The following is a 56,770-nucleotide window of genomic DNA, read 5'->3' on the forward strand; positions in this document are numbered from 1 at the left end:
GTAGGCTTGATCCCTCCAGCCACAAAGCGTCTCTTCGATGAGCGAGGTGACAGCTTGGGCGGCGACGCTGCGACGGGTCAGATCCCACAAGGATTCTGACCGGTCGACGAAGTTGCCGACCAAGAGGCTGCGTTCCGTGCCTGTGATCATGTCGTGTATATTCGGCCTGAGACCGAAAGGGATAAACCTGTCGGCGTACTCGTCGTAGTTCGAGTACTCTCGCGCAATTTTGTCACGTCTATCGAGCTTTGCGAAGGCCGGTTGAGGCCAGACACCGGCATTCGAAGTTGCCACGGTCATGTGAACCGCAAAAACACGAGCATCGGAACGACCTCCAGTCAACTCGACCAAGGTGATGCTGCTGCAATGCCAGAATGCGCGCTCGAACAGCGCCTTGTCGGCATCGCGTACCGGCTCCCGATTGTCGGCGAACTTGATTTTCAGGTCCATCCGCGGCTTGGGGCCCGCATCGTGCCGCGCCGCGCCTTCCGCGAGGGCGTGCGCCGGCGGATCGGTTCGTGCCACGACGCCGGGAATGCCAAGGATCTCGGCGGCAAGGCGTTGCAAGCGGCCCATAGCCGCATCATCGCTCGCAACCAGGTACACCGTGACGTTATAATCCACTAGCATGCGGGCGTGGCGCCGGGCGAGCGATACCAAGAAATCTGGCACATCAATCCCAAACCAGAAAATGGCGGCGCATGCGCCGGCAGGCTCGACAGCATGTTCGAGACCGCAATGGCGTAAGCTCAAACTTCTCTGTTCGAACTCGCGTCGGACCTCATTGATCGGTTCCGCGCCGAACCATAGAACTTCGCGGCGATTTTCAATCATGGCGGGTCGCCGGCCGGATCGGTAGCGGCCAAAAACTTCCCTTGGCCAGCGCGCCGGCGTGTGAGCAGACCAGGCAGCCGTGCACAATTCGAGCGGTGGTCGGCCTAACCGTACCTCGGATGCCGTCATATAGCTGGAAGCGGGAGTTTGCCGGCATCGGCGTGACCGCCCCCAAGAACATCGTTACGGCAAGAGAAGCCATCGTCGAGTTGATCGACATGACGGCAGGCTGCGGCTCATGAGCACCCAGCAAGTACGGATCCGCCGCGCGCTGTTCGGGAGTCAGCATTTCTCGTCGGATCTGTTCGCCATCGAGCGCGCCGGTGCAAGTCAGGCAAGGCAATCCCGGCGAAAGCATCTGTGTGCGGCCGGTTATGTGCGTGACGGCGCCGTCGCGTACCGTGACGCTCACGCCCATATCGATGACCGGTACGAGATGCTGGTAGGCGAGCTGACCGATCACCGCCCTGCTCGCATGCGAGTCGGTGCACAAGAAGAGGAAATCGAGCTTCGTCAGTTCGTGCGCGACGTCCTCCTCCACAACATCGCGGTCCAGCCGTCGGACCCGCGCGGCAGGAGCGACGGTACGAATGCTGCGCTCCGCGACTAGGGTCTTCGGCTGCCCAACGTCGGCGATACCCGCACAGGCCAAGCGATTGAGGTTTGTCGGCTCGACAACGTCAGGGTCCACTAGCGTGAAATCCGAAACACCGAGATGCGCCAGTTGCTGCACCAGCACCGACCCCGTACCACCAACCCCCACGACTCCGACTCGTAACGAGGCCACGATGCGCTGGCCGGATGAACCGAATGCTCGGACTTGACGATCGTGGAGGGCCTCCGCGGCCACCGCGAAAACGTTGGACGACCGGGATACCAGCCGCTTGCCTACGTCCCAAACCGGAATGTCTGTTTTGTGGCCCAGCCGGCGAGCGCGACACCCGTCCGGTCCGATAACCATTGCCAGGTGGACGCCATTCGGAACGCGACGATCGAAATAGTCCGCGAGCGCGATCTCCCCATCGTCATCGATCGGCGAGAAGCGGGGGAATCCGGTTTCCATGGGGTGCGTATGCACGAGAACCACGCTGTCACGGGCCGGGCGCGCCTGGTTCGCTACCTCGACAAGGTATGCAGCACGCAATACTGCCGAGATCGCGTCGCGCCGTACATATGCACTATCCGGCACAGGCGTCGCAGCATGCGCGATCCACGTCCCCGTTGCCATCTCGTGCTTTGCATAGACGATGGCACAGCTCTCCACCGACCGATCCCCGAGGAGATCGCTGGCCAGATTGTCGAACATTGGACTGGCGAATCTGAGCCTGCTCACTGCAGACGCCTCATTCGCTCGACAATCGTGTTCATCCAACTCGAGAGCGTGTCTCGATTGGGATTCCATGGCTGGGTTAGATGCCAAGAGAACCACAAACCTGGAGCGCCGTCCTCGGGTATGGGATTGGCGTGGGCTGCGTTCATGGGCACGCGGTTTCCGTCGAGCATGAGGTCATGATCCGCCCAAAAGCAATCGAGGGCGGCGAACGGGTATCCCGGCGGTACCAGAAACCGGATTGAGGTCGCGGGCTTACTCCAGCCTGGTGGCAACCTAACGCTGGGGATCGTGACTAGGGTCGTGCCGCTGGGAAGCATTGTCGTCGCCACGTCACCGTAACGATCCCTTAGCTCGTCCAACTGGGCGTCCAGAGGGCCCATCTTCAGCCGAAGTTCGCCTTCGGGGCAGACGAGAACCGAAGGGGGCCCTTGTCTTTGTCCAGGGGCACCGATTCGCCGTCCGCGATGATCCTGTCCGGATCGTTGCCATGGCCCTCGAGCACCAGATCATGGCTGGGGTCCCAATCCGCGACGCGAGCCTTGATCTGAAGCCCGGTCAGGGACTCTTGGTCGGTCTCGTACTTTTTCCCGCTAACGAAGAAGGTAAACACCTGCTTCTTGGGGCTCTCCTTCGCCGTCTCGTGATTATCGGTCGCCATCATAGGCTCCTTTGAGGTTCAGGAGGCCGCAGTCACGACGACTTCCGTTGCTAAGATGCTACGCCGCCTTTGTGGCCAAAAGTTGGTAATCTAATATTAAATAAATGTAATGTTTGTAATAGAAACAAAATTGTTTGGCTGATTGACGCCGGAATCGAATTGAGATTCTCTAGCTACCATGGCTGATTTGGAAATTTATCGGATTGTCGGCGCCGAACTGGCGGCGCGGAGAAAGAAGTTGCGTCTTAAGCAAGCAGAAGTGGCCGATCAGATTGGCCTAACTAGAGCGTCACTCGCGAACATCGAGAGCGGCCGTCAGAAGCTGATGCTGCATCAAGTCTACAAGCTGGCGACCGCCCTCAAGGCCGACTCGATCATGGAACTCGTTCCGGCGAGCTTTTCGTTCGAGCAGGCGAGCGGCCCCGTGCGGCTGGTGGGTAGCGAGGTCAACGACGTGCAGAAGGCTCAGATCGAACAGTTTGTCCGCCGAAAAGCCGGAGTCGAGAAATGAGCGAGTTCGCGAAGGAGCAGGCGTGTGCGCTTGTCGAGAAACTCGGACTCAAGGCCCCCCCTGTTCCGGTGGAGAAGCTCGCCAGGGCGCTCGGTGTCAGGGTCGAATACAGTCCCTTCGACGACGAACTGTCAGGGATGGCATTCCTCCGCGAAGGCACGCCGATCATCGGCGTGAACTCAAATCACCATCCCAACAGGCAGCGCTTCACGATCGCGCACGAGCTGGGCCACATTGTCCTCCACCGACCGCATCTCGAGACGTCGGTCATGATAGACAAAAGCAGGAATTTCATCCCGCGAGATCCGACCTCGGCGCAGGGTACCGATCCGCTCGAGATCCAGGCCAACGCGTTCGCGTCCGAACTGCTGCTGCCGGCGAAGCTGATCCGACAGGCGCTGGCGGAGCGGCCGGGCGACCTGAACGACGACGATTACCTCATCGCCCTGGCCAAGCGCTTCAGGGTAAGTCTCACCGCATTCCAGTACAGGCTCGAGAACATCTAGGCGGCAACAGCGTGGCCTTCGTCTTTTACGATGTCGAGACCAGCGGTCTGAACAAGCGCTTCGACCAAATTCTCCAGTTCGCGGCCGTGAGGACGGGCGTCGATCTGGTCGAGACCGAGCGGTTCGAGACGCGATGCCGGCTGATGCCTCAAGTCGTGCCGTCGCCGAAAGCGCTGCATCTCACGAGAGCGGCGCTCGCCGACGTGACGGACACCTCGCGACCAACCCACTACGGCATGGTCTGCACCATCGCCCGCGTTCTCTCGTCGTGGTCGCCTTCCGTGTTTCTCGGCTTCAACTCCATCTCATTCGACGAGGAATTCCTCCGCCAGGCATTCTACCAGTGCCTGCATCCGATTTTCCTGACCAACACGAACAGAAACGCCCGTGCTGACGTTCTTAACCTTGTGCGTGCCGCCGGAACGCTACACCCCTCGGTCATCCGTCCGGGCGTAGGCGCGGATGGCGCGGATGTCTACAGGCTCGGCCCGCTCGCCGCCGCCAACGGCATCGCACCCGGCAAGACGCACGACGCCGCTCACGACGTCGACGCGACCCTTGGACTTTGCCGGCTGGTTCGGAGCGGCGCACCCGAGTTATGGTCAGCTTTTCTTCGCTTCTCCTCCAAGACTTCCGTCGTCGATTTCGTAAGGGACGAGGATGCCTTCGCATATTTCGATTTTTACGGCTCCCCGCGCGTCATGCACTTCCTGACCAGGGTGGGCATCAGTCCGCGGGACGGAAACGTCCACTACTGCCTCGACCTGACCGTTGACCTTGACGCACTGAGAAAACTCGACGAATCCGATCTGACGGAACGCATGAAGATCGAACCGCGACCTATCCGCCGGCTCAAGGTCAACGGCTCCCCGCTTCTTTATCCGTTATGGGACATCGAACAACCGCTGTTCGGCGAGACATCGGAAGCGGATCTGATGCGATCCGCATCCTCAGTCAGGGCAGACCCAGATTTCATGGAGAAACTGACGCGCGCGGCCGCGGCCGCCGAAAGGATCTACTTGCCCTCGGAGCACATCGAACTCCAGATCTACGGAGCCGGCTTTTTCTCCGACGCTGATCGCGAGCTGTGCAGACAGTTTCATTTGCGCGGGTGGGAGGATCGGGTTCGCTTGGTACAGCAGTTCGACGATCAGCGGTTGAGGCGTCTCGGTCGCAGGCTGATTTATTTTGAAGCCCCCCATCTGATCGACGCGACGGAGCGCCGCGCTATGGACGAGGATATCGCCGCAAGGCGGCGGGGCGATGGACGCCACTCCTCGCCGCAATGGACGACGGTGCCTAGCGCGCTTTTGGAACTGGAGTCGATCGGCGCCGAGATTTCGCAGGAATTCAGAGGAAGCTTCGCCGCGATCACGTAGCGATTTGCGCCCGGCATTCGACGGCGCCATACGAGGCGCGTCAGGCGCAGCAGATTGGGTCCGCTCGAGCCGTGGCGACGTTGAATGACCGCCCGCTACAAGCGCCCGCTCAGGGCGCTGAATCATTCCGACAAGCTTTGAGGGCGCGTGCGCTTTGAATACGAGAATGCGATTTCAGACGCGACACTAACTGGACACCCAGCTTTGTCAGGCCACTAACTATTTGAATTTATGGCGCTCCCTAGGGGAATCGAACCCCTGTTTCAGCCTTGAGAGGGCCGCGTCCTAACCGCTAGACGAAGGGAGCGTTGGCTTGAGGGAATAGCCGCGAAATCGTCCGGCTGCAAGGCGCTGAAGGCCATGGTTTTGCGTGATTTTGGCGGTCTGGCATCGAAATCAGGCTTCAGGGCGCCTTCAACTGAGCGATGGCGGCGGCCGAAGGGGCGAGCCGGTAGAAGACGGCCCCTGACAATCCGGAACTTAGTGAAGACTCAGCGCGCATCTGCTGTCGTTTCAACGCCGGTCGAATGAACTCGATCTCCTCCGTCGCCGGGCTTCCGCCGTGGCGAGGAAACCGGCCAACCGCCCGGCAGCCCTGCTTCTGACAAACGGCAAATCCAAAACACCTGTCTGTGAAGTCACCGCGTCGTTAACGTCTGATAGCATCGCGGCATTCCTGATGCCGAGGGCGCCTCGGCCAAATCGCGAAAGGACATCCGCAAACAGCAAATTGCCTTAACCAGATTGCCTTCACGAAAATTGCCTTTGGGGCAGGGAAACCCGCGCGGCGATCCGAGCGAATGGAAATGTGTTCCGGCTCGCGCCGCAAACAGATCAACAGCTTAAAAAGAGCGAGGGACAGCCATGATCAAGGTGAAGATAAACGGCCAGGAACAAAATTGGGATGGCGATCCGGATCTTCCGTTACTCTGGTTTCTCCGGGATGAGGTGGGACTGACGGGAACCAAATATGGCTGCGGCCAGGCCCTGTGCGGCTCGTGCACCGTCATCATCGACAAGCAGGCCGTGCGCGCCTGCATCACCTCGGTTTCCGACGTAGTCGGCCGCGACGTCACCACCATCGAGGGCCTGCACCCGACCGGCGATCACCCGGTGCAGAAGGCCTGGCGCCAGCTCAATGTCCCGCAATGCGGCTATTGCCAGACCGGCCAGATCATGCAGGGCGCCGCGCTATTGATGGACAATCCAAAACCTTCCCATGACCAGATCCGCGAAGCGATGGCGGGCAACATCTGCCGCTGCGGCTGCTACCAGCGCATCGAGAATGCCGTGCATCTCGCGTCAACGGGGGTGTGATCATGAATATCCTCACCAATCCCAAAAAACTCCGTGGCTTTGAGCGGCACCTCAAGGTCGAGAACGTTTCCCGCCGCAGCATCCTGAGGGGCCTCGGCATCGCCGGCGGCTTTGCGCTCGCGGCGCCCGTGATGTCACGCCCGGCTTTCGCCGCCTATGAGACCGGCGCATCGAAGATGCCGCACGGCACCGTGGTCGATCCACGCGTGTTCGTCTCGATCGCGCCCGACGGCATCGTCACCATCGTCGGCCACCGCGCCGAGATGGGAACCGGCGTGCGCACCAGCCTGCCGCTGATCGTCGCCGAGGAGATGGAAGCCGACTGGTCGCGCGTCCGCGTTCAGCAGGCGCCCGGCAACGAGGCCAAATACGGCAACCAGGATACCGACGGCTCGCGCAGCACGCGGCATTATCTGATGCCGATGCGCCAGATCGGCGCCTCGGCACGCTCGATGCTGGAGGCCGCCGCCGCCAAGCGCTGGGGCGTGCCGGCGACCGAGGTGAAGGCCCGCAATCACGAGGTGGTCCACGCTGCGAGCGGACGCAAGCTTGGCTTTGGCGATCTTGCCGCCGATGCCGCCAAGGAATCGGTGCCCGGCATCGAAGGCTTGAAGCTGAAGGACCCGAAGGATTTCCGCTATCTTGGCAAGGGCCAGATCGGCATCGTCGACCTCAGGGACATCACCGTCGGCAAGGCGCATTACGGCGCCGATATCCGTCTGCCGGGCATGAAATACGCCGTCATCGCCCGTCCGCCGGTAACCGGCGGCAAGGTGAAGTCGTTCGACGCGGCGGAAGCGATGAAGGTCTCTGGAGTCGAGAAGGTATTGGAGGTCAAGGGCTGGCCGTGGCCATCCAAATTCCAGCCGCTCGGTGGCGTTGCCGTGATCGCCCGCAACACCGGGGCTGCGATCAAGGGGCGCGACGCGCTGAAGATCGTCTGGGATGACGGCGCCAACGGCAAATACGACTCGGTCGCCTACCGGGCTTCGCTGGAAGAGGCCGCGCGAAAACCGGGACTGGTGGTGCGCAAGGAAGGCGACGCCGATGCGGCGTTGAAAGGCGCCGACAAGGTGATCGCGGCTGAGTATTATTTGCCGCATCTGGCGCATGTCAGCATGGAGCCGCCGGTCGCGGTCGCCGACGTCAAAGGCGACAGGTGCGAAATCTGGGCGCCGGTGCAAAGTGCCGGGGGCACGCGCGAAGACGTCGCCAAGACACTCGGCATCCCCGACGCCAACGTCACCGTCAACGTCACGCTGCTCGGCGGCGGCTTCGGGCGCAAATCGAAATGCGATTTCGCGATCGAGGCGGCACTGCTGTCGAAGGAACTCGGTGCGCCCGTGAAGGTGCAATGGACGCGAGAGGACGATGTTCGTCACGGCTTCCTGCACACCGTCTCGGTGGAACGCATCGAGGCCGGGCTAGACAAGAGCGGCAAGGTAATCGCGTGGCGGCACCGCAGCGTCGCCCCGACGATTGCCTCGACCTTCGCAGCTGGTGCGAAGCATGAGGCGCCGTTCGAACTCGGCATGGGACTGATCGACAATCCGTTCGAGATCGCCAACCTGCAATGCGAGAATCCGGAGGCGGCCGCGCATACCCGCATCGGCTGGTTCCGTGCGGTGTCGAACATCCCGCGCGCCTTCGCGGTCCAGTCCATGGTCGCCGAAATCGCTTCTGCTACCAAGCGCGACCCGAAGGACATGCTGCTGGAGCTGATCGGATCGCCGCGCCTCGTCAACCTGTCGTCGGTGAAGGACCCCTGGAACTACGGCGAGCCCTATAGCAGCTATCCGATCGACACCGCCCGCCTTCGCAAGGTGGTCGAGCTCGTCGCGGACAAGGGCGGCTGGGGACGGTCCGTGCCGAAAGGCCACGGGCTCGGCATCGCCGTGCACCGGAGTTTCGTCAGCTACATCGCGACCATCGTCGAGGTCGCCGTTGACGACAAGGGCAAGTTCACGGTGCCCAGGGTCGATACCGCGATCGATTGCGGAACCTATGTCAATCCGGAGCGCATCGAATCCCAGATCGAGGGCGCTGCGATCATGGGGCTGAGCCTTGCCAAACATGGCGAGATCACCTTCAAGGACGGCAAGGTGCAACAGGGCAATTTCGACGATTTCCCTGTGATCCGGATGGACGAGTCACCGCTGGTGACCCACGTCTATATCGTGCCGCCGGGGCCCGACACGCCGCCCAGCGGCGTCGGCGAACCCGGCGTGCCGCCGTTCGCGCCGGCGTTGATCAACGCGATCTTCGCCGCCACCGGAAAGCGCATCCGGAGCCTGCCGATCGGCAAGCAACTGGAGGCGTGACAAGGAACGTTAAAGGGCTGTGGCCGTTTTCATCGATCTGACAGGAGCTAGGTCGATGAAAATGTCGATGAAAATCACGATGGTGAGGTTAGGGACGCTCGCGGCAGCCATGCTGTCGGGCGTCCTTCTTTTTGACATGCAGGCAGCGAACGCCCAGACCAACGCCGCGCCGGACACAACGGCAACCCGGCCGGCAAAAACGCCGTCAGGCCAGACTTCGATTCCAAGCAGCGGGCCAGCAGCCACGACGACGCAAACCACCGGCGAAGCCAGCCGGGATCCGACCATCAAGCAGATGAACGAAACCGAAAAGTCGAAGGTCGATTCCAAGGGCAAATGACTTGAAATAGAAAGCGGCGGGTTGAACCCGCCGCTCTCCAGACCGCTCTATCCGCCGATTTGTTCGGCCGTCACTTCTTGACGGCGAATACCCAGACGACGCCGCCTTGCGGCACGTTGTTCTCGACACCCACGTTATTCTGCGTCGCCAGCGCGTCCTGGATGCGTTGTGCATCCACGCCCCAGCCGGACTGCACGGCGATATATTGCGTGCCGTCGACCTCATAGGCGATCGGCATGCCCACGATGCCGGAGTTGGTCTTCTGCTCCCACAACTTCTCGCCCGTCTTGGCGTGGTAGGCACGGAACATGCGGTCGTTGGTGCCGCCAACGAAAACGAGGTCACCCGCCGTCGCAGTCACCGAGCCGAACAATTGCGATTTGGGGAAATTCTGCTGCCAGACCTTTTTCCCGGTGGCCGGATCCCACGCCTGCAGTTCGCCAAAATGATCAGCGCCGGGGCGAACCTTCAGGCCGATGTCCTCGGGCTTGGTGCCGAGCCAAAGCTGGCCCGCAACCAGCGGCACTTTCTCGCCGGTGAAGCCGCCGCAGAAATTCTCGTTGGCGGGCACGTAGACCAGGCCGGTCTTCTGGCTATAGGCCGCCGACGGCCAATCCTTGCCGCCCCACAGTGACGGACAGAACTCGACCCGCTTGCCAATCACCGGCTTGTGCGCGGGATCGACGATCGGCCTGCCGGTCTCCGGCTCGATTCCTTTCCAGACGTCGGTGTGAACAAAGGGCCAGCCGCTGACGTAGTTGATCTTGTCCGCCTTGCGCTCGAGCACCCAGAAGATCGCGTTGCGGCCGGGATGAATCAGGCTCTTGATGGTGCGACCGTCCTTTTGCAGGTCGACCAGCATCGGCGCCTCGACCTCGTCCCAGTCCCATGAATCGTTCTGATGGTACTGGAAGTATGTCTTTATCCTTCCGTTCTCGGGGGCGAGCGCGAGCACCGAGGTTGAGTAGAGATTGTCGCCGGGATGAGTATTGCCCGGCCAGGGTGCGGCATTGCCGGTGCCCCAATAGATGGTCTTGGTTTCGATGTCGTAGTTGCCGGTCATCCAGGCCGGCGCGCCGCCCGATTTCCAGTCGTCACCGGTCCAGGTTTCGTGCCCGGGCTCGCCTGGACCCGGAATCGTAAAGGTGCGCCACAGTTCCTTGCCGTTCTCGGCATCGTACGCGACAACATATCCGCGCACGCCGAATTCACCACCGGAACCGCCGACGATCACCTTGCCGTCGACGATCAGCGGCATCAGCGTCAGGTACTGACCCTTCTTGTAGTCCTGAACCTTGGTGTCCCACAGCACCTTGCCGGTCTTGGCGTCGAGCGCGACGACGTGATCGTCGGTGGTCGCGAGATACAACTTGTCCTGCCACAATCCGACGCCGCGGTTGGTCGGATGCAATTGAAAGAGATCGTCGGGAAGCTGGCGCTTGTATCGCCAGTACTCGTCGCCAGTCTTGGCATTGAGCGCGATCACCTGCCCCGCAGGCGTCGCGACGAACATCACGCCATTGTTGACGATCGGCGGCGCCTCATGGCCTTCGACCACACCGGTCGAGAAGGTCCATACCGGCGTGAGGTCCTTGACGTTCGAGGTGTTGATCTGGTCGAGCGGGCTGTAGCCCTGCCCGTCATAAGTCCTGCGATACAGCATCCAGTTGCCGGGTTCGGGTTTTTCGAGGCGGGCCGACGTCACCGGGCTGTAATTCTCGATCGGTCCAGCGCCGGCGGCGGCTGAGACAAGGCACGTGAATGCGACAGAGCTCGACAATAACCATTGTTTCGCGGTCATGAGACGCAACCTCCCTGTTTTGTTTTTTTTCATTCATTCCATGGTCGTGCGAAAACCCGATGCGGCTTCATCCCCGCGTTAGGTACCTACCTTTCCGATGAATGTTGCAGTGACGGTGAGGGCACCATCGGAGATCGCCAGCGGAAGCGCCGCCAGTCGCCGCGGCGCCGGCCCGAACAGGACTTTTGCGCTTTCCCGCGGATCATATTCGGAGTTGTGGCAGGCACATTTGAACACGAGCTTGTCGCCCGAGGCCTGTTTCACCCAGCCGGTGACGGGGCATCCCGTGTGCGAACAGATCAGCGAATAGGCGACGATGCCGTCGGCGCTGCGTGATCGCGTGTCGTCGTCCAGCTCGGCTGGATCGAGCCTGACCACCAAAAGCTCGTTCAACCGCGAGCCCTTGCGGATCACGGCGGTCTTGGGGTCCTTTGGCCAGGCGCGCACGGGAGGCCCGCCGAGCTTCAAATCCTCGGGCTTGATGACCTCGCCCGCGCGGTCCCCTTCCGAGAAAACGAGCGTGTCGGCTTTTTGCGGCCGCAGATTGCTGCCGGGCTGATCATCCTCCGCAACGGAGGGCTCTGGAGCAGCAAGACAGGCGCAAGTCGCAAGCGCCGTCAGCAACATCGCGCGCCGCGTCGGATCGGAACATGAAACCGCGCCATCGTGTTCGACGATGTCGTCGATGGGAACCGCGGCGCTGGGGTTGGATTCCGACATGACGCAAGCTGAGCGTGCAACTCAGCCAAAAAAATGGCGAGCGTCCAACTTGCCAGCGTTGCTGCTACGCGAAAAATCACCTTGCATTCTGAAGTTGAGTTCGACGAGCGGCCGTTGATCGCTCCGCTCAGGGCTCGCTCACGAACTTCAGCTGCCCTGCAGGTTTCAGCGTCTTTGCATCAAATGTGCGGATTTCAGTTACGCCGCCGATATCGAGGGTCACGACCAGCCGGTCGCCGGCGACGCCGGTGGAGACGATACGGGCGCCTTTCGGCAGCGTCGCCGTGGTATCTGATATCGCTGCGGGGCTTCCCTCGCTGCGATAAAGACGATAGCCGATGGCGGTCAGGACGATGGCGACGGCGAGCGCCGAGGTCAGGCCTGCGATCAGCATCATCCGCCGCACCCGCGCAAACAGCGCGGCCTGTTCGGGGGTCGGTTCGGGCGCAACGGTTTCAGTCATGCAAAGGCTCTTCTTTGGAACAAGTCACGTCTTCGAATAACGGCGAGAGGCTGGAGGTCACGGTCGGCGGCGACGAAGGATCGCCCCGGCTCGACCGTGTGCTCGCGGTGCTTCGCCCCGAACTGTCGCGGTCCCGCCTGAAGGCGTTGATCCTCGCCGGTTCCGTCACCGCCAAGGGCACCCCCATTCGCGACCCCGCTTATCATGTTGCCAAAGGCGATACGATCACAATCGACGTCCCGGAGGCCACCCCGCCCGAGCCAAAGGGCGAGGATATCGCGCTCGATATCGTGTTCGAGGATGAGGACATTATCGTCATCGACAAGCCAAAGGGCCTGGTCGTGCATCCCGCTGCCGGCCATGAAACCGGCACGCTCGTCAACGCGCTGATTGCCCATTGCGGCGCAAGCCTTTCCGGCATCGGCGGCGTCCGCCGCCCGGGCATCGTGCACCGGCTCGACAAAGACACGACGGGGTTGATGGTCGTCGCCAAAAACGACCGCGCGCACCAATCACTCACGGCGCAATTCGCCGACCATGGCCGTACCGGCCCAATGCGGCGCGGCTATATGGCCTTTATCTGGGGCGTGCCGAACCGCCAGCGCGGCACGGTCAATGCGCCGATCGACCGGCATCCCTTTGCCCGCGAGAAAATGGCGGTCCGCGACAGCGGCCGTGAAGCGGTTACTCATTGGGAGTTGCAGGCGGCCTTCAATGGTCGGGACGGCAAACCGGTCGCCTCACTGCTGGCCTGCCAACTCGAGACCGGACGGACCCATCAGATCCGGGTGCATCTTTCCCATATCGGCCACCCCCTGATGGGCGACGCGGTCTATGGCCCGCACTTCAAGACCAAGGCCGGCCAGCTCCGGCCTGGAGGTCAGACGGCCTTGGCCGCCCTCGGCCGGCAGGCCCTGCACGCCTACCTGCTTACCTTGGAGCATCCCCGGACCGGAGAGCTTTTGCACTGGGAAGCGGCTTTGCCGGAGGATTTGCTTCTCTTGAAAGGCGCCCTCGAAGCGGCGCTATGACGCAGCCGATCCAGAAAAGCGTTGCTATGACAACAGGTTATAGCTGGCACACGGGGACGTGACGTCAGCAATCCTTCCCTATTGGCCCCCATTTGGTGTATGTTGCACCTGCGTTGAATATCCAACGCGGAACATCGCAGCCCGGCTGGCTTTAACACAGCGGCCGTCTGCCGGGCCCGCCGCTATCGGGGGCCTGAACCACTGGAGGGCGCTAAATGGCCCGTACAGCTACGTTACCGGTTCTCAATGGAGAATCCGGTCTTTCCCGGTACCTCGCCGAGATCCGCAAATTTCCGATGCTGGAACCCCAGCAGGAATACATGTTCGCCAAGCGTTGGCGTGAACATGACGATCGCGACGCGGCACATCACCTTGTCACCAGCCATCTCCGGCTCGTCGCCAAGATCGCCATGGGCTATCGCGGCTACGGCCTGCCTATTTCCGAGGTCGTCTCGGAAGGCAATGTCGGCCTGATGCAGGCGGTCAAGCGGTTCGAACCCGAAAAGGGCTTCCGACTCGCTACCTACGCCATGTGGTGGATCAAGGCGTCAATACAAGAGTACATTCTGCGTTCCTGGTCGCTCGTGAAAATGGGCACCACCGCGAACCAGAAAAAGCTGTTCTTCAACCTGCGCAAGGCGAAGAGCAAGATCTCCGCGCTGGACGAGGGCGATCTCCGCCCCGATCAGGTGGCGATCATTGCCAAGCGCCTCGGCGTGACGAATCAGGACGTGATCGACATGAACCGCCGCCTCGGTGGCGACGCGTCGCTCAACGCTCCGATCCGCGATGACGGTGAAGCCGGCGAATGGCAGGACTGGCTGGTCGATAACTCGCCCAACCAGGAAGCCATCATGGCTGAACACGAGGAGTTCGATCATCGTCGGCAGGCGCTGAACGGCGCCATCGGTGTGCTCAACCCGCGCGAACGCCGCATCTTCGAGGCGCGGCGTCTGGCGGAAGAGCCGATGACGCTGGAAGACCTCGCCGCCGAATTCGGCGTGTCGCGCGAGCGCGTGCGGCAGATCGAGGTCCGTGCTTTCGAGAAGGTGCAGTCGGCCGTCAAGGGCACGATTGCCCGGCAGGAAGCCGCCGTGCTCGAAGCCGCGCACTGATTTCGCGGCCAAGGCAATGAACGACGAAAGCCGGCGGCAACGCCGGCTTTTTTGTTTTGGGGGGTGCTGGTTCTACACCTCCGCTGTCGTCCCCGCGAAGGCGGGGACCCATACCCCGCAGCCGATGTGAGAGGGCAGTGTTAGTTGCCTTTCTTACCACGTCGCATCAATGAATATTTGTGGCTATGGGTCCCCCGATGTGCAATTGCACATCTGAGCTCAAGGCCGGGACGACGAACTCACTAATACGCCGCAGATAATCCTCGATACTGACTGGTGGACTGGTTCAACGTGCTCCAGCAGCGCGCCGAGACTGAGAGCTTATTCGCCCCACTCCCGCGCCAGCTTTGCAAGCTCGCAGCCTTCGCAATACCGGGCGTCCTTGAAGTCGATCCAGTTATGCGCATAGACCCGCGTCAGCGGGATGCCGTAACGCGTGCGCAGTACCTTGACCAGGATGCGCCACGCCGCCACCTGCGCCTCGGTGGGGCCGCGCGTCACGTCGGGAAAATTGCCGGCGAATTCCACGCCGACCGAATTGTTGCCCACCACCTGACGAAAGGTCGGACCGTTGTCGATGTATTTGTTGTCGTTGCGGTTGCCGCCGTCGCCGTGGGTCGGCACCAGATTTTCCGGCACCGCCCAGTACACGGTGCCGTCGGTTTCGACCCAGACCATGACGCCGCGCCGCGTCGGATTTTTGAATTGCGCCTGCGCACCGCCGCGGGCCGAGCCGGCCGGGCCTTCGGTCTGGTGCACGATGATGTTGCGCCAGGGATGCGCCTTTGCAACGTCGCCCCATGGCGCCAGCCAGACCATCTTCAACCCCGGAATCTCGGGCGTGCCGGACGATCGCGCGATGGTGGCGAGGTCGGGCGTTTGGGCAGCAGCGGGAAGAGTGAACGCGATGGCGCAGAGCGCAATCGCAAGGCGGCGGAGCTTCATACGCTAAGGATCCAATGACGACCCCTTGAGTAACATGGTTCAGGCGCGCTTGCGCAAGCTCGCATCCGCCAGCACGGATATTTCGATCCCGGGCGCCAGCGGCGGCGCGGGCTCGTAGGTCGCAAAGCAGTTTCGGCCGCCCTTCTTGGCGTCGTAGAGCGCGTGGTCGGCGGCCGCAATCAGACGGTCGGGGAACGCCCCCATCTCCCGGGTCCATTGTGCGACGCCGATCGAGACCGAGATCGGAATATCCTTGCCCATGCATTGTTCGGCATCGGCGCGGCATACTTCCAGTACCCGGCGCGCGATCATCGCGCCCTCGCGCAAGGTCGAGGACGGCAGCACGATGCAGAACTCGTCGCCGCCCGACCGCGCCAGCATGTCGCCGGGGCGCAGGCGGGTTTGCGCCATCAGGGTGAAATGCTGCAGGCAGGCGTCGCCGGCGGCGTGACCGTAGGTGTCGTTGATGCCCTTGAAGCCGTCGAGGTCGATCACCAGCAGCGCGAACGGCTGGTTGCTGCGCTCCGAGCGGGCGCATTCCTCGGTCAGGCGCTGCACCAAATGGCGGCGGTTGCCGACGCCGGTGAGGTCGTCGAGCAGCGCCAGATCGGCGACTTCGCTGCGCAGATGGTCCATCGCCATCAGCAGGAAGCCGAAATTCAGCGCCATCGACAGGAACACCATCACCAGGATCATACCCGACTGCACCGGGCTGAAATGCATGTAGTTGACATTGCCGACGATGCCGCCGACCAGCCGGACTCCATAGATGGCGATGATGAGGCTGGCGACGATGGCAGCCAGCCGCGCACCCGGATTGACGCGGCCCTGATGCGGGGTCAGCAGCAATTTGATGCTCAGCGCCAGCGGAAGAACCTGGGCGATGGTGAAGATGGTGATGCGCGCCGGCGCGCTGTCATAGGCGAACATGAAAAAGGAAAGGCCGGCGAAGCTCAGCCCCATGACCAGCCAGGTGGCGCGCCACGACACCGGCTTTTCGAAGAATTTCTGGACGCCCATCGCGGCGAGGCAGAGCGCGAAAATCATCGCGGTGCCCGCGATGAGCAGCGGCCAGAGTGCGTCGGTCATGACGCGCAGCATCGCCACGGCCGCGCCTGCCGCCGCCACGAACGAGGAGCCGGTCCAGTATCGCGCGGCATAGAACGACGGATAGCTGCGGATCACGTAGGCCCAGATCAGACCCAGCGCGAGAAAATTGATGACGAACACCGTCCACAGCGTCGGAACGCTCAGCATCGCGTGTCCGGGACGTTTGCGGCCCCGTCTCCCCTGTTAGATCGCCCCATCAGATCGCTCAAGGCTTGCACCTCCGCGGGCGTTTCCCCGATCGACAATCCCCGTTGTCTTACGGACAAGGTGCGCCCTTCTCGCTTAACGGACTCTCACCGTCGCCGGGTAATCAATACCGTGGTTTTAAATTGATGAAGAGCGCGCGCGTTGGGGCATCGTTAAGCATGACGCGGAAGGCACCATCGGTGTTGCGAACGGCATTTCGGCGGAAAAGCACGTCAAAATGCATAACACCTGTGGATAACGTGATGACGGCGACGTGACAGCACGCGGCAGCGCGCCGCGAATCTGTTGCAATTGCAATCGAGGATGTTGCGAGGTTGGCCCTCCGCCAAGCATGCCTCGGAGTCGCGTTTCAATCCATTAAAACCTTGAGAGGATTTACTATGGCTAAGAAAGCGAAGAAGGCGAAAAAGGTGAAGAAGGCGAAGAAGGCCAAGAAGTCGAAGAAGTGAATTTTGGCCCGGGTGGGGCGCTCAGTTCCGCCCGGGCTTCCACCTTCGAGGCCCCACTTTCAAAGCTCGACTTTCAAGGCTCTACTTACGTTCAAGGCTTCCACTTTCAAGCCTCCCAATTGCAAAACCATTCGATTTCGAAAGCAGCGGGCCTCGGGCCCGCTTTTTGTTTCCGGGTCATCGCCCGGCTTGACCGGGCGATCCAGTACACACCGACAGACCTTGAGTCCTGGATGCCCCGGTCAAGCCGGGGCATGACGAAAACATCTATCTCTCCGCAAACGCCAGCTTCGCGCCCAGCGCGGCAAATCCCGCCGCAAAGCTGCGGCGCAGCCAGCTCATCACCCTCGGCCGGGTGATGACGCGGTCGCGGACGCCGGCCGCGAACAGGCCGTAGAGCGCGAACACCGCAAACGTCATCGCCATGAAGACCCCGCTCAATTCCAGCATCCGCGCCAACGGATAGGCCTCGTCCACCGCGATGAACTGCGGCAGGAAGGCGAGGAAAAAGATCGAGAGTTTTGGATTGAGGATGTTGATCAGGACCGCCGTGACGATCACCCGCCGGCTCGATCGCCCCGGCGCCGGCCGGGCGTCGATCGCAAGCACACCGGTTTCGCGCAGCGCCTGCCAGGCCATGAAGAGCAGATAGACCACGCCGCACCATTTCAACACCGCGAACGCCAAAGCGCTGGTATGCAGCACGGCCGCAAGCCCGAGCATCGCCGCCAGCATCTGCGGCAGGATCCCGAGCGTGCAGCCGAAGGCGGCGGCGATCGAGGCGCGGCCGCCTTGCGTCAGCGCCACCGCCAGCGTGTAGAGCACGCCGGTGCCGGGGGATGCGACCACGATCAGCGTGGTGAGCAGGAAGGATAGTGTCATGGACCGGCCCCATCGGCTGCGAGCATGGCCGGCCATATCATGGCGCGGCGGGTCGCGGAAGCAGCGCAGCCGCACCGCTGGGATCACGAAGCCGTGCTGGCCACCGGGTCAAGCCCGGCCATGACAGATGATGGATCGTCGGCCCGCTACGCCTCGCCCATCCGGCTCCAGGCGATCGACATCCTTTCCGCCTCGCGGATCACATCCAGCGGCGCCCAGGGCTTCGCCCAGAATCTGGCGCCATCCGGCAGCTTCTGCCGCAGCGGTTTGCCCGAGGTGACGATCACATCGATGTCCGGATTAATGTTCTTGGCGACATGCGCGAGCTCAACGCCGTTCTTGTGGCCGGCGAGCTGGACGTCGGTCATCATCAGGACAAGGCTCGCCCCCGCCTCTTCCAGTACCAGTTCGGCGGCCTCCGCGCTTTCGCACTCGATCACGTCCATGTCGCTTTCTTCCAGCAACAGGCAGATCATTTCCCGCTGCATCGGATCGTCTTCGACAACGAGTGCGGTCGCACGAAAGGGTTTTGATTGTCCCATGAGTCGCCCTCCTGAATGGGTATTCATCAACCTAACGGGGGTTAAAGCCGAAAATCGCTTTATGTTCGGTTCCAATTTGCGAAAGATGCGGGAACCCGCCCCGCAACGCGCGCCTGCCTGTTTTCTCATCTGTCGGAGCTGACCTCGCATGACTGCCATCAATGGATCGGCCGCCGCCGTGACCGGCGCGGCCAGCGGCATCGGCCGCGCTTTGGCGCTTGAACTGGCCGCGCGCGGCTGCGATCTCGCGCTCGCCGACCGCGACGAAGCCGGGCTGCAGCAGGTCGCCGCCGAGATCGCCAAGGCCGATGTCACCAAGGCCGAGATCACCAAGGCGCAGCCGCGCAAGGTCTCGACGCACCGCGTCGATGTCGGCGAGCCCGGCCAGATCGCGGAATTCGCAGCCGCCGCCAGCGCCGCGCATCCCAGGCTGAACATCGTGATCAATAATGCCGGCGTCGCATTGCTCGGCCAGTTCAGCGAGATCGAACAGGCGCAGATGGACTGGCTGTTCAACATCAATTTCTGGGGCACGGTGCACGGCACGCGCGCGTTCCTGCCGATTCTGGCGAAGCAGCGTGAGGCGCATATCGTCAATCTCTCCTCGATCTTCGGCATCATCGCGCCGCCCGGCCAGACCGCCTATTGCGCGGCGAAATTCGCGGTGCGCGGCTTTTCGGAAAGCCTGCGGCATGAGCTCGCGATGGCGAACAGCCCGGTGCGATTGTCGGTGGTGCATCCCGGCGGCGTCGCCACCAGCATCGCGCGCAACTCCCGCACCGGCACCGGCGTCACCGACAACGCCCGCCGCGCGCAATCGATCGACCGCTTCGATGCGGTGGCGAAGACGACGCCGCCGGCGGCGGCGCAGCGCATCATCCTCGGCATCGAGAAAAACCAGCCACGGATTCTGATCGGCAGCGACGCATGGTACATGGACCTCCTGCAGCGCTTCCGGCCGGCGACGTATTGGGCGGTGCTGGCGAAGCGGCTGGAGAAGGCTGTCAGTGCGGGGAAGGTTTCGTAGCGCCATACATTCTATGTCGTCCCGGGCTTGACCCGGGACCCATAGCCACCGGCGGCAATTGTTTTTCACGAGCGTCGTTAACTTTCTTTTTTATCAATGAGGGCCGCGGAGTATGGGTCCCGGCGTTCGCCGGGACGACGTGGATATAGCTTCGCGATCTCGCGACGCAATGCGCCCGAGGTTTGCTCTCAAACTTCCCGCCCTCATCAAGAGGGCGCAGGGAATGCCGGATGCGCGCTGCACCCGCGGTCTCATGTGCGATTGTGCATAAGAATGCTGCACACGAGCATACAGGGCAGCGGAGAACATCCGACATTCCCTGCGCAGTGGCTTTACGGCTTATGACGCGCTCTCCCCGGTGAGACGGCCTCTATTGCCACCGTCGCCCCTCGGAAGCGTTGGCTCCCGAAAGACTTGACGCCGTTACGGGCGCCAGGACCACACGCTTTCGCCGTACGCATCAGTCGCGACCGTCAATCGCAACCTCAGCGTCCACCGCAACCCGCCCCTCGTCGTGACGACGGCCGACGCCCACTCTGAGTGGGACGGGATGAGTGAGAATGTGCCGGTGATTTGGCTCGAAGGAAAGGGAAAAGTTTTTGATTTTCGGAAATTTCTGACTTGACACGATTTCTGACAATCAGAACTGATTTGCCCGTCGGGTTATTTTGTCGCAGGATCGGATTGAAGCGCGTCCGCCGCCATGATCGCCGCGGCGGCAACCAACACGATGCACGCGCCGGCCAGCACGACGGAGAGCGACGGTGCACCGTGCAGCCCGCCCGCCATGATGCCCCAACTGGGCCGCGGCGGCTCTAGGCCGAGGCCGATCGCGTCCAACGCGCTGACCGGCACGATGAGCCAGCCGAGCAGCAGCAAGCCGAGGCGTGCGAGCGATGGCGGGGCCGTAACCCGCAGATAGGCTACGGCGACGGAAAACATCATTCCGAAGCCGACGATGCTCCTGCCGTGTCCGGGACCGAGCCAGGCGATGCCAGCGATGACAGCAAGAAAGCCCGGCAACAACGATGCAGCGCCGAGAGCTGCGAGCATGATATGGCCGACGGGCGAACGCCCGAGCAGGAATTTCGGCGCCACGAACAGGGCGCGCGCGAGAACAATGACGACGCGTTCGAACCGCCGCGTCAGGAGACGCACCATCAGGCCGGTCGCCAGAGCGAACGCTGCCGTCGCCAAGGTTTGCCCCAGCGTATAGGTTGCGCCGGCGAGCAGTCGGCTGAGCGTATCGCGGCCGAGCTCATCGCGGCCGAGCCAGTTGGCGAAGTCGGGCACGGCGAACCGCATGGGAAGGTTGACGCCCAAATAAGCGTCCGGAGACAGCAGCGCGCCGCCGATCGCCAATTGCCGCACCGGTCACGAGGATAGTTGCGCCGACAGTCAAGCGGATTGAAGCCACGGCACCCACCCTTTGCTTTCATGGAGTCGGGTAGTCGCGTCCAGGCCGCGTTGCGTTCAGGGGCACGGTGCCACTTCACGGAAGCGGTGGGTTACGCTCCGCTAACCCACCCTACGCAGTCGCGATTGCCTCGCTTACCGCCCCGCCAATTGATCCGCAAAATAGCCGATCGTCTTGCGGTAGATCGTGGCTCTGTTCCACTCGCGCATCGCTTCGAAATTCGGCGTGCCTTCGCTGTAGGGCGCGCCGGGCTTGAAGCCGGAGACGTGCAGGAGATTGGCGGTCGAGGCGAGCACGTCGGGGACGCTGTGGCGCAGGTCGACGTGGCCGTTGCCGTCGAAATCGACGCCGTATTTGATGTAGGACGACGGCAAAAATTGCGTCTGGCCGATCTCGCCGGCGAAGGCGCCGATCATATCGCGCAGCGGCAGGTCGCCGCGCTGCACGATCTTGAGCGCCGCGATCAGCTCGCCCTGGAACAATTCGGTGCGGCGGCAATCATGCGCCATGGTGGCGAGCGTGCGGACGACCGGCATCTTGCCGACGTCGCCCTTGCCGAAATCGGATTCCAGTCCCCAGATCGCGACGATGATCTCCGGCGGCACGCCGTACTGCTTCTCGATCCGCGACAGCAGCGAGGCGTGCTTCAGCAGCATCTGCCGCCCCATCTTGATCCGCCCGGGCCCGACGCGGGTCGAGACATATTGCTCGAACGTCTTGTTGAAGGTGCCGCGCTGGCGGCGGTCGAAGGCCAGCACCGCGGGATCCTGCGTCACGCCCGACAGCGCCTGCGAAATCACGCCTTGCGAAACGCCGGCGGCGGCGGCCTCCTGCGATATCGCCGCCACGAAGGCGTTGAAATCGCCGCCGCAGCGGGCGGCGTGAGCGGGGCTGGCGGCGATGACGGCGCCGAACAAAACGGCCAAACAAAGCTTACGCATGCGAATCCCTTGTAACGTCCAGGTTGTGTCGATCATGCCATGAGAAGAGGGCGCGGAGCTAATTTTCGTCGTCCCGGCCTTGAGCCGGGACCCATACGCCGCGGCTCCCGTTGTAGGAAAAGGAAGATAACGACTGGCGTGTAACCCAACTATCGCCTGTGGTTATGGGTCCCGGGTCAAGCCCGGGACGACAGTTTGTTGTGGCTCAAGCCCGGGACGGCTTTATTTGTGGTTCACACCACACCACCCTCACTCGCTCCCTCCGTCGATCTGCCGCCCCATCAGCGCGATCGCCTTCTGGTAGACGCCGGCGGCGTTCCAGGCCTGGATGGCGGCGAAGTTGGGTTCGCCGGGCTGGTAGCCGGCGCCGGCGCGCCAGCCATGGGCTTTGAGGAAATTCGCGGCCGAGCTCAGCGCGTTGGCGGAGTTCTCGAGATTACCGGTGCCGTAGGCCAGGATGGCCTTGGGCATGAACTGGGTCTGGCCGACTTCGCCGTGCATGGAGCCGCGCTGGGCCGGCGAGAGCACGCCGCGATCGATCAATTGCAACGCCGCGTAAAGGTGCTCGGTGAAGTAGGCGGTGCGCCGGCAGTCATAGGCCAGCGTCGTGATCGAGGAGAGCATGTTCTGGTTGCCGCGCACGGCGCCGAAGCCGGTCTCCATGCCCCAGATCGCGAGCAGCGGCCCCGGCGGCACGCCGTAGCGCTGCTGGATGGAGGAGAACAGCGCGGCCTGCGAATTCTTCAACTGACGCCCCTTGGCGACGATCGCGTTGGCGCCACGCTTGGCGAGAAACTGATCGAGCGACAGCTGAAAGCTGCGCTGGCCGCGGTCGGCATTGATGGTCGCCTGCGCGTAATTCGTCGCCATCATGGCCTGGACGGTCGCGGCGCTGATGCCCTTGGCCCGCGCTTCGCCGGCGAACGACTGCTTCCAGGCCTCAAAGCCGGCGGCCGAGTTGCCGCATTGCGCGGCATTGGCTTGCGAGAAGGATGCCAGGAAAACGGCAAGGAAAACGGCAAGAACAAGGGAGCAGAAGGCAAAGGCATGGCGAAAGAAGTGCATGGGGAAACCATCTTCAGTGTGGGTGCCGGAATATCAGGCCTGCTTCTAGCACGTCTGCCGCCGCGCTTCGAGCGTTGCGGCAAGGCCGCCTGGCCGGTATCTTTCCCAAAAATGCAGAGATTTTCCGGATGCCCCTCCCCCACGCGATCATCAAGCCGCTCCTCGTTTTGCTCGCCTTGTCGCTCGCGCCGGCCGCGGCCCTGGCGCAGACCCGCGATGTCGTGGGCTCAAAGGATTTTCCCGGCATCGGCCGTTTCGCCGGCAGCGTGATCTCAGGGCATCAGGTGAAGAACTTCGATGTCGCGCGGATGCAGGCAGCCGTCTTCAAGGACGGCAAGCCATCGGATACGCCGCGCCTCGAAGGCCGCATCACCCGCATCGCCTATCGCTCTGCTCCCGGCCCCTCGATCACAGAGGTATCCCGGAATTTCGAGACCCAGCTGACAAAAGCCGGATTCGAGACGCTGCTGAGCTGCGACACTGACGCCTGCGGCGGCATTCCCTTCACCGAGGCGATCGAGGCGCTGCCGATCCCGCAGATGTGGGTGGACGGCTTCAACTACCATTATTTTTCGGCGCGCAAGAGCGAGAACGGACGCGAGATTTACGCCAGCGTCGTCGTCAGCGAGAACAACCGCGATATCTACGCGCAGCTCACGATCGCCGAACTCGGCGCGATCGAGAACAAGATGGTGGATGCCACCGTCATGGAGAAGGGTCTGCGCGAGACCGGCCGCGTCGCGCTCTACGGCATCTACTTCGACACCGACAAGGCGATCATCAGGCCCGAGAGCCGCCCCACCCTCGAACAGATCGCAAAGCTGCTGGCCTCGCAGGTCGCGCTCAGCGTCTTCATCGTCGGCCACACCGACAGCCAGGGGCCCTACACCTACAACCTCGACCTCTCGCGCCGCCGCGCCGAAGCGATCGCCGAAGAGCTGGTGAAGAACTATCATATCGGGGCGCCGCGGCTGCGCACCGCGGGCGTGGCGCATCTGTCGCCGGTGGGGTCGAATGCGAGTGAGGCTGGGCGGGCGTTGAACAGGCGGGTGGAGTTGGTGGCGCCGTAGGGGGTGGGGAGCATTGAAATTTCGCTTTGCTCGCATGCCGTATTTGCCAGCTATTTTGCTTTGACAGCGGCGTCCTTATCGAGGACAAGCCCGCATGGCCAAAAAACCCGGTACCAATCCCAAAGGCGAATTCGCCTTTTTCAATGTCGTCTATGAGGACGACTCGCAGCGCTCCAACCGGCGCGTGCCGTCCGAGCTGCTTGGCGGGCTCGACGGCGACGAGCCGGCGCGCGCTTTTATTCTCGAGCAGGACCGCGAGATCGCCGAGAAATCCGGCCGCACCCCGCTGGCGATCAAGAGCATCAGTCGCGTTGGGGCGAAGAAAAAATAGCGTTTCAGAGCAGGATGGCGGATGCCGCGCGCGCCGACATTCACTCTCCTAGAGCAAAGGGATCATCATGCGGCAAATCGTCGGTCGAATGCTGATAACGAACGTCCAATAACTTCTTTGTCGCATCAAAATCTGGCGTCTGCCGGTGGACCTCCAGTCCCCAGGTCTTTAGAGCCGCAATTGCTATAGTTTTTTTCTGTATCGCGACTGTCTCATCGGAAAGTACGCTCAGATCAAACTTTGCATCGCTGACGCGCTCCGCTCGATAGATTCGATCCCACACCGCTTTGCCTAAAGCATGAGGGTCTAAGCCCGGGAACTCCTTCTGAACCTGATATTGTGCAACTATGGCTCCGACGATTCCCAGAATTTGCCAATCGAGAAACCCTTCTGCTCTAAGTTCATGGATTATCGATCTGCAGCGGTCATCGCGGACAATCCTTGGGAGCGTGATTTGAAATGCTTCTCGACCTCTTTCGTAACGATTTCGCAGATACTCATCAGCCTTCTCCTTCGAGTAACCCGGCCCAGGCGTGGATCGCCACTGTAATTCTAACGAACTAACTGGATCGCAACTGGTAGCAAGTTCTCGACGAGTTGAATTAGCTAGCAGAGCAAAAGGCAGACCCTCGGGCTGCACTGAAGAGAGCAATTCTCTGATTGGTCGTACCGAGAAAAATCGTGCAGCTAAACCCCGCTTAAAGCGGTCATCTGTTAGGGTTTGAAACGTCTCAAACGGTAGCGCACTGGCTTGCCCAAGGATCGTCAATGCAACTCCGGCCAATCCAAATTCAGTTTCGCTGCAATGGTCGGCGGCCTCATAGTCGGTCGGCATGACCAGTCGCCAAACCAATCTTCCATTATCCGGCAACTGCTCAATTCTCGGTTCGCTCACGCTACGCAGTTCGACCTCTATGGTCGCTTCGGATGGCACGATAACCAAATCAGCGTCCGCAAACTCAACTTGAGCAAGCTGCAGAATCGTCGCCACCTCGACCACGGCAAGCCAACACTCAAGTGTTGGAAGGCTGCCCTTGACCGTCCAAACAACACCAAAAGCAGACCATCTCGCTAGTCGCGGACCGACATCACCGAATGGATGCTGCCCCAACTGGCGAACTATTTTTACTTCAATTTCATCTATCGGTGTATTAGCCCAAGGTGGCCCCTCCGACATTTTAATGAACGCCTCAATCTCTTCTTCAGGAAGCGGCCAGGTCGACATTGCCTTATCAATCAAAGGAACGATCGAACGATCCAAGCGTAGCGCGATCGCGCGCAGAGTTGTTGCTTGCGCAAAGGATGTCTGAACGATGGGGTGCTTCGTCCAATCATGGGGATCGGACCCGAACGCGTGATGAGCGTCTAAAGCGGTCGCCAAGGCATATACGTAAGAAATTCCCTCGCCAGAAGAATGGAAGGTATCAGCAAGACGGAAGAAAGCGGGCGCAGTATGCCGTTTTAATTTTTCGTTCTCTTGGCGAAGTGTAATGAACAGTGCGCCGGCAGCATAATATCTTGCCGCAAAATGAAGCCCCAGCTTCGAAAGCGTATCGCTAATAATCAGCATGGACAGAATAGATCCGCCCATTGTTTCGCCCGAAAACCAGCCAACCTTTGCTTTTTGAAGCTCATCAAGCGCTGCAACGTATCGATGCATTTTTAAGTGCGCGATTGCTCGTCCGCGAGCTCGGTCCGCTGCAGCTCCATGCCCAGCACGTTCGGCTACGACAATATCCACGTCATCTGCGATCCCACGAAACCTCGGATGGGTTCCAAACAAAGGCGTCGCCTGTTCCAATATGTCCGCAACATGCTTGATGGGACAATGGGGCGTTGTCTTTATCTTGTTTACGACATCTCCCCACAAATCAAAGAAGCGGGCGGCCACCTCCTCCGAAGCTAGATTTCTATCAACCGCAAGAGAGCCTACCATTGCTCTCGCGTTGAGCAGCATACAGCGATCGGCATTGCGCCCCTCGTCGGAAAGAGCCAGCTCAATTGCACCCTCAGCGAGATTTTTCCACCCCCCCCACCGTGGTCGCAGATATTGTTGTCTGTCGGTGACCGACAGCTCCCCTAGCGTAAACAGCAAGCACCGCGCCATCCATCAATTCCGCAGCACTGGATTGACCGGAAAGATTAGAAAAATACTCCTGAACATAGGTGCCTGCAGGGTCAAGCGATCCTCTGCCTCGCAATTCAGCAACTGCTATTTCGTAGCGAGCCTTTTGAACCAAGCGACTAGATATGTCATCACTAACAAATCTGCGCATTAGATTAAGCCAAGACGAAAGATCGGGCTTGGACTGCTCATCGAATGACGCGGTTCTCAATCCTTGCTTGATGTCCAAAAAATCGGCATAGTTTTCGGGTTGCATGCGCTGGGTTATCCACCGATTGCGCAATGCCTTGTACTGTTCATCAGTCGATTCTGCGGGCCATTCCTCTGCAGGAACTGACAAGAACTGTTCTGCGATCCAAAATGTGTCGCGTTCGGCCAAAAGATCCGCCAGCGCCTGCCCGTCAAATATCTCCAGGCTCGCACCATAGCTTTCACGACAGAATTCTTGCAATTCATGTCGCTTCGCAACCGGGACATCGGCCTCGCAAAAATACGCTACGTGATCGGGTCGAGGTCCGGCCCCAAAAATTGTCTTGAGATCACCCTTTATTTTTTCAGATATTTTTTTCTGAAGAGAGCAAGCACCAACAATTAGATGCGCGCTTGCATTTGTAACGAATGTCGATGATCCAAGAGAAGAACCAGCCAGATAAGTTCGGTAGCTCTCGAAGTCGCGACCTTGATCGCCTCCCGACTGCACAGGTCCCGTCGCAGGGAGAAGATTTGGCACAACCCTGACCCGCGCGAGTTCAAACGCAAGGTTCTCAAATTCGTGATGAGCATTCCGTGCAGATAATTGCGACAGCTGATATCTAACGTAACCCTTCAGCTGGATGCGATTTCGCGTAGGCATGAATAATCATCACCGCGCATGGCGGGTCCACACTTTGTCAGCATAGGCCGGCAGTATCTCTCAGTTATCCAGGAAGCTCCGCAACTTCCTCGACCGGCTCGGATGCTTCAGCTTGCGCAGCGCCTTGGCTTCGATCTGACGGATACGTTCGCGGGTGACCGAGAACTGCTGGCCGACTTCTTCCAGCGTGTGGTCGGTGTTCATGCCGATGCCGAAGCGCATGCGGAGCACGCGTTCTTCGCGCGGCGTCAGCGAGGCCAGCACGCGCGTGGTGGTTTCGCGCAGGTTGGACTGGATCGCGGCGTCGATGGGCAGGATCGCGTTCTTGTCCTCGATGAAATCGCCGAGATGCGAATCTTCCTCGTCACCAACAGGGGTTTCGAGCGAGAGCGGCTCTTTGGCAATCTTGAGAACTTTTCGAACCTTCTCCAGCGGCATGCCGAGCTTTTCGGCGAGCTCTTCCGGGGTCGGTTCGCGGCCGATCTCGTTCAGCATCTGGCGGCTCGTGCGCACGATCTTGTTGATGGTTTCGATCATGTGCACGGGAATGCGGATGGTGCGCGCCTGGTCGGCGATCGAGCGCGTGATCGCCTGCCGGATCCACCATGTCGCGTAGGTCGAGAACTTGTAGCCGCGGCGGTATTCGAACTTATCGACCGCCTTCATCAGGCCGATATTGCCTTCCTGGATCAGGTCGAGGAACTGCAGGCCGCGGTTGGTGTATTTCTTGGCGATCGAAATCACGAGACGCAGATTCGCCTCGACCATTTCCTTCTTGGCCTGGCGGGCTTCGCGCTCGCCCTTCTGCACACCGTGCACGATCTTGCGGAACTCGCCGATCTCAAGCCCGGTCAGCGCTGCCAGCGACTGGATCTCGTGGCGCAGATCCTTGATGCGGTCCTTTTCGTGATGGACGAAATTCTTCCAGCCTTTTGCCGAGAGTTTCGAGACACGGTTGAGCCAGCGCGGATCGAGCTCCGAGCCCTGGTAGTTGCGCAAAAAGTCCTCGCGCGCGACGCCGTGGCTGTCACCCAAACGAAGCAGGCGGCCTTCGAACGAGACCAGGCGCTTGTTGATGTCGTAGAGCTGCTCGACCAGTGAATCGATACGGGCCTGGTTGAGCCGCAGCGACTTCACCTCGACGATGATTTCGTCCTTCAGCTTCTTGTATTTGCGCTCCTGCGAGGGCGACAGCGTTTCGCTCTGCAGCTGGTTGGCGATGTCCTGTTCTTGAAGACGCCGCAGCTTTTTGTACTCGGAGGCGATCTTGTCGAAGGTCTCGACGACCTTCGGCTTCAGCTCGGCCTCGATGGCCGCGAGCGACATCTGGTTTTCGAACTCGTCGTCGTCCATGTCGCCTTCGGCGGCGGCCTCAGCCGGATCCTTTTCCTCGGTGTCGCCACCGGGCGCGGACGCTGGTGCTGCGCGGAACGGCGTCGCCGACGGCGGGGCGGCCGGCGGCGCGACATGCGCAGGTGCGCCATTGCCGTTGGCAGCAGCGACCGGCTGGCCGTCGGGGCCAACGGGCGCCGCCAGCATCGCCGGGTTCATGTTGTTCTTGGCGTCGGGGCCGGCGTAGGTGGCTTCGAGATCGATGATGTCGCGAAGGAAGATCTTTCCTTCGTTGAGTTCGTCGCGCCAGATGATGATGGCCTGGAAGGTCAGCGGGCTTTCGCAGAGGCCCGCGATCATCGCCTCGCGGCCGGCCTCGATGCGCTTTGCGATCGCGATTTCGCCCTCGCGCGACAGCAGCTCGACCGTGCCCATCTCGCGCAGATACATGCGGACGGGATCGTCGGTGCGCTCGCCGGGCTCGGATTTCTTGACCTCGGTGACGGCCTTCTGCGTGACCTCGACAAGCTCGTTGTCGGTCTCGTCGTCGGCCTCTTCCTTCTCGTCCTCGCTATCAGCCTCTTCGGCCTCGGACACGTTGATGCCCATGTCCGACAGCATCGACATGATGTCTTCGATCTGTTCGGGCGAGGTGGTGTCGGAAGGCAAAACTTCGTTGAGCTGATCGAAGGTCACGAAGCCGCGCTTCTTGGCCTGCTTGATCATCTTCTTGACGGCGGCATCCGACAGATCGAGCAACGGCGACGGGGCGTCCGGCGAGTCCTTCTCGGGGGCGTCCGCTGCCTTGTCGTCTTTTTCCTTGTCTTTAACCTGCAGCGTCTTTGCCTTGGTGGCCATTCATCAAGCTCCCGAAACGCGCTCATGCAGGATGCGGCCGCCGCACCTGCAATACGAAAAGTAAGTCACGACGCGGAAAGGGCGGCGCAGACTGTCGCCACCCCGAATCCCCGTTTCGCCGGTTATGTCTACTAGCCGTAAGGCTCTTAAGCTTCGCTTAACCCTGTTTTTGCAGCCAAACCATGGGTTTGGCGAGTCTTTTAACGGCTCCGGCACGAGCCGTCCGCATCATTTTTTCATCTGACGCTTAATCAGACGCTTTGCCGGAATCGGCCTGAAAGCTCGCCAAAACCCTCAATCAGGGCCTCGGTGCCGTCCAGCGACTCCAAACGGGCGCTGACGTCCTTTAACCACGCCAGATTGGCCTCGCTGGACTCCTCGCCCAGGGCCAGCTCGGCATCCTTCTTTTCCCTAAGTAAGGCGTGTGTTTTCTGATGCAAGGCAACGAGTTGCTGCCAAGTGGAAAGAACGTCTTCCCGGGCGGCGCCGATCTGCACGCCCCAGACCGCCCCGGTCGTGATCGCGCTGCCAACCCTTTGAAGAACTTGCGAAAATCCGCGCGCTTCGAGATCGGCGCGCATTTTCTCGGCCTGTTCTTCGACATCGGGGGAATGGTGATGATCGCCGGCGAAGGCTGCAATAATACCGGCGCGGAGCTTGTTGGCCTCCGGATGGGCCAGTTCCAGGGCCGCCACCTCCTCCAGATGGTCGTGCAATAACCACGGGTGGTTGATCAGGGATTGCAGAATCAGCGCCTCGCGGCGGGACATCGCGCTGCGCTGGCCGCGCATGATCGGGCTATTTGCAAGCTGGGGGCTCGCGGCCTGGTAGGGGCCGCGGTTGATGGTCTGGCTGGCGGAGTTCGCCTGCCCGCGGCCGCCATAGGGGGCCGCCCGGCCCGCCGGGCCCGGGGTGAAGGAGGCGCGGGAGGCAAAACGGCGGCCTGATTCGCCGGGTCGTCCTCCGCCGAAATTGCCGCCGCCGAAATTGCCGCGGCCATAGCCGCCGCGGCCGCTTTCGGGGGCAAAGGTGTTGCGAAGCCGCTCGGAGAGATCCTGGCGATAATAGCGCCGCACCACTTCGTCGCGGATGCCGTTACTGAGTTCGCCGATCCGCGCTTCCAGCGCCGCGCGCCGCTCCGGCGTTGCAAACGTGCCGCCTTCGATCTCGCGCGACCACACGATATCGGCGAGACCACGCGCCGCCGAAATCACTTCCTCGATCGCAGCGCGGCCGCCGGAGCGCGCGAGGTCGTCGGGGTCCTGTCCCTCGGGCAGCAGCGCAAAGCGCAGGCTCTTGCCGGGCTTGAGATGCGGCAGCGCGAGGTCCGCGGCGCGCCACGCCGCTTTCTTGCCGGCCTTGTCGCCGTCGAAGCAAAGGATCGGCTCGTCCGCCATCTTCCACAGCAGCATCAGCTGGTTTTCGGTCAGCGCGGTGCCGAGCGGCGCGACGCTGGCTTTGAAGCCAGTGGTGACCATCGCGATGACGTCGACATAGCCTTCGACCACGATCAAGGACGCGCCGTCATGCGTGGCCTGCCGCGCGGTGGCGAGGTTGTAGAGATTGTCGCCCTTGTGAAACAGCGGGGTTTCCGGCGAATTCATGTATTTGGCGGGAACGTCCTTTTCCAGCGCCCGGCCGCCAAAGGCGATGACGCGGTTGCGCACATCGGTGATGGGAAACATCACGCGGTCGCGGAATTTGTCGTACGGCACCGGGATATCTTCGCCGCCGTTCAGAAGCCCCGCCTCGACCATGTCCTCGGTCGGGATGCCCTGCGCACCCAAAAATTCCTTCAGCGCAAAGCGTTCGCCGGGCGCGTAACCAATGCGAAATTGCAGCTGCGTCGCCGGCGAAATCGCGCGGTCGGCAAGATAGCCGCGCGCCTTGGCGCCGCCCCGCGAAGCCAGCGTGTCGGCGAAGAATTTGGCGGCAAGCTCCATCACGTCATACAGCGTCTTGCGGCGCTGCTCGTGCCTTGCCGCATCCGGCGTTACCGCAGGGAGCGCCATGCCGGCCATCGAGGCGAGGCGTTCGACGGCCTCGGTAAAACCGACGCCCTCGGTCTCCATCAAAAACGAGATGATGTCGCCGTGCTTGCCGGAGGAGAAGTCGTGGTAAAAACCCTTCTGGTCGTTGACCGTAAAGGACGGCGACTTCTCCTGCTGGAACGGCGACAGCCCCTTCCACTCCCGCCCCGCCTTCTTCAGCTTGACGCGCCGCCCCACGACTTCGGAGACCGGAAGCCGGGCGCGCAGTTCTTCGAGGAATTGGGGCGTAAAGCGCATGGGTGAATTGGGGCCTTGAGTCGCTGGTCCGGATTCTAGCACGTTGGCCAACCGGCCATGGATATAGGGACGCGCCGGTAAAATACGAAGCTAATTGGCTTTCTCGCCGCTATTCACAGCCTCCCTCCCCGTCATTCCGGGACACGCGCAGCGTGGACCCGGAATCTCGAGATTCCGGGTTCGATGCTCCGCATCGCCCCGGAATGACGAAGACATCTTGCCCCCCGCCCGGTTCCACGCTTCCATGTCGCCATGTTCACGACCTTCAGAGGCGGGCAAAGCGGGGCCTGGCAGGTGGTGTCGCAGGCCGCGGTCAAGGGCGCGGGGCTGTTGCGCACGCCGGCGCTGTCGATCGTCCATTCCTCTTCGATCGCGCTGCCGATCCTGCCCTCGCAGGCCTCCTGGCGGCTCGCCGGGGTCGCGAGCCATGTGCGCTATACCGAGCGCGCCGAGAAAACCCAGCTGGTGGCGGTGCAGGCCGGGCTCGGGCGTCCCGAAGCGACCCGCGCGGCGCTGATCCCGATCAAGAAAAACGCCGCGTGGTGGGACCTGACGCAGGAAGAGCGGCGCGGGATTTTCGAGGACAAGTCGCAGCATATCGCCGCCAGCCTGAAATATCTCCCAGCGATCGCCCGCCAGCTCTATCACTGCCGCGACCTCGGCGAGCCCTTCGATTTCCTGACCTGGTTCGAATACGACCCGGCGAATGCCGCGCTGTTCGATGAACTGGTCGCGACGCTGCGCGCGACCGAGGAATGGACGTATGTCGAGCGTGAGGTCGATGTACGGCTGGAGCAGGAACGGCTGGATGCGGAGTAGCTGGTCCACTCCCTCTTCCGCAAGCGGGAGAGGGTAAGCGCAACACCGGTTGGCTACTGCTCCAGAAACTTCCCCGAAGCGATGCGCGGCAGGCCGGTGACCGGCCAGTTGTAGACATACGTCCACGCTTCGCTCGCGCTGCCGTCGGCGAGCGTGACGTTCAGCATCTGCCTGACATATTCGGTCGGCGCCTGAAAGCCCGGGCCGCAGGCCTCGTACATGTCGAACTCGCCGAGCAACGCATCGCGGTCGCGCAGGCGATACAATTCGCCGGACACGATGTCATCAGATTCATTCGAGAGCACCAGCCCGGGATAGTGCTTGATGAGATGGAGCCGGCCGCGGCACGTGGCCTCGCCGATGAAATCGGCGCTGCGCGAGAGCAGCTTCGCCATCGGATGGTCGAAGCCGCGCATCAGGGTGCCGTAGACGAAGAGACGGTCTGAAATCATGGACTGCTTATAACCGTCATTCCGGGATGGTGCGCAAGCACCAGACCTCAGGTGCGCCAATTGCGCACCGGGGAATCTCGAGATTCCGGGTTCGATGCTTGCGCATCGCCCCGGAATGACGGGGCGTCGACAATCAAGCCACCACCACCTCGTCGCTGACGACGACGAATTTGACGAGATCCATGCGGCCAAAACTCGTGGTCAGCGCGACGTCGGCGGCGTCGCGGCCGGTGCCCATCAGGATGCGGCCGATCCGCGGGTGATTGTGCCGGGCGTCGAAGGTGTACCACTGGCCGGACAGGTAGACCTGAAACCAGCCGGAGAAATCCATCGGCGCGGGATCCGGCGGAATGCCGATATCGCCCATATAACCGGTGCAATAGCGCGCCGGGATGTTCATGCAGCGGCAGAAGGTCAGCGCCAGATGGGCAAAATCGCGGCACACGCCGGCGCCCTGCTCGTAGACGTCATGCGCCGACTTCATGTGATGCGCATGCTGGTAGCCGAAGGTCACATGGTTGTGGACGAACTCGACGATCGCCTGCACCCGCGCCCAGCCCTCGGGCGTGTTGCCGAACAGCGACCAGGCGATATCGGTGAGCTTGTCGGTCTCGCAATAGCGGCTCGGCATCAGATATTGCAGCACCTCGTCGGGCAACTGGTCGATCGGGATCTGTTGCGCGGTCGGCATCACAATATCGGGCAATCCGGAATCGCGAACCAGCGCGCTGCCGCGCAAGGTCACGCCGCCGCTAGGGGCCACCAGCCGTCCGCAGACATTGCCGAAGATGTCGCGATAAAAACCGATCGGCACGTCAGGCTCGGCGACAATGCTTTCCGTGCCGACGATGTCGGAAAAACGCGACGGATGGATCGAAAGCATGATCACCATCGGCGTCGGCTGCACGGCCGCATAGGCGATCTCGAAGCCGACCTTGATCTCCATGATCAGACCTTTTCCGCCTGCGCTTCGTCAATGACGGAGACGACGTTGATATTGACCTCCATGCCGACGAAGGCGTCCGCCGAGCCGAGATAGGCGCCGTGCAGCGGGATAGCCTGGCGCGGATCGCGCGCTACCGCGACACGAATGAGGTCACGGGTGCCGATGATGCCATTGGTCGGATCGAACTCGATCCAGCCCGCGCTCGGCAGATAGACCTGCACCCATGCATGCGTCGAGCCGCCGCCGACATAACCATGCGCACTATCGCCGGGAATGAAGAGATAGCCGGACACGAATCGCGCGGCGATGCCGAGCCGCCGCAGCGCCTCGATCATGAACAGCGCATAGTCGCGGCAGGTGCCCGACTTCGTCTGCAGCGTATCGAGAGGATGCTGCGTGCCCTGCTCGTGACGCTTGCGATAGGTGAAAGCTTCACGGATGCCATGGGTCATGCCGCTGAGAATGTTGTAGGTCCGCGTCGGCCCGTCGGATTCGAGAAATCCCCGCGCCCAGAACGACAGATCCCCGTTGGGATCGCCATATTGCGGCGTGATGAACTGCACCAGATCGGGAAACTCTTCGTCGTCGTACTGGAAGGGATAGAAGTAGGCCGGGTCATCCGCGGTCAGCGCGAATTCTTCCGCCGGGTTGTGCTCGATCGTAGCCATCGAAGTGAACGACAGCGTCTGCGCGCGCTCGTCGAAGGTCGCGATCGCGACGCTGTTGCCAAACACGTCATGGATCCAGCGCAGCTGCATCGGCTGCGGCTCGATCTCGAGGCTGCCGGACAGCACGCGCAGATCATGGCCGTCGCGCGGACGCAGCATGATGCGGTGTTCGCCGAACGCCACCGGGTGCGTGTAGCGATATACGGTCTTGTGGTGAATCGTGAGTAACGGCATCGTCAAACAATCATCGTGATTTTGGGCCGGCTAATCTATACAAAAACCTGCTCATTTGTAGACCGATATGCCGCTTCGATAGGCAATACGTAAGGAAAAATGGCATTGAATCGCGTCGGCGACACATCATTACTCTTGGGGCCTGCGGATGTTCCCCCGGTCCGCGAATATAATGATTCGGGACGCTCGCCGTTTCTGCTCACTTGTGACCATTACGGACGGCTGATTCCGCAAGCGCTCGGCGATCTCGGATTGCCGGAAAGCGAACTCGTGCGGCACATCGCCTGGGACATCGGCATCGCCGGGGTCGCCGAGATGCTGTCGAAACATCTCGGCGCGCATCTGATCGTGCAGCGCTATTCGCGGCTGGTGATCGACTGCAACCGCCCGCCTGATGTCGCAAGCTCGATCCCGCTGATCAGCGAAACCACGACGGTCCCCGGCAATGAAGGTATTTCGCGTGAAGCTGCAGGATTGCGGCGAACGCAGATCTTCGATCCCTATCACCGCCGCATCGGCGAGATCATCGACGCGCGCCGAGAGCGGAAGATGCCGACGATACTGGTCTCGCTGCACAGCTTCACGCCTGTCTATGCCGGCATCGCGCGTCCCTGGCACATCGGCACGCTCTATCAGCGCGACAAGCTATTGCCGCCGCTGCTGCTGCAATTGCTGCGCGCGGAGCCTGATCTCGTCGTCGGCGACAACGAACCCTACGCGGTCAGCGATGACACCGACTACACCATCCCCGTTCACGCCGAGGCGCGCGGCCTGATGAACACGGGAATCGAAATCCGGCAGGATCTGATTTCGGATCAGGCGGGCGAGAAAGCGTGGGCCGACCGGCTGGCGCGGATTCTTGGTGAGGTCGAGACGATTTTTCGGTCGCGGCAGGTGATTTAGCTTCGTGCCGCATCCAACTGCGTTCCCTCTCCCCTTGGGGGTCGAGACGAGCGAAGCTCGCTCTTGGGGTTAGGGAGAGTGGGTGGCGGCGAGTTCGGTGTGCGTGGCTTACCCCTTTCCCCCGCCTTCCCCCGCAAGGGGAGAGGGAGCAGTGCGGCGCGTGCGGCAGCACCATTATCCATGCACCGCCGCATAATAAGTCAGCCCCGCAAAGGCGAGCACCAGCAGCCACAGGAACCACACGAACGATGCGCGCGGCTCCAGCGTCGCTTCGGATGGATTGGCGGGATTGACCCAGACCTTGACCCTGGCGCCGTCCTGATAAGGCGGCGTGAGTTTTCGCGTCAGCCAGTCCGAACTCGACGCGACGTTGCTGGAAAGGGTTGCGTGCGTGCCGGTGTAGGACTGGTCGTTGTAGGTGTACGTGTAGAGCACCTTGCGCTGATACATCATCAGCCCGCGCGCCCCGTCGTCGGTTCGCGCGGCGCGGTATTGCTCGAGACCGGACAGCTTGATGATGCCGGATACGACCGGCCATTTCCCGGCGAGCCGTGCCTGCCGGTGCATCGCGAGCGCGAACAGCGCGATCACACTGCCGAACGCGCCGAAGGCAATGACCAATGGCGACGCTGTTGGATGGGCCAGCTTTGTCGAGACGAATTCGCTCAGTTTGTTCAGCCCGATCGCCGAGCCAAACACGATCACGAGCGTGATCGCGGTGCCGATGCCGAGACAGCCCCACAAACCCTTGGGCAGGTCGCGTTCCAGCACCGCTTCCTTTGGATTCCGCGGATTGTAATAGACTGTCACGTCGGCGCCGACCGGATATCTGGCGATGGTCTCGGCGACCTCGAAATTGCCGAGGTCCTCGCCGATGCTGACGCGGTTGTTGCGCAGCGTTTTGCCGGCCACGGAATATTCGTAGATGATGTTGGCGAAGTTGCGCTGCTCGGTGCGATAGCCGCCTTCCCGGTTGCTATCGATCACCCTGACCTCGCGCACCTGGGCGTGCGAGGCCACGATCTTGCCGGCGGCCGCCGGCCATTCGCGGGCGGCGCGCACCTGCAGCGTCTTGTAGACGGCGGCGCCCAGCAGCAGCCCGAGCGGCGCGAGCAGCATCGCAAAGACGAACCAGGGCAGATCGGGCACGGAGATTTTCCTCAGACGACGGCGCGTTGCATTAGACGCGCCATCGCCGCCCGCGGTTCAAGCGTGCTATTTCGCCCGGGTCAGCGCCAGCCAGATGCCGCCGCCGATCATGAAGCCGCCTGAGATCCGCGACACCAGCCGTGTGCGCTCCGCCGAGAAGAAAAGCCGGGCCCGGCCGGCGAGCAGCGCATAGACCGCGTCGGTCATGGCGGCAGTCACCATGAACGTCGCGCCGAGCAGCGCCACTTGCGGGAAGTGGTCCTGCTTCATGTCCATGAACTGCGGAATGAAGGCGCCGAAGAACACCAGCACCTTGGGGTTCGAGAGCAGCACCAGGAAGCCCTGTAGGAAGAAGCCGCCGCGCGGCGGCGGTGGCGGTTCGTCTGACTTGATGCCCTCCACCGGCTCACGAACCAGCTTGATGCCGAGCCAGATCAGATAGGCCGCACCGGCGAAACGCACCCAGTCGAACCAGTAGCCCATCGTCGCCATCAGCGAGGTCAGGCCGACCGCGACGATGCCGATCACGATGGCAAGGCCGACCTGGGCGCCGGCGACATTGATCAGCGCCGCGCGGGTGCCGTGGCGCAGGCCGTTGGCGATGATGAGCGTGACCACCGGACCCGGCAGCAACGCCAGCGCGATGCAGGCAGCGACGAAAGCGAGATAGACCTGGAGGGACATGGGGAACTCGGGGTGGGAGGGAGCTTACGCCATTTATGCACGTGAACGGGGGAGATGGAAGCGGTGCAATTCTTCCTTCTCCCCTTGTGGGAGAAGGGAAGAAAAGCAACCTGACCATCCCCCCCATCGCAACCTCCAACCAACGCGCCAAAACCACGCCCTTGACATGCAACCATTTGGTTGCCTATTATCCCCACCATGGATGAAGTCTTCCGAGCGCTTGCCGACGCCTCGCGACGCGCGTTGCTGGACAGGCTTCATGCCAGGAACGGACAGACACTGAGCGAACTGTGCGACGGCCTCGCCATGACGCGGCAGGCCGTGACAAAGCACCTCGGGATTCTCGAAGCGGCCAACCTCGTCACCACGCTCAGGCATGGCCGCGAGAAGCTGCACTATCTGAATCCGGTTCCGATCCATCAGATCGGCGAACGCTGGATCAGAAAATTCGAGCGCAACAAGCTCACCGCGCTCAGCGAATTGAAACGGCAACTGGAGAAGCGTGATGAGTAAGGTGGAATTCGTCGCCCGCCTCGGTATCGAGGGCGTGCCATGAACATCAACAAATTCAAACCCGCGATCGTCTACACCATCTACATCGCTGCCACGCCGGAGAAGGTTTGGCAGGCGCTGACATCGGCCGAGTTCAGCCGGCAGTATTTTTCCGGCTTTGCGATCGAGGCCGACCTGAAGATCGGCGCGCTTTCATCGCCCGCGCGCCTGACGGTTCGGTGCATATCAGCGGCGAGGTGATCGAATGCGATCCGCCACGGAAATTGACCGTAACCTGGAACGTCAACTGGCCGGCACTGGTGGAAAAACTCGGGCCCACGCTCGTGACCTACGAGATCGAGCTGTCGGGCGAGGTGGTGAAGCTGACGATGCTGCAATCGCACGACCGCGCCATCAGCGACGACATCCTCTCCGGCGGCCGCCAGGGCTGGCCGGCGATCCTCTCCAGCCTCAAGAGCGTGCTGGAGACGGGGCAGCCGCTCGCGATCAAGATGGCGCCGCCGCAGCGCATGCTGGACGCGCTGAAGGCGATGGGGATCGGGACGCCGTAGTGCCGGCACACAATGTCGTCGTCCCCACGAACTTTGTCGTCCCGGCGAACGCCGGGACCCATACGCCGCGGCCGTTGTTGTTAGAAAAGGAAGATAACAACCACCGTCCAGAATAATGATCGCCGGTGGTTATGGGTCCCTGCGTTCGCAGCGACGACGGTGGAGTTTGGCGCTATCCTGGTGCCACACCACACGCCCTCCCCCATCACCCGCCCTGATTGCGATAGCCGAACAGAGTCTGTAGGGTCGCTCCGAGGGATTCCCATAGAAGCCATTTGAAAACTGCCGGCCCGGCTTGTCGCAAGGGGCATTTGCCATCCCTCCGGCGGACGGAGCGGCACACGATTACCGCACATTACTAGTTAAAAATGAAACTGTCTGATTCGAGCGCGAAAATTACGGACCGATGAGCCTGCGCACCCGGCTACTGATACTCGTTATCGCGGCCATGCTGGTGCCGGCCATCCTCGTGGGACTGCGCTTCGCCCAAAATCGCACCAGCGAGATCAACGCGGCGCTCGCCAATTTGTCGGCTACGGCCGACGATATTTCCAAGGATCTGGACGAGAAAATTCAGGGCACGGCGCAGCTTCACTATGGCCTGGCCCGCGCCCGCGACCTCGACACGTCAGACAAGGTGGCGTGTTCGGCCTTCCTCTCCGCGGTGCGCGAGGAATACCCGCAATTCACCGGCATTCTGACCATCACGCCTGACGGCGCCCTGTTCTGCGACTCGCTGCGGACCAACCGCACCCTCGACTTGCGGGACCGCGCCTATTTCAAGCAGGCCCTGACGGCGCACGGCATCGTCACGCTGGAGCCCGTATTCGGCCGGCTGACCGGGACCTCCGTGTTGCAGATCGCGTACCCCACTCGCACGGAGTCCGGCGAGCTGAAATTCATCCTGCTCGCGTCGTTCAACTTGCGCAAATTCGCCGAGTACGACACGCGCCTCCTGAACGGCAAAGACGTGTTGCTGGTTGACAGGAAAGGCACCGTCCTGGTTGCCCCGCAGGGGAAGGGATGGACCGAGCCCGCCGGTGCATCGATCGCAAACTCGGATCTGTTCCGGTTTGCGGCCGCAGCTGACCGAGGGCCGTTCCACGAGATGAAGGACGCTGAGGGCCGGACGCATGTGTGGGCCATCGCCCGCTCGCCTTCGACCCGGGATGCCGGCCTCTATATCATGGTGGGATTGCCCAAGGACGGCCTGTTTGCCGCCGCCAACCGCCGCCTCTACGAGGATCTGGCGATGCTTGCGGTGGCCTCGCTGCTGCTGCTTGCCGGCGTATTGCTGCTGGCGACTTTGGGCGTCGGCCGTCAGGTCGGACGGCTCGCCGGGATGGCGCGGAGGCTCGGACTTGGCGACTTGAGCGCGCGGATTCCCGAGCCGCATCCAGGCGGCGAACTGGGCGGGCTGATGACGCTGCTCAACGGCACCGCCGAGTCGCTCGAGCGGCAGCGCGCCGCCATCGACGAGCTCAATCAAAAGCTCAGCCAATCCCAGAAGATGGAGGCGATGGGTCAACTCACCGGCGGCGTCGCGCACGATTTCAACAATCTCCTGACCGTCATCCTGGGCAACGCGGAATACCTCGCCGAGAAGCTGGCCGCGAACCGGGAACTGCACAGCATCGCCGACAGCATCGCAACCGCCGCCGAGCGCGGCTCGGACCTCACAAGGAGCCTGCTCGCCTTCGCCCGCAAGCAGCCCTTGACGCCGCAGGACATCGACATCGGCCAGAAAATTCTCGGCATGGAACAGTTGCTGCGGCGGACCCTGGGTGAACATATCGAATGCGAATTCCTGCTCGATCGGGACTTGTGGCGCGCCAGCGTCGATCCCGGTCAATTGGCGTCCGCGCTGCTCAATCTGGTGCTCAACGCGCGCGATGCGATGCCGCAGGGCGGCAAGCTGACGGTCGAGGTCCGCAATATCGCGCTCGAGGAATCCGACCTCGACGTCAATGGCGAGGCCCGGCCCGGCGATTACGTCAAGGTGGCCGTGACCGATACCGGCAGCGGCATGATTGCCGAAGTGGCCAGCCGCGCCTTCGAGCCGTTCTTTACCACCAAGGAGGTGGGCAAAGGCACGGGCCTCGGCCTCAGCATGGTCTATGGGTTTGCAAAACAATCCGGCGGCGCGATGCAAATACGCTCCGAGCCGGGACGTGGCACCGCCGTCAGGCTTTTCTTCCCTCGCATCAATGCGCCGCACAGAGGCGCCGCGCCGCCCGCTGACCAGCTCGCCGCGCATGCCGGCACCGAGACCATTCTCGTTGTCGAGGACAATGATCTGGTGCGTGCGTATGTTGCAAAGGAGCTGAAGGAGCTTGGCTATCGCGTCACCGTGACGCGCAACGGGCGCGAGGCGCTGGAGGTATTGCGCCAACGCAGCGAGATCGATCTGCTGTTTACGGATGTCGTGATGCCCGGCGGCATGTTCGGACCGGAGCTTGCCAGGGAAGCATCGCGGCTGCGGCCCGAACTCAAGATACTCTTCACCTCCGGCTACACCGAACATCCCGTCCAGCCGCTCGACGGCCTCGACAGTGAAGCGAAAATTCTGAACAAGCCGTACCGGCGAAACGACCTGGCGCTGATGCTGAGGTTGGTGCTGAAGGGGGGTTGAGCGGCTAGAGCATGATCCGGAAAAGTGGAACCGGTTTTCCCTCGCGACAAACGCGCAGCGTTTGCGCGGAGATCATGCTCAAACAAAAAGCTAGAGCGGGATGATGAAGCGAAGAGAAATCATCACGCTCTAGGAGGACAGCAGCAGGAAGACCACGACAAGATTTGCCACGAACAGTATCGCGTCGATGACAAAGATCCGGAGCATCGGGCCCTTCAACACGGGCCAGTATGCCACCCCGACGCGTCCCCCGCGCATCAGGACCGGAAGGTTATAGGCGAACTGACTGAAGTGACACGCGGCAAAGAACAGGAATAACGCAAGCTGCGCGTCATCAGCCCCGAAGAAGGGCGGCCGGGCCAGCAGATACAGCGACAAAAGGGCGATTGGCAGATTGATCCCGCCCAGGAACGCCACGCTGGCCGACAAGGTCGGCGCGATCGGGTTTCCGCGCTCCTCCCGGGGCAACAGTATTTTCAGCGTATTGCTCTGGGCAATGCTGAACTGGATGAAGGCGCCGCCGAACCAGAGTGTGTTGAGAAGCAGAACGAAATCCGAAAATCGCATCGTTACTTTCCGTACATGGCTATTTTCCGTAGAAGGCCTCGCTGCGCACCACACGGCCGGCAGCGTCGAAGTCCATGAACTCGCTGGCGCGCGTGTCGCCCAGTTGCCACCAGACCGTCAGGCGCGCGATCGTGTCGTCCCAGCTCCAGCTCAGGATTTTCAGATCCGCGCTCTCGATGTGTCCGTATGCCTTGCGCCAGTAGGCGCGAATGTTCTCAAGCCCCGCGACCACAGGGGAATCCGTCAGTTTGATCGCCAACGGGGAGCGCATCTCCGCGTTTTCAGCAAAGTGCGACACGACAGCGTCGATATCAACCTTGCACCAGCTTGCGCACCACGCCTCGACAAAGCGTCCGGCGGCTGCCCGGTCCATCGTCTGCTTGCTCAAGCTCCCGCACCTCCCCGGCATCACTGCAGGAAAGTTGTCACGGCACGATCTTCAAGTCAACTGTGTTGACCTTAGAAATCAATTGTTGTCGGCGATAGCCTCCATGACGGCCATCCACGCGGCCGCGCCACGCGGGCCGACACGATCAAACGCCTCGCTCACGACCTTGCGCTCGTAGTCCGATGCCCGTTGTTCCGTGCGTTTTCCTGATTCCGTCAGCCGCAGCAATTTGGAGCGATGCTGCTCGGGCGACCGCTTCGAGGTCAGCAGTTTTCGCTCCAGCAGCAGGTTGAGCGGCCGGTTCAGGGCTTGCTTGGATATGCCGAGAATTTCGATCAGCGAACCGATCGAGACGTCGGGCTGCCTGGCAACCACGTAGAGAATGCGGTGGTGCGGGCGTGACAGGCCAAGGGTCGCAAGATACTGATCGGCGGAAAGCGTCATCCCGCGCCAGCCGTAATACATCAGCTCCAGCGCCGCGTCCAAATCATGGAGCTTCTTGAGCGAGGCGCGGTGCAAGCCCGCGGCGTGAGGAACAGTTTTTTGCATTTTCCTACCGCAAAGAATTGACCGAACAGACTTACCCCAGCGCCCGCAGTTCGCGTCGCAGCACCTTGCCGGTCGCGGTCATCGGGAGGCTTTCCGCGAACTGCACGAAGCGCGGATATTCGTGGGCGGCGAGTTGTACCTTGACGAATTCCTGGATCTCACGGGCCAGCGCGTCGCTGGGCGCAAAGCCCGGACGCAGCACGATCCAGGCCTTGATCGACTCGGTGCGGATCGGATCGGGAATGCCGACGACCGCCGACATCGCCACCGCCGGGTGCTTCATCAACGTGTGCTCGATCTCCGACGGCCCGACGCGATAGCCGGCCGTGGTGATGACGTCGTCTTCGCGGCTGACATACCAGAAGTAACCGTCCTCATCCTGCACGCCGAGATCGCCGGTCAGCAGAAATTCGCCGGCGTATTTTTTCGCGGTCGCTTCCGGATTGCGCCAATATTCGATCATGGTGCAGGGACAAGGCTGGCGAACGCCGATGACGCCGCGGGTACCACGCGGCAGCTCCTCGCCCTGGTCGTCGACGATGCGCACGTCAAAACCGGGCGTCGCCCGGCCCATTGAACCCGGCCGGATCGGAAACAGTTTGGAATTGCTGCCGATCACGAGATTGCATTCGGTCTGGCCGAACACTTCATGGGCATCGACGCCGAAAGTCGCGCGCACCCAGTCGAGCAATTCGCCGCCGAGCGACTCGCCGCCGGTGAAGATGCTGCGAAGATTTACGCCCGGGTTCTTCACGCCGGCCTGCCGCATCAGTTTCAGCGCCGTCGGCGGCAGGAACACGTTGCGGATGCCGTGATCGGCCATGACAGCCATCGCGGCCTGCGGCTCGAATTTGCGCGCGCGGTGCCCGACCAGCGGCACGCCGTGATACCAGAACGCAAACAGGCCGTTGATCAGCCCGCCGATCCAGGCCCAGTCCGCCGGCGTCCACATCAGGTCGCCGGGTTTGGGGATGAAGTCGTGGCACATCTCGACATTGGGCAGATGGCCGAGCACAACGCGGTGCGCGTGCAGCGCGCCCTTGGGATTTCCCGTGGTGCCCGAGGTGTAGATGATCAGGCCGGGATCGTCGGCCGACGTATCGACGGTCGCAAAGTCCGGTGATGCGGCTTTCAACGAAGACCAGAACGGCTTGGTGCCCGCGGGCGCACGGTCGCCGATCACATAGACGGTCTTCAGCTCGGGCAGGCGGTCGCGGATCTTTGCGAGCTTGTCCCAGCCGGCCTCGTCGGTGATGACAGCCTTGGCCTCGGAATTGGAGAGACGAAACTCCAGCGCGTCCTCGCCGAACAGCGCGAACAGGGGGATCGAGATCAGGCCGGAGCGAAACGCCGCCAGATGCGCGATCGGCACTTCCAGCGATTGCGACAGGAACACTGCGACGCGGTCGCCGCGGATGAGGCCATCGGCGGCAAGCACATTGGCGAAGCGGCGCGACATGTCAGCGATCTCGTCGAACGAGGTTCGCGTCGCGGTGCCGTCCTCGTCGATATAGATCAGCGCAAGGCGGCCGGAGCCATCGGCATGACGGTCGCAGCACGCGGTCGCGATGTTGAACCGCGCCGGGATGTCCCAGCGGAAGTTGCGATAGAGCTCGTCATAGGTGGCGGCTTCGGTGAGCATGGGGAAGAGGCTCTTCCTTTTTCGCCTCTCCCCGTTCTTCACGGGGAGAGGTCGCGAGCGCAGCGAGCGGGTGAGGGGCTCTCTCAACACGCGCGAACGTCGTTTCATTCGAACAGCGGCACCCCCTCACCCGGATCGCAAGAGCGATCCGACCTCTCCCCGCAAGCGGGGAGAGGTTAAGAAGACAGCGCCGCCTTCACCAATCCGCTGGCTTTACCAAAATCCATCTGGCCGGCGTATTTCGCCTTCAGCACCGCGATCACCTTGCCCATGTCCTTCATCCCGGCGGCGCCGGTTTCAGTGACCGCGGCCGATATCGCCGCCTTGACGTCCTCCTCAGACATCTGCTTCGGCAAATAAGCGGAGATCACCGCGATCTCCTCGCGCTCCTGCGCGGCGAGTTCGGCGCGGCCGCCCTTGTCGTAGAGCTCGACGGATTCCTGGCGCTGCTTGATCATCTTCTGGAACACGCCGAGCAGGTCGGCATCGCTGAGCGGCGGCTTGCCCTCCCCGCGTGCAGCGATGTCGGCGTTCTTGATGGTCGAGTTAACCATGCGCAGCGTGGACAGCTTGCGCTCGTCCTTGGCCCGCATCGCGTCCTTGACAGCATTGTTGATGTCGTCGCGCAGCATTTTCGTATCCTTCGGCTATCAGAGCCCTGATCTAGGCTGTTCGTGCTCTCGAAACAACCTAGCCTCGCAGCCATTCCGTCAGCGCGTCGGCGGTCTCCTGCGGCGCTTCCACCTGTGGCAGGTGACCGCAATTGGCCAGCACCACCAGTTTGGCCCCGGGAATGCCGCTCGCCATCTCCATCGAGAGCGAGTTCGGGATGGTGTTGTCCTGGTCGCCGGTCAGTACCAGCGTCGGACATCTGATCCACGCCAGCGTGGGGCGCGAATCCGGCCGCCCGATCACGGCGGTCTGCTGGCGGACGAACGCCTCCGGCCCGATATCGTCGCCCATGTCATGGACAAGCTGGCGCAACGCGGCATCGCCCTGCCGCGAGGGGTGCACGAAGCCGGGAAACAGCTCGTCGAGCACGGCGCGGTATTCGCCGCCTTTTGCACGGGCGATCATGCCCTGGCGGCGGGTCGTCGCCTCGCCGGTGTCCGGCCGCGCCTGGGTGCTGATCAGCGCCAGCTTCGCCACCCGCTCCGGCGCCTGCCGCATGATCTCGAAGGCGATGTAGCCGCCCATGGAATGCCCGGCGAGCGCAAAGCGCGGCGGCGCCTCGGCCAGGATCCGCCGCGCGATCGCGCCCATATTGTCGTCGCGCTTGTGATTGGCGACCGTCACGGGCCCCAACTGCCACAGGGCCGGCACCACGGGCCCAAAGAGCCGCGGCGAGCACGCGAGACCCGGAACGAGCAGGATCGGCATCGTATTGTCCATGCGGACTCCTGATTGGGCGCTTTGGGGTGAAAAGCGGCCCTAGCTACTTGTTTTGACGCGTTTTCTTGACGCGAACCGGCGTCCACTTCGCTCGAAAACGCTATGAAATGGGAACTCCAGATTAGGCTGGTGGCACAGCCTGTCAAATATGCAGTGAAACGCGTGTGAATCCGCGTTTTTGGGGGTTCACGCGGCCGGGTACGCCGACTATGTAATGCGCTCATGACAATCCCTGAAAACTCGTCAGCCTGGCCGGACCTCAAACCGACCGCGCTCCTCGTGCTCGCCGATGGCACCGTGCTGGAAGGCTTTGGCCTCGGCGCGGAAGGCCAGGCGGTCGGCGAAGTCTGCTTCAACACCGCGATGACCGGTTATGAGGAGATCCTCACCGATCCCTCCTATGCCGGGCAGCTCATCACCTTCACTTTCCCGCATATCGGCAACGTCGGCACCAACGACGAGGATATCGAGACGGTGAACATGGCGGCGACGCCGGGCGCGCGCGGCGTCATCCTGCGCTCCGCCATCACCGATCCTTCGAACTACCGCTCGGCCAAACATCTCGACGCCTGGCTCAAGGCGCGCGGCATCATCGGCCTTTCCGGCATCGACACCCGCGCGCTGACCGCGCTGATCCGCTCCAAGGGCATGCCGAATGCCGTGATCGCGCACGCCAAGGACGGCAAGTTCGACCTGCACGGCCTCAAGGAAGAAGCGCGCGAATGGCCCGGCCTCGAAGGCATGGACCTGGTGCCGATGGTGACCTCGGCTCAGCGCTTCACCTGGGACGAGACGCCATGGGGCTGGGAAAAGGGCTTTGGCCGCCAGACCGCGCCCGAATTCAACGTGGTCGCGATCGATTACGGCATCAAGCGCAACATCCTGCGGCTGCTCGCGGGCGAGGGCTGCAAGATCACCGTGGTGCCGGCGACCACATCAGCCGAAGACATCTTGGCGATGAAGCCGGACGGCGTGTTTCTCTCTAACGGCCCCGGCGATCCCGCCGAGACCGGCAAATACGCGGTGCCTGTGATCAAGCAGGTGATCGATTCGGGCACGCCGACCTTCGGCATCTGCCTCGGCCACCAGATGCTGGGCCTCGCCGTCGGCGCCAGGACCAAGAAGATGCATCAGGGCCATCACGGCGCCAATCATCCGGTCAAGGACGAGACCACCGGCAAGGTGGAAATCACGTCCATGAACCACGGCTTTGCGGTGGACGAAAAGACCCTGCCGAAGGGCGCCACCCAAACCCACATCTCGCTGTTCGACGGCTCCAATTGCGGCATCCAGCTCGACGGCAAGCCGGTGTTCTCGGTGCAGTACCACCCGGAAGCCTCACCCGGCCCGCGGGATTCGCATTATCTGTTCAAGCGGTTCGCCGATTTGATGCGGGCGAACAAGAAGGCGTAGCCCGCACTCCCCTTTCCTTCATCATCATGCCCGGGCTCGTCCCGGGCATTGTTTTTTGTGAGTGCGAGGATGACTCGGGGCATGACGAGATATCATGTGACGAATGGCCTGTTGCCGCGCTATCTGCTATAGTATGATCATCGACATTCAAAGTAAGGAATGAGCACCATGGACAGCTCCGCCGCCCCCAAGGTCGAATACGGCGTGACACCGACTGATGTGATGGCGTCGATGACGGGTCTTGAGTTCGTCCGCGCGATCTTCGAGGGCAAACTGCCGGCGCCGCCGATCATGGAGAATGTCGAGCCGTTCGATTCCACCGCCGAGAACGGCGTCGTGACCTTTCACAGCGTGCCGGGCTTCCGGCACTACAACCCGATCGGCTCGGTACATGGCGGCTACGCCGCGATCCTGCTGGATTCCGCGATGGGGTTGGCAGTCCACACCACGCTGCCGGCCGGCACCGGCTACACCACGCTGGAATTCAAGATCTCCTTCATCAAGGGCATGACCAAGGATACCGGCCCTGTGAAGTCGGAAGGCCGCACGCTGAGCGTCGGCCGCCGCGCCGCCACCGCGGAAGCGCGCATCACCGATTCCAAGGGCCGCCTGCTCGCCCACGCCACCACGACCTGCCTGGTGTTTGAAATCCCGAAAGCATGAGCCAAGGGAACGCGAGGCCCTGACAGCGGTTGAATCCCGACGTATGGTTTGTACGTGGGAGAACGATCATGTCCGTCGTCAGCGAAGACCATCAGCCGCTCACCTTCGACTTCGTCGATGACGGCCTGGTGCCGAACAGCAAGATGCCGTTCCTGGTCTACAAGCGCGCGATCGACGTCGATAACGATCACCCCGAAAAAACCATCGAGGGCCTGTTCGGCGCCAATGGCTGGGGCGCGATGTGGCGCAACGGCGTCTATGATTATTTGCACTACCACGCCACCGTGCACGAAGTGCTCGGGGTCGCCCGCGGCAACGCCATCGTGCGGTTCGGCGGCGACAATGGCACGGAGCTTGCGATCGCGGCCGGTGACGTCGCGATCCTGCCCGCCGGCACCGGGCATCAATGCCTGTCGTCGAGCGCTGATTTTTCCGTCGTCGGCGCCTATCCGCCCGGCCCGCCGGCCGAAATCACGCGCGCGACGCCGGAGAACCACGCCAAGGCGTTGAAGACGATTCCGAACGTGAAACTGCCGAAGGCCGATCCGGTGATGGGGACGAATGGACCGCTGGTGAAACTGTGGAAGCGCGGGTGATACTGCGGTTCGAACGGGATTGCGACGATTTGTCCTGTGTCGTCTGGGGTACGATTATCTGGCACAAAATGCATAGACGGCGCGCGCCACCGTTCGCGAAGACGCAGATCGGCGCAGCTAGAGATACGCCGTATAGGAACTGATCCACACCAGGATCGACGCAAGAAGGCCGATCACGCCCGCCTTCTCGGAAAATGCAGTTGCACTGCCGGACATTCCCAGACGCAGCGACTCCCGGCTCATCCCGTCAGGGATCGAGATCTCCGCCGGAAACACCGTCGCCCCGCCGAACGTATTGGTGCGCGCGAGCGTTCCCGACACGGCGATCTGCCCCTGGCCGATGCCCCTCGGAATGGCGGTGATCTTCGCGTGATAGATGCGTCCCGGGACGTTGTCGAAAACGATATCGACAGCGGTGCCTTCCTTGATGGTTTGAAAGCCGTTCTGAGAAAACATTCCAACCAGCGTGATCTCCTTCTCGACGATGAACGACATCGCCGAGTGCAACTGCAGCGCGCGATCACCGACGGTCAAGGCGACGACGGTGACATAGCCGTCGGCCGGCGCACGAATGGTCGTCTGCGACAATTCCCAATTGGCATTGTCGAGCTGCGCCTGTAGCTGCGCGACTGATGTGTTGACGCCGCCGATCTCGGAATCCATCGCGAGCTTGGCGCTCTGCTGCGCGGCCTTGGCGGCGCCGAGCTGCGCCGACACGGTTTCGTACTGGACCTGCTTGTCCTGCGCCTGAAACTGCGAGTTGGCATCATCAGCGGCAAGTGTCTGGATATCGTCGAGCCGCTTCTTGTTGTAGGCGACCTGCGTGGTGAGCCCGCTGACATTCGCCGTTGCCTGCTCGTAATTCGCTTTCAGTATCTCGGTTTGCTGCTTTGCAGCAGCGAGCGAGGCCTGCAACTGCGAGACCTTGTATTGAAACGGCGCCGGGTCGATTTGAAACAGCACATCGTTGGCTTTGACCGGCACGTTCCGCCTGACCGGGATTGCAACAATTTGCCCGGTCACATTCGGCGTCACCTCCACCACGCGGCCGGTGACCGTCACGCGCCCTGACGGCGTCAGATAATTAAAAAGCGCGAGAAATGCCGCGAGAAGAAATACTCCGACAGCGATCGAGACCGTCCCGGACAACCAGCCCCAACGCACCAGCTTGAATTTCGAGAACAAGGCCCACAGCGCGACGAGGTAGAGGCACAAAATAATGACCATGGCTGGTCCTCATTATTGGTTTGTGCTAAATTTGCTCCCGGAGGTAGCTGAAGACACGATTCAACCGTTAGCTTCATTGCTCCTGTTTTTCCAGCATCTTGTTTTGATCCTGCATACGCCGCGAGGCGTTTTATGCAGCCATGCAGCACGTTCTCCCGCATACGCAATCTCTTGCACACGCAATCTCTCTCGCTTCAGAGCGAGAATGCTTTCAAGCCGAGATAGGAGACAGCACCATGTTGACGAAACGCGACCTGCTTCGTTCCGCAGCGCTAGCTGCACTGACAGTTACGACGATGACGCCCATCCCGGCCAATGCGCAGGCCAAAGCCGAATGGCCTGACATCCGCGAGGCCAAGGCCATCGCCGAAGAAGGCTTCATCTATGGCCTTCCCATCGTAATGAACTACGCTGTCATGTACGAATATTCGGTCGACAGGAATTCGGGGCAATTCAAGGCACCATTCAATCAGATTAAAAACGAGGCGCGCGTCTTTACCTACAAGGACACCTCGATCGTCACCCCCAACAGCGATACACCCTATTCCTTCCTCTGGATGGATCTGCGCGCGGAGCCGATGGTGTTGTCGGTGCCGGCGGTGGAAAAGGGCCGCTACTACGCGGTGCAACTTGAAGACGGCAATACCTACAATTACGGCTACATCGGCAGCCGCGCGACCGGTACCGAAGCGGGCGACTACATGGTCGCCGGCCCGGGTTGGAACGGTACGCCCCCGCCTGACATCAAGAAGGTATTTCGATCCACGACGCAGTTCTCGGTCGCGGGGTATCGCACCCAGTTGTTCGGTGCGGACGATATGCCCAACGTTGAGAAGGTCCAGGCGGGCTACAAGGCCCAGCCGCTCTCGGCCTATCTGAAGCAACCAACGACGACTGCGGCGGCCGCTATAGACTTCCCCAAGGTCGACAAGGAATTGGTGAAGAAAAACTTCTTTGAGTATCTCGACTTTTCCTTGCAGTTCGCGCCGGCGACGCCGGACGAAGCGGAAATCCGCGCCAAGCTCGCGCGCATCGGCGTCGGCCCCGGCAAGACCTTTGATTTCAAGGACCTCCCGATCGCGCACAAGCTCGAGATCGGCCTTGGCATGAAAGACGGCGAGGAGAAGGTCGACAAGTACCTCGAGAACGGCTTCAAGAATATCAACGGATGGAAGATCGGATCGTTCTTCGGAGATCGCGAGTTTTTCAACGGCAACTGGCTGCTGCGGGCGGCGGCCGCCAAGGGCGGCATCTATGGCAACGACGCCGTGGAAGCCGTGTACCCCTTCACCAAGAATCTGGCCAACGGCGACGTCCTCGATGGCTCCAAGCACAAATACGCGATCACTTTCCCCGCCGGTCAGCTTCCGCCTGTCAATGCGTTCTGGTCGGTGACCATGTACGACGGCAAGAGCCAGTTGCTGATCGAAAACCCGATCAACCGCTACCTGATCAACTCGCCGATGCTATCAGGCATGAAGAAGAATGCCGACGGGTCCCTCACGCTGCATGTTCAAAAGGACGCCCCCGGCGCCGACAAGGAATCCAACTGGCTACCGGCGCCGAACGGACCGATTTACCTGGTGATGCGGCTGTACTGGCCGAAGACCGAAGCGCCGTCCGTCCTGCCCCCGGGCAACGGCACATGGCAGCCGCCAGCGATCGTGGCGACGCAGTAGCGTTGCGGCAGAAAGGCCGCGTGGGACTCGTTGTCACCGTGATCCCGCGCGTGCCCCCGAAACAATCAGCCCAAGCGGTGAAGACAGAGGAGTGTTCACATGATCACGAAACGCGATCTGCTCCGTGCCGCAGCGCTGGCTGCGATGACAGTTACCACCATGACGCCGGTTCCGGCGAGCGCGCAGGCCAAGGCGGAATGGCCCGACATCATCGAGGCCAAAAGAATTGCTGAGGAAGGCTTCATCTATGGCCTGCCGATCGTGATGAACTACGCTGTGATGTACGAATTCTCCGTGGACACGAAGAACAGCCAGTTCAAGGCGCCGTTCAATCAGATCAAAAACCTGGCGTATGTCGCGACGTACAAGGACACCGCAGTCGTGACGCCCAACAGCGACACGCCATACTCCACGCTTTGGTTCGATCTGCGCGCCGAGCCGATGGTTGTTTCGGTGCCGGCCGTTGAGAAGAGCCGCTATTACACGGTGCAGCTGATCGACGGCAACACCTTCAATTTTGGCTATATCGGCAGCCGCGCGACCGGCAGCGACGCCGGAGACTACATGGTCGTTGGGCCGAACTGGCAGGGCGCCACTCCGCCCGGAATCAAGAAGGTCTTCCAGTCCTCGACCCAGTTTGCCTTCGCGGCCATTCGCACGCAGCTCTTCAATCCGGAAGATATGCCGAATGTCGTGAAGGTCCAGGCCGGCTACAAGGCGCAGCCGCTATCGGCCTATCTCAAGCAGCCGGTAACGACCGCTTCGGCCGCGATCGACTTTCCCAAGGTCGATGCGGAGCTGGTGAAGAAGAACTTCTTCGAATATCTCGACTTCGCGCTGCAGTTTGCGCCGGCGGGCCCGGAAGAACGCACCATTCGCGAGAAGCTCGCGCGCATCGGCGTCGGCGCGGGCAAGACCTTCAACTTCAAGGATCTTCCGCTCGAACACAAACTCGAAGTCGGGCTCGGGATGAAGGAAGGCGAGGAGAAGGTTGAAAAGTATCTTGCTGGTGGACAGAAAGACGTCAACGGATGGAAAATCGGATCGCTGTTCGGTGACCGGCTGTTCTACAGCGGCGATTGGCTGAAGCGGGCCGCAGCTGCAAAAGGCGGCATTTATGGCAACGACGCCGCGGAAGCCGTCTACCCCATGACCAAAACGCTTGCCAACGGCGAAGTCCTCGACTCTTCAAAGCACAAATACACAGTCACTTTTCCTGCCGGACAGTATCCGCCGGTCGAGGCGTTCTGGTCGGTGACGATGTATGACGGCAAGAGCCAACTGCTGATCGAGAATCCGATCAACCGATATCTGATCAATTCGCCGATGCTGCCCGGCATGAAGAAGAATCCGGACGGCTCTCTCACGCTGCATCTCCAGAAAGATTCACCCGGCGCCGACAAGGAATCCAACTGGCTGCCGGCGCCGAACGGCGAAATGTACCTGGTGATGCGGCTCTATTGGCCGAAGACCGAAGCGCCGTCGATCCTGCCGCCGGGCGAAGGCACCTGGCAGCCGCCGGCGATCGTGGCGCTGCAATAGCGTTGCGCCGAGAGGCAGCGCGGGACCCGTCATTACCGCGATCCCGCGCGTGCCCCGAGATTCAGGATCGAATCCGCGCTCGAACCCAGGCAAGGGAATGTTCACATGATTACAAAACGCGACCTTCTTCGTTCCGCAGCGCTTGCTGCATTCACCGTCTCGACGGCGAATTCCATCCCGGCGCAAGCGCAGACGAGTGCCGAGCGTCCAGGCTTCTTCAAGGCAAAGGACATCGCCGAGGCGGGCTTCATCTTCGGCCTGCCAATCGTGATGAACTACGGCATCATGTATGAATTCGCCATCGATCGCAGTTCGAGCCAGTTCAAGGCGCCGTTCAACCAGTTCAAGAACGACCCCAACGTCTTTACCTACAAGGACACCGCGGTCGTGACGCCGAACAGCGACACGCCCTATTCGATCGGGTGGATGGACTTCCGGGCGGAGCCCATCGTCATTTCCGTGCCGGCGATCGACCCGAAGCGCTACTATTCGGTCCAACTCTGTGACGGCAACACGTATAATTATGGCTACATCGGCACCCGCGCCACCGGAAGCGAGGCCGGAGATTATCTGGTTGTCGGCCCGGACTGGAAGGGCGCAACGCCTCCCGGAATCAAGAAGGTCTTCCAGTCGAGCACCCAGCTATCGATCGTCATCTTCCGCACCCAGCTTTTCAACGCTGGCGATATCGACAACGTCAAGAAGGTGCAGGCCGGCTACAGGATGCAGCCACTTTCCACCTATCTGAAACAGCCGACGACGACGGCCGCGACGGCCATCGACTTTCCGAAGATCGACAAGGAGCTCGTGAAAACCAACTTCTTCGAGTATCTCGATTTTGCGCTGCAGTTTGCGCCCGTGCAGGAAAACGAGAAGGAGATCCGCGCCGCGCTCGCGAAGATCGGCGTCGGCCCCGGCAAGACCTTTAACTTCAAGGACCTGCCGCTGGAGCAAAAGCTCGAGATTGGCCTCGGCATGAAGGAAGGCGAGAAGAAGGTCGAGGAAGGCGTTGCCAAGGCCGGCACGACCATCAACGGCTGGCAGGTCAGCGCGTTGCCGGGCGATAACGCCCACTACAATGGCGACTGGCTCAAGCGCGCCGTCGCCGCCAAGGCCGGTATCTACGGCAATAATCCGGCGGAAGCGACCTATCCGCTCACCCGCATCGATGGCGACGGCCGGACGCTCGATGGCAGCAAGCACAATTACACCCTGACATTCCCGCCGGGCCAGGAGCCACCAGTCAACGCGTTCTGGTCGCTCACCATGTATGACGGCAAGTCGCAGCTCCTGATCGAAAATCCGATCAACCGCTATTTGATCAATTCGCCGATGCTTCCGGATATGAAGAAGAACGCGGACGGGTCACTGACGCTCTACATCCAGAACAAATCGCCGGGTGCGGACAAGGAATCGAACTGGCTGCCGGCACCGAACGACACGATCTACCTGGTCATGCGGCTCTACTGGCCGAAGACGGAGTCACCTTCGATCCTCCCGCCAGGCGAAGGCACCTGGAAGCCGCCGGCCGTCGTGGCGGCGAAGTAGCGTTCAGACCGAAGGCACCGCGGGACTCGTCATCGTGATCCCGCGCGTGTCCAGGCTCGGAAGGCAAGTGAAAGCAAATTTGAGTGCCGTTTTGCACGGGAGTGAGTCATGAAAGCTGTACTCACACGAACGCTTTGCGGCGCTGTACTGACTTTTGCATTGACCGCCGTATTCGCACCAGCCGGCGCCCAGCAGACGAGCCTGTCGAAATTCTCCACCGAACAACTCGCCAATCGAATGCTGGAACGCCGCGCCGTGGACGCCGTCATCTGGGGCATGCCCATCGTCAGCTTCGACTCGCTTCGGCAAGCCTACTTCCGCGACGGCAAGGCGAAATACGGCGACATCATCTGGTGGCCCAAAGGCAGCACCTGGAAGAACCAGTCGTTCACCGTCAATACAACCCTTCGCTACCTTTTTGCCTTCTTCAACATAAAAGACGATGGGCCGATGGTTCTGGACCTGCCGCCGGCGGCGAATGGGTCCAGCTTCCTGGGCACCATTTGCGATGCCTGGCAGGTACCGCTCACCGACGTCGGGTTCGAGGGCAAAGGTGGCAAATACCTGGTGCTGCCACCCGACTACACGGGCGAGGTGCCGGCCGGCTATATCCCCGTGCGTTCCAAGACCTACAACACATTCGCCGGCCTCCGCTCCATCCTGGAGAGCAACTCGGAAGAGGACGTGCGCAGGGGTGACGCGCTGGTGAAGCAGATCAAGGTCTACCCCTTGGCCGAGGCCAGTAACCCGCCTGCGCCGCGGTTCGTGGATATGACCAACACCCTCTATGACGGCCTCGCGCGATTCGACGAAAGCTTTTACACCAGCCTTGCCCGCATGCTGAATGAGGAGACGGTACAGCCCCAGGATCTGCAGATGATGGGCATGCTCCGACCACTCGGCATCGAGAAGGGCAAGGAGTTCAAGCCCGATGCCGCGACCGTGGCACAGTTGAAGTCCGCCGCGGCGGAAGCCGGTGCCTGGCTCCTCGGACAGCAGTCTAAGATCGGTGAAGACTGGTGGCCGGGCAGCCAGTGGAAATTGCTGGTCCCGCCGATTGGCCCGCAGACGGGATTCAAGTGGGCCGTGCCAAACTATTTCGACGTGGATACGCGCGGCGCTGCTTTCGCCGGCTTCTTCCTGCCTCCCGCGAAGCTCGGCGGAGGCAGCTTCTACCTTGCCGCGTACTTCGACAACGGCGGCCAGCCTTTGCGTGGCGAGAATCCCTATCGACTGCACGTTCCCGCCAATGTTCCGGTAAGCCAGTTCTGGGCTGTGACCATTTACAACGCTGAAACGTCGGCCCTCTTCCTCAACCTGCCACGCCCGACCCTGGATTCATTGGACAAAGGCCTGCGCAAGAACGCCGACGGCTCGGTGGACATCCACTTTGGATCGCAGGCGCCCGCCGGTCAGGAGTCGAACTGGATTTTCACGCCGACGGGGACGAGCTGGTTCCCCTGGTTTCGATTCTACGGTCCTGAGAAGGCGGTTTTCGACAAGAGTTGGAAGATGCCCGACATCGAACAGGTGAAATGATCTGCGAATAAACGGCTATAGCCCAGTCTCTGCCACTTCCTGAGGACTAGCAGCTTTGAGCACGATTCAATTCGACAACGAAAGCGCTGATGCCAAGGCAGGTGAACATCCTCATCATCCGGGGATGGTCCTGATTCCCGGCGGCACGTTCCGCATGGGATCGGACAAGCATTATCCCGAGGAAGCGCCAGTTCATTCCGTGACAGTCGATGAATTTTTCATCGACCGCACGCCGGTGACGAACAGGGAGTTCAAGGAATTCGTGAGGGCGACCGGCCACGTCACGTTCGCCGAAATCCCGCCCGACCCGAACGACTATCCCGGCGCGCTGCCTCACATGATCTATGCCGGCTCGCTGGTGTTTTCGCCTCCGGCGCAGACCGTTGATCTCCGCGACTGGAGCCGATGGTGGCAATTCATGAATGGCGCCGACTGGCGCCACCCTTATGGCCCGAAGAGCAACATCAACGTGCTCGACAATCATCCTGTCGTGCACGTCGCTTATTCCGACGCGCTCGCCTTTGCGCGCTGGGCCGGCAAGGATATTTCGACCGAAGCCGAGTGGGAGTTCGCCGCGCGCGGCGGATTGGCTGAGGCAGAATATGCCTGGGGCGAGGAGTTCACGCCAGGCGGCCAGCATCTTGCCAATACCTGGCAGGGAGAATTCCCGAAGCAAAATCTCTGCACCGACGGCTTCGAGCGC

General features: G+C 61.6%; 53 protein-coding genes, 1 tRNA gene and 1 pseudogene (2 of these 55 cut by a window edge). 24 read left to right on the top strand and 31 right to left on the bottom strand.

Translation table 11 applies throughout. The features are described from left to right. The 4 genes in view from JQ597_RS04655 to JQ597_RS04670 are tightly spaced (at most 23 nt apart) and all read right to left on the bottom strand, a layout consistent with a single transcriptional unit that may run on beyond the window. Positions 1-834, bottom strand: partial view of a hypothetical protein gene (locus tag JQ597_RS04655; protein WP_212263075.1) — the 5' portion only. Its footprint begins 639 nt before the window's first position; 834 of the gene's 1,473 nt are visible here — the first part of the coding sequence; the start codon lies at positions 832-834; its stop codon lies beyond the left edge, outside the window. Further along, a complete protein-coding gene (locus JQ597_RS04660) occupies positions 827-2,140 on the bottom strand; it encodes a ThiF family adenylyltransferase (protein WP_212263076.1) in 1,314 nt (437 codons plus the stop codon). The genes JQ597_RS04655 and JQ597_RS04660 overlap by 8 nt, the downstream gene beginning before the upstream one ends. 23 nt (positions 2,141-2,163) lie before the next feature. Continuing rightward, complete coding sequence (locus JQ597_RS38445) at positions 2,164-2,547, bottom strand: E2/UBC family protein (protein ID WP_502754245.1); 384 nt, start codon at positions 2,545-2,547, stop codon at positions 2,164-2,166. 2 nt (positions 2,548-2,549) lie between these two features. Next, on the bottom strand, positions 2,550-2,825 hold the full coding sequence (locus JQ597_RS04670; protein ID WP_212263078.1) for a multiubiquitin domain-containing protein: 276 nt from the start codon (positions 2,823-2,825) through the stop codon (positions 2,550-2,552). 178 nt (positions 2,826-3,003) lie between these two features. On the opposite strand from JQ597_RS04670, the gene JQ597_RS04675 reads away from it, so the two are divergent. The 3 genes from JQ597_RS04675 to JQ597_RS38225 are packed head-to-tail and all read left to right on the top strand — an operon-like array spanning position 3,004 to position 5,221. Then, positions 3,004-3,336 (top strand): helix-turn-helix domain-containing protein, encoded by a 333-nt coding sequence (locus JQ597_RS04675; RefSeq protein WP_212263079.1) that lies wholly within the window; start codon positions 3,004-3,006, stop codon positions 3,334-3,336. Beyond that, on the top strand, positions 3,333-3,842 hold the full coding sequence (locus tag JQ597_RS04680) for an ImmA/IrrE family metallo-endopeptidase (protein ID WP_212263080.1): 510 nt from the start codon (positions 3,333-3,335) through the stop codon (positions 3,840-3,842). Before JQ597_RS04675 ends, JQ597_RS04680 begins: the two co-directional genes overlap by 4 nt. 11 nt (positions 3,843-3,853) lie before the next feature. Further along, positions 3,854-5,221: an exonuclease domain-containing protein gene (locus JQ597_RS38225; RefSeq protein ID WP_212263081.1), complete on the top strand. Its 1,368-nt coding sequence runs from the start codon at positions 3,854-3,856 to the stop codon at positions 5,219-5,221. Between the two features lie 232 nt (positions 5,222-5,453). Here JQ597_RS38225 and JQ597_RS04690 read toward each other — a convergent pair. Further along, a tRNA-Glu gene (locus JQ597_RS04690) sits at positions 5,454-5,528 on the bottom strand. A gap of 557 nt (positions 5,529-6,085) precedes the next feature. Here JQ597_RS04690 and JQ597_RS04695 point away from each other — a divergent pair. Genes JQ597_RS04695 through JQ597_RS04705 form a run of 3 tightly spaced genes read left to right on the top strand, consistent with a single transcriptional unit; the run spans position 6,086 to position 9,199 of the window. Then, the gene (locus JQ597_RS04695) at positions 6,086-6,538 is read left to right on the top strand and encodes a (2Fe-2S)-binding protein (RefSeq protein WP_212263082.1); all 453 of its coding nucleotides are present in this window, start codon (positions 6,086-6,088) and stop codon (positions 6,536-6,538) included. Between the two features lie 2 nt (positions 6,539-6,540). After that, positions 6,541-8,859 carry a xanthine dehydrogenase family protein molybdopterin-binding subunit gene (locus JQ597_RS04700; protein WP_212263083.1) on the top strand — a complete coding sequence of 773 codons (2,319 nt, stop codon included), beginning with the start codon at positions 6,541-6,543 and terminating at the stop codon, positions 8,857-8,859. Between the two features lie 55 nt (positions 8,860-8,914). After that, complete coding sequence (locus JQ597_RS04705) at positions 8,915-9,199, top strand: hypothetical protein (RefSeq protein WP_249147370.1); 285 nt, start codon at positions 8,915-8,917, stop codon at positions 9,197-9,199. 70 nt (positions 9,200-9,269) lie between these two features. Here JQ597_RS04705 and JQ597_RS04710 read toward each other — a convergent pair whose 3' ends face one another. From JQ597_RS04710 to JQ597_RS04720, 3 genes are all read right to left on the bottom strand, one after another. Continuing rightward, positions 9,270-11,000 carry a methanol/ethanol family PQQ-dependent dehydrogenase gene (locus tag JQ597_RS04710; protein WP_212263084.1) on the bottom strand — a complete coding sequence of 577 codons (1,731 nt, stop codon included), beginning with the start codon at positions 10,998-11,000 and terminating at the stop codon, positions 9,270-9,272. A gap of 78 nt (positions 11,001-11,078) precedes the next feature. Beyond that, positions 11,079-11,720: a QcrA and Rieske domain-containing protein gene (locus tag JQ597_RS04715; RefSeq protein ID WP_212263085.1), complete on the bottom strand. Its 642-nt coding sequence runs from the start codon at positions 11,718-11,720 to the stop codon at positions 11,079-11,081. A gap of 127 nt (positions 11,721-11,847) precedes the next feature. Further along, positions 11,848-12,183: a hypothetical protein gene (locus JQ597_RS04720; protein WP_212263086.1), complete on the bottom strand. Its 336-nt coding sequence runs from the start codon at positions 12,181-12,183 to the stop codon at positions 11,848-11,850. 50 nt (positions 12,184-12,233) lie between these two features. On the opposite strand from JQ597_RS04720, the gene JQ597_RS04725 reads away from it, so the two are divergent. Then, a complete protein-coding gene (locus tag JQ597_RS04725) occupies positions 12,234-13,214 on the top strand; it encodes an RluA family pseudouridine synthase (protein ID WP_212263244.1) in 981 nt (326 codons plus the stop codon). A gap of 215 nt (positions 13,215-13,429) precedes the next feature. Next, positions 13,430-14,329: an RNA polymerase sigma factor RpoH gene (gene rpoH, locus JQ597_RS04730; RefSeq protein ID WP_192736706.1), complete on the top strand. Its 900-nt coding sequence runs from the start codon at positions 13,430-13,432 to the stop codon at positions 14,327-14,329. 321 nt (positions 14,330-14,650) lie between these two features. Here the strand turns inward: rpoH and JQ597_RS04735 are convergent, their stop codons facing one another. The 4 genes from JQ597_RS04735 to JQ597_RS04750 form a co-directional block, all read right to left on the bottom strand. Continuing rightward, the gene (locus JQ597_RS04735; RefSeq protein ID WP_212263087.1) at positions 14,651-15,274 is read right to left on the bottom strand and encodes a peptidoglycan recognition protein family protein; all 624 of its coding nucleotides are present in this window, start codon (positions 15,272-15,274) and stop codon (positions 14,651-14,653) included. Between the two features lie 39 nt (positions 15,275-15,313). Next, the gene (locus tag JQ597_RS04740; RefSeq protein ID WP_212263088.1) at positions 15,314-16,531 is read right to left on the bottom strand and encodes a GGDEF domain-containing protein; all 1,218 of its coding nucleotides are present in this window, start codon (positions 16,529-16,531) and stop codon (positions 15,314-15,316) included. 776 nt (positions 16,532-17,307) lie between these two features. Further along, a complete protein-coding gene (locus JQ597_RS04745; RefSeq protein ID WP_212263089.1) occupies positions 17,308-17,922 on the bottom strand; it encodes a LysE family translocator in 615 nt (204 codons plus the stop codon). Positions 17,923-18,068: 146 nt separating this feature from the next. After that, positions 18,069-18,464: a response regulator gene (locus JQ597_RS04750; RefSeq protein WP_212263090.1), complete on the bottom strand. Its 396-nt coding sequence runs from the start codon at positions 18,462-18,464 to the stop codon at positions 18,069-18,071. Positions 18,465-18,612: 148 nt separating this feature from the next. Between JQ597_RS04750 and JQ597_RS04755 the strand changes: the two genes are divergently transcribed. Beyond that, a complete protein-coding gene (locus JQ597_RS04755; protein ID WP_212263091.1) occupies positions 18,613-19,491 on the top strand; it encodes an SDR family NAD(P)-dependent oxidoreductase in 879 nt (292 codons plus the stop codon). 663 nt (positions 19,492-20,154) lie between these two features. On the opposite strand, the gene JQ597_RS04760 is transcribed toward JQ597_RS04755, so the two are convergent. The 3 genes from JQ597_RS04760 to JQ597_RS04770 all read right to left on the bottom strand — a co-directional run bounded on the left by JQ597_RS04760 (position 20,155) and on the right by JQ597_RS04770 (position 22,914). Continuing rightward, complete coding sequence (locus tag JQ597_RS04760) at positions 20,155-20,853, bottom strand: hypothetical protein (protein ID WP_212263092.1); 699 nt, start codon at positions 20,851-20,853, stop codon at positions 20,155-20,157. Positions 20,854-21,042: 189 nt separating this feature from the next. Further along, positions 21,043-21,849: a lytic murein transglycosylase gene (locus JQ597_RS04765; RefSeq protein ID WP_212263093.1), complete on the bottom strand. Its 807-nt coding sequence runs from the start codon at positions 21,847-21,849 to the stop codon at positions 21,043-21,045. A gap of 249 nt (positions 21,850-22,098) precedes the next feature. Next, complete coding sequence (locus JQ597_RS04770; RefSeq protein WP_212263094.1) at positions 22,099-22,914, bottom strand: lytic murein transglycosylase; 816 nt, start codon at positions 22,912-22,914, stop codon at positions 22,099-22,101. 128 nt (positions 22,915-23,042) lie between these two features. On the opposite strand from JQ597_RS04770, the gene JQ597_RS04775 reads away from it, so the two are divergent. Further along, positions 23,043-23,984: an OmpA family protein gene (locus tag JQ597_RS04775; RefSeq protein ID WP_212263095.1), complete on the top strand. Its 942-nt coding sequence runs from the start codon at positions 23,043-23,045 to the stop codon at positions 23,982-23,984. A 94-nt stretch (positions 23,985-24,078) separates the two neighbouring features. Continuing rightward, positions 24,079-24,315, top strand: coding sequence for a hypothetical protein (locus JQ597_RS04780; protein ID WP_212263096.1), 237 nt, complete (start codon positions 24,079-24,081; stop codon positions 24,313-24,315). 40 nt (positions 24,316-24,355) lie between these two features. On the opposite strand, the gene JQ597_RS04785 is transcribed toward JQ597_RS04780, so the two are convergent. From JQ597_RS04785 to dnaG, 4 genes are all read right to left on the bottom strand, one after another. Continuing rightward, a complete protein-coding gene (locus JQ597_RS04785) occupies positions 24,356-26,272 on the bottom strand; it encodes a hypothetical protein (RefSeq protein ID WP_212263097.1) in 1,917 nt (638 codons plus the stop codon). A 52-nt stretch (positions 26,273-26,324) separates the two neighbouring features. Further along, entirely contained in the window at positions 26,325-27,293 is a 969-nt protein-coding gene (locus JQ597_RS04790) for a hypothetical protein (RefSeq protein ID WP_212263098.1), read from the bottom strand. Between the two features lie 60 nt (positions 27,294-27,353). Further along, positions 27,354-29,483 (bottom strand): RNA polymerase sigma factor RpoD, encoded by a 2,130-nt coding sequence (rpoD, locus tag JQ597_RS04795; protein WP_212207706.1) that lies wholly within the window; start codon positions 29,481-29,483, stop codon positions 27,354-27,356. Between the two features lie 251 nt (positions 29,484-29,734). Continuing rightward, complete coding sequence (gene dnaG / locus JQ597_RS04800) at positions 29,735-31,771, bottom strand: DNA primase (protein WP_212263099.1); 2,037 nt, start codon at positions 31,769-31,771, stop codon at positions 29,735-29,737. Positions 31,772-32,023: 252 nt separating this feature from the next. Between dnaG and JQ597_RS04805 the strand changes: the two genes are divergently transcribed. Beyond that, complete coding sequence (locus tag JQ597_RS04805; protein ID WP_212263100.1) at positions 32,024-32,590, top strand: chlorite dismutase family protein; 567 nt, start codon at positions 32,024-32,026, stop codon at positions 32,588-32,590. A 53-nt stretch (positions 32,591-32,643) separates the two neighbouring features. Here JQ597_RS04805 and JQ597_RS04810 read toward each other — a convergent pair whose 3' ends face one another. The 3 genes from JQ597_RS04810 to JQ597_RS04820 all read right to left on the bottom strand — a co-directional run bounded on the left by JQ597_RS04810 (position 32,644) and on the right by JQ597_RS04820 (position 34,890). After that, a complete protein-coding gene (locus tag JQ597_RS04810) occupies positions 32,644-33,042 on the bottom strand; it encodes a gamma-glutamylcyclotransferase family protein (RefSeq protein WP_212263101.1) in 399 nt (132 codons plus the stop codon). Positions 33,043-33,175: 133 nt separating this feature from the next. Beyond that, positions 33,176-33,988, bottom strand: coding sequence for a transglutaminase-like domain-containing protein (locus JQ597_RS04815; protein WP_212263102.1), 813 nt, complete (start codon positions 33,986-33,988; stop codon positions 33,176-33,178). Between the two features lie 2 nt (positions 33,989-33,990). Further along, positions 33,991-34,890 (bottom strand): transglutaminase family protein, encoded by a 900-nt coding sequence (locus JQ597_RS04820; protein WP_212263103.1) that lies wholly within the window; start codon positions 34,888-34,890, stop codon positions 33,991-33,993. Between the two features lie 99 nt (positions 34,891-34,989). On the opposite strand from JQ597_RS04820, the gene JQ597_RS04825 reads away from it, so the two are divergent. Continuing rightward, on the top strand, positions 34,990-35,793 hold the full coding sequence (locus tag JQ597_RS04825) for an N-formylglutamate amidohydrolase (protein ID WP_212263104.1): 804 nt from the start codon (positions 34,990-34,992) through the stop codon (positions 35,791-35,793). A gap of 174 nt (positions 35,794-35,967) precedes the next feature. On the opposite strand, the gene JQ597_RS04830 is transcribed toward JQ597_RS04825, so the two are convergent. Both JQ597_RS04830 and JQ597_RS04835 read right to left on the bottom strand, forming a co-directional pair. Then, entirely contained in the window at positions 35,968-36,942 is a 975-nt protein-coding gene (locus JQ597_RS04830; RefSeq protein ID WP_349628783.1) for a DUF3592 domain-containing protein, read from the bottom strand. Between the two features lie 66 nt (positions 36,943-37,008). Further along, positions 37,009-37,626, bottom strand: coding sequence for a LysE family translocator (locus JQ597_RS04835; RefSeq protein ID WP_192736723.1), 618 nt, complete (start codon positions 37,624-37,626; stop codon positions 37,009-37,011). Positions 37,627-37,824: 198 nt separating this feature from the next. Here JQ597_RS04835 and JQ597_RS04840 point away from each other — a divergent pair, with 198 nt between their 5' ends. The 3 genes and pseudogenes from JQ597_RS04840 (at position 37,825) to JQ597_RS04850 (ending at position 41,322) form a co-directional block, all read left to right on the top strand. Continuing rightward, a complete protein-coding gene (locus JQ597_RS04840) occupies positions 37,825-38,139 on the top strand; it encodes an ArsR/SmtB family transcription factor (RefSeq protein WP_212263105.1) in 315 nt (104 codons plus the stop codon). 39 nt (positions 38,140-38,178) lie between these two features. Continuing rightward, positions 38,179-38,690 (top strand): annotated as a pseudogene (locus JQ597_RS04845) (SRPBCC family protein). Between the two features lie 406 nt (positions 38,691-39,096). Further along, positions 39,097-41,322: an ATP-binding protein gene (locus JQ597_RS04850; protein WP_212263106.1), complete on the top strand. Its 2,226-nt coding sequence runs from the start codon at positions 39,097-39,099 to the stop codon at positions 41,320-41,322. A 129-nt stretch (positions 41,323-41,451) separates the two neighbouring features. On the opposite strand, the gene JQ597_RS04855 is transcribed toward JQ597_RS04850, so the two are convergent. The 6 genes from JQ597_RS04855 to JQ597_RS04880 form a co-directional block, all read right to left on the bottom strand. Beyond that, the gene (locus JQ597_RS04855; protein ID WP_212263107.1) at positions 41,452-41,889 is read right to left on the bottom strand and encodes a hypothetical protein; all 438 of its coding nucleotides are present in this window, start codon (positions 41,887-41,889) and stop codon (positions 41,452-41,454) included. A gap of 19 nt (positions 41,890-41,908) precedes the next feature. Further along, a complete protein-coding gene (locus JQ597_RS04860; RefSeq protein ID WP_212263246.1) occupies positions 41,909-42,262 on the bottom strand; it encodes a nuclear transport factor 2 family protein in 354 nt (117 codons plus the stop codon). Between the two features lie 93 nt (positions 42,263-42,355). Further along, positions 42,356-42,826, bottom strand: coding sequence for a MarR family winged helix-turn-helix transcriptional regulator (locus JQ597_RS04865; RefSeq protein WP_212263108.1), 471 nt, complete (start codon positions 42,824-42,826; stop codon positions 42,356-42,358). 31 nt (positions 42,827-42,857) lie between these two features. Continuing rightward, positions 42,858-44,468, bottom strand: coding sequence for an acyl-CoA synthetase (locus JQ597_RS04870; protein ID WP_212263109.1), 1,611 nt, complete (start codon positions 44,466-44,468; stop codon positions 42,858-42,860). Positions 44,469-44,644: 176 nt separating this feature from the next. Next, entirely contained in the window at positions 44,645-45,100 is a 456-nt protein-coding gene (locus tag JQ597_RS04875; protein ID WP_212263110.1) for a GatB/YqeY domain-containing protein, read from the bottom strand. A gap of 58 nt (positions 45,101-45,158) precedes the next feature. Continuing rightward, the gene (locus JQ597_RS04880) at positions 45,159-45,860 is read right to left on the bottom strand and encodes an alpha/beta fold hydrolase (RefSeq protein ID WP_212263111.1); all 702 of its coding nucleotides are present in this window, start codon (positions 45,858-45,860) and stop codon (positions 45,159-45,161) included. A gap of 222 nt (positions 45,861-46,082) precedes the next feature. Here JQ597_RS04880 and carA point away from each other — a divergent pair, with 222 nt between their 5' ends. The 3 genes from carA (at position 46,083) to JQ597_RS04895 (ending at position 48,532) form a co-directional block, all read left to right on the top strand. Further along, entirely contained in the window at positions 46,083-47,273 is a 1,191-nt protein-coding gene (gene carA / locus JQ597_RS04885; protein WP_212263112.1) for a glutamine-hydrolyzing carbamoyl-phosphate synthase small subunit, read from the top strand. Positions 47,274-47,441: 168 nt separating this feature from the next. Further along, positions 47,442-47,936, top strand: coding sequence for a PaaI family thioesterase (locus JQ597_RS04890; protein WP_212263113.1), 495 nt, complete (start codon positions 47,442-47,444; stop codon positions 47,934-47,936). A gap of 68 nt (positions 47,937-48,004) precedes the next feature. After that, positions 48,005-48,532 (top strand): hypothetical protein, encoded by a 528-nt coding sequence (locus JQ597_RS04895; protein ID WP_212263114.1) that lies wholly within the window; start codon positions 48,005-48,007, stop codon positions 48,530-48,532. 117 nt (positions 48,533-48,649) lie between these two features. On the opposite strand, the gene JQ597_RS04900 is transcribed toward JQ597_RS04895, so the two are convergent. Then, positions 48,650-49,759 (bottom strand): HlyD family secretion protein, encoded by a 1,110-nt coding sequence (locus JQ597_RS04900; RefSeq protein ID WP_212263115.1) that lies wholly within the window; start codon positions 49,757-49,759, stop codon positions 48,650-48,652. Positions 49,760-49,995: 236 nt separating this feature from the next. Between JQ597_RS04900 and JQ597_RS04905 the strand changes: the two genes are divergently transcribed. The 5 genes from JQ597_RS04905 to JQ597_RS04925 all read left to right on the top strand — a co-directional run. Beyond that, positions 49,996-51,438: a DUF1254 domain-containing protein gene (locus JQ597_RS04905; protein ID WP_212263116.1), complete on the top strand. Its 1,443-nt coding sequence runs from the start codon at positions 49,996-49,998 to the stop codon at positions 51,436-51,438. Between the two features lie 99 nt (positions 51,439-51,537). Beyond that, positions 51,538-52,980, top strand: coding sequence for a DUF1254 domain-containing protein (locus tag JQ597_RS04910; protein WP_212263117.1), 1,443 nt, complete (start codon positions 51,538-51,540; stop codon positions 52,978-52,980). 105 nt (positions 52,981-53,085) lie between these two features. Further along, entirely contained in the window at positions 53,086-54,528 is a 1,443-nt protein-coding gene (locus tag JQ597_RS04915) for a DUF1254 domain-containing protein (protein ID WP_212263118.1), read from the top strand. Positions 54,529-54,636: 108 nt separating this feature from the next. Next, positions 54,637-56,067, top strand: coding sequence for a DUF1254 domain-containing protein (locus JQ597_RS04920; protein ID WP_212263119.1), 1,431 nt, complete (start codon positions 54,637-54,639; stop codon positions 56,065-56,067). Between the two features lie 124 nt (positions 56,068-56,191). After that, a protein-coding gene (locus JQ597_RS04925; RefSeq protein ID WP_212263248.1) for a formylglycine-generating enzyme family protein crosses the window boundary here: on the top strand, positions 56,192-56,770 show its 5' portion. The gene runs 345 nt beyond the window's last position; only the first 579 of its 924 coding nucleotides appear in the window; it begins with the start codon at positions 56,192-56,194; its stop codon lies off the right edge, out of view.

The organism is Bradyrhizobium sp. AUGA SZCCT0177 (assembly GCF_018130125.1).
Lineage (GTDB): Bacteria > Pseudomonadota > Alphaproteobacteria > Rhizobiales > Xanthobacteraceae > Bradyrhizobium.

Bases quoted from the DNA above. Each gene is read 5' to 3' on its own strand.
- JQ597_RS04780 (WP_212263096.1), top strand. From the start codon at position 24,079: ATGGCCAAAAAACCCGGTACCAATCCCAAAGGCGAATTCGCCTTTTTC.
- JQ597_RS04710 (WP_212263084.1), bottom strand. From the start codon at position 11,000: ATGACCGCGAAACAATGGTTATTGTCGAGCTCTGTCGCATTCACGTGC.
- JQ597_RS04785 (WP_212263097.1), bottom strand. From the start codon at position 26,272: ATGCTGCTCAACGCGAGAGCAATGGTAGGCTCTCTTGCGGTTGATAGA.
- JQ597_RS04870 (WP_212263109.1), bottom strand. From the start codon at position 44,468: ATGCTCACCGAAGCCGCCACCTATGACGAGCTCTATCGCAACTTCCGC.
- JQ597_RS04680 (WP_212263080.1), top strand. From the start codon at position 3,333: ATGAGCGAGTTCGCGAAGGAGCAGGCGTGTGCGCTTGTCGAGAAACTC.
- JQ597_RS04700 (WP_212263083.1), top strand. From the start codon at position 6,541: ATGAATATCCTCACCAATCCCAAAAAACTCCGTGGCTTTGAGCGGCAC.
- JQ597_RS04850 (WP_212263106.1), top strand. From the start codon at position 39,097: ATGAGCCTGCGCACCCGGCTACTGATACTCGTTATCGCGGCCATGCTG.
- rpoD (WP_212207706.1), bottom strand. From the start codon at position 29,483: ATGGCCACCAAGGCAAAGACGCTGCAGGTTAAAGACAAGGAAAAAGAC.
- JQ597_RS04860 (WP_212263246.1), bottom strand. From the start codon at position 42,262: ATGGACCGGGCAGCCGCCGGACGCTTTGTCGAGGCGTGGTGCGCAAGC.
- dnaG (WP_212263099.1), bottom strand. From the start codon at position 31,771: ATGCGCTTTACGCCCCAATTCCTCGAAGAACTGCGCGCCCGGCTTCCG.
- JQ597_RS04855 (WP_212263107.1), bottom strand. From the start codon at position 41,889: ATGCGATTTTCGGATTTCGTTCTGCTTCTCAACACACTCTGGTTCGGC.
- carA (WP_212263112.1), top strand. From the start codon at position 46,083: ATGACAATCCCTGAAAACTCGTCAGCCTGGCCGGACCTCAAACCGACC.
- JQ597_RS04805 (WP_212263100.1), top strand. From the start codon at position 32,024: ATGTTCACGACCTTCAGAGGCGGGCAAAGCGGGGCCTGGCAGGTGGTG.
- JQ597_RS04740 (WP_212263088.1), bottom strand. From the start codon at position 16,531: ATGCTGAGCGTTCCGACGCTGTGGACGGTGTTCGTCATCAATTTTCTC.
- JQ597_RS04880 (WP_212263111.1), bottom strand. From the start codon at position 45,860: ATGGACAATACGATGCCGATCCTGCTCGTTCCGGGTCTCGCGTGCTCG.
- JQ597_RS04790 (WP_212263098.1), bottom strand. From the start codon at position 27,293: ATGCCTACGCGAAATCGCATCCAGCTGAAGGGTTACGTTAGATATCAG.
- JQ597_RS04770 (WP_212263094.1), bottom strand. From the start codon at position 22,914: ATGCACTTCTTTCGCCATGCCTTTGCCTTCTGCTCCCTTGTTCTTGCC.
- JQ597_RS04905 (WP_212263116.1), top strand. From the start codon at position 49,996: ATGTTGACGAAACGCGACCTGCTTCGTTCCGCAGCGCTAGCTGCACTG.
- JQ597_RS04670 (WP_212263078.1), bottom strand. From the start codon at position 2,825: ATGGCGACCGATAATCACGAGACGGCGAAGGAGAGCCCCAAGAAGCAG.
- JQ597_RS04735 (WP_212263087.1), bottom strand. From the start codon at position 15,274: ATGAAGCTCCGCCGCCTTGCGATTGCGCTCTGCGCCATCGCGTTCACT.
- JQ597_RS04765 (WP_212263093.1), bottom strand. From the start codon at position 21,849: ATGCGTAAGCTTTGTTTGGCCGTTTTGTTCGGCGCCGTCATCGCCGCC.
- JQ597_RS04825 (WP_212263104.1), top strand. From the start codon at position 34,990: ATGGCATTGAATCGCGTCGGCGACACATCATTACTCTTGGGGCCTGCG.
- JQ597_RS04810 (WP_212263101.1), bottom strand. From the start codon at position 33,042: ATGATTTCAGACCGTCTCTTCGTCTACGGCACCCTGATGCGCGGCTTC.
- JQ597_RS04835 (WP_192736723.1), bottom strand. From the start codon at position 37,626: ATGTCCCTCCAGGTCTATCTCGCTTTCGTCGCTGCCTGCATCGCGCTG.
- JQ597_RS04750 (WP_212263090.1), bottom strand. From the start codon at position 18,464: ATGGGACAATCAAAACCCTTTCGTGCGACCGCACTCGTTGTCGAAGAC.
- JQ597_RS04815 (WP_212263102.1), bottom strand. From the start codon at position 33,988: ATGGAGATCAAGGTCGGCTTCGAGATCGCCTATGCGGCCGTGCAGCCG.
- JQ597_RS04705 (WP_249147370.1), top strand. From the start codon at position 8,915: ATGAAAATGTCGATGAAAATCACGATGGTGAGGTTAGGGACGCTCGCG.
- JQ597_RS04910 (WP_212263117.1), top strand. From the start codon at position 51,538: ATGATCACGAAACGCGATCTGCTCCGTGCCGCAGCGCTGGCTGCGATG.
- JQ597_RS04675 (WP_212263079.1), top strand. From the start codon at position 3,004: ATGGCTGATTTGGAAATTTATCGGATTGTCGGCGCCGAACTGGCGGCG.
- JQ597_RS04920 (WP_212263119.1), top strand. From the start codon at position 54,637: ATGAAAGCTGTACTCACACGAACGCTTTGCGGCGCTGTACTGACTTTT.
- JQ597_RS04840 (WP_212263105.1), top strand. From the start codon at position 37,825: ATGGATGAAGTCTTCCGAGCGCTTGCCGACGCCTCGCGACGCGCGTTG.
- JQ597_RS04900 (WP_212263115.1), bottom strand. From the start codon at position 49,759: ATGGTCATTATTTTGTGCCTCTACCTCGTCGCGCTGTGGGCCTTGTTC.
- JQ597_RS04875 (WP_212263110.1), bottom strand. From the start codon at position 45,100: ATGCTGCGCGACGACATCAACAATGCTGTCAAGGACGCGATGCGGGCC.
- JQ597_RS04755 (WP_212263091.1), top strand. From the start codon at position 18,613: ATGACTGCCATCAATGGATCGGCCGCCGCCGTGACCGGCGCGGCCAGC.
- JQ597_RS04895 (WP_212263114.1), top strand. From the start codon at position 48,005: ATGTCCGTCGTCAGCGAAGACCATCAGCCGCTCACCTTCGACTTCGTC.
- JQ597_RS04915 (WP_212263118.1), top strand. From the start codon at position 53,086: ATGATTACAAAACGCGACCTTCTTCGTTCCGCAGCGCTTGCTGCATTC.
- JQ597_RS04715 (WP_212263085.1), bottom strand. From the start codon at position 11,720: ATGTCGGAATCCAACCCCAGCGCCGCGGTTCCCATCGACGACATCGTC.
- JQ597_RS04720 (WP_212263086.1), bottom strand. From the start codon at position 12,183: ATGACTGAAACCGTTGCGCCCGAACCGACCCCCGAACAGGCCGCGCTG.
- JQ597_RS04865 (WP_212263108.1), bottom strand. From the start codon at position 42,826: ATGCAAAAAACTGTTCCTCACGCCGCGGGCTTGCACCGCGCCTCGCTC.
- JQ597_RS04820 (WP_212263103.1), bottom strand. From the start codon at position 34,890: ATGCCGTTACTCACGATTCACCACAAGACCGTATATCGCTACACGCAC.
- JQ597_RS38445 (WP_502754245.1), bottom strand. From the start codon at position 2,547: ATGGGCCCTCTGGACGCCCAGTTGGACGAGCTAAGGGATCGTTACGGT.
- JQ597_RS04775 (WP_212263095.1), top strand. From the start codon at position 23,043: ATGCCCCTCCCCCACGCGATCATCAAGCCGCTCCTCGTTTTGCTCGCC.
- JQ597_RS04695 (WP_212263082.1), top strand. From the start codon at position 6,086: ATGATCAAGGTGAAGATAAACGGCCAGGAACAAAATTGGGATGGCGAT.
- JQ597_RS04890 (WP_212263113.1), top strand. From the start codon at position 47,442: ATGGACAGCTCCGCCGCCCCCAAGGTCGAATACGGCGTGACACCGACT.
- JQ597_RS04660 (WP_212263076.1), bottom strand. From the start codon at position 2,140: ATGTTCGACAATCTGGCCAGCGATCTCCTCGGGGATCGGTCGGTGGAG.
- rpoH (WP_192736706.1), top strand. From the start codon at position 13,430: ATGGCCCGTACAGCTACGTTACCGGTTCTCAATGGAGAATCCGGTCTT.
- JQ597_RS04745 (WP_212263089.1), bottom strand. From the start codon at position 17,922: ATGACACTATCCTTCCTGCTCACCACGCTGATCGTGGTCGCATCCCCC.